Source organism: Veillonella sp. VA137 (genome assembly GCF_003992015.1).
Classification (GTDB): domain Bacteria; phylum Bacillota; class Negativicutes; order Veillonellales; family Veillonellaceae; genus F0422.
On record NZ_RQVK01000011.1, the window covers coordinates 1 to 57,671 of the forward strand.

The 57,671-nt window shown below is 41.7% G+C and carries 25 protein-coding genes and 8 tRNA genes (1 of these 33 running past the window's edge); 28 read left to right on the top strand and 5 right to left on the bottom strand.

Annotated elements, in window-relative coordinates; translation table 11 throughout:
* Positions 1-137: 137 nt before the first annotated feature.
* Entirely contained in the window at positions 138-725 is a 588-nt protein-coding gene (gene pyrE / locus EO116_RS06210) for an orotate phosphoribosyltransferase (RefSeq protein ID WP_126937743.1), read from the bottom strand.
* Positions 722-1,441, bottom strand: a complete 720-nt coding sequence (gene pyrF, locus EO116_RS06215) for an orotidine-5'-phosphate decarboxylase (RefSeq protein ID WP_127161102.1) — start codon at positions 1,439-1,441, stop codon at positions 722-724. Before pyrF ends, pyrE begins: the two co-directional genes overlap by 4 nt.
* Positions 1,442-1,584: 143 nt before the next feature.
* Between pyrF and EO116_RS06220 the strand changes: the two genes are divergently transcribed.
* The 9 genes from EO116_RS06220 (at position 1,585) to EO116_RS06260 (ending at position 8,331) form a co-directional block, all read left to right on the top strand.
* Positions 1,585-1,854 (top strand): ACT domain-containing protein, encoded by a 270-nt coding sequence (locus EO116_RS06220; RefSeq protein ID WP_127161103.1) that lies wholly within the window; start codon positions 1,585-1,587, stop codon positions 1,852-1,854.
* 12 nt (positions 1,855-1,866) lie between these two features.
* The gene (locus EO116_RS06225; protein WP_127161104.1) at positions 1,867-3,225 is read left to right on the top strand and encodes a PFL family protein; all 1,359 of its coding nucleotides are present in this window, start codon (positions 1,867-1,869) and stop codon (positions 3,223-3,225) included.
* 65 nt (positions 3,226-3,290) lie between these two features.
* Entirely contained in the window at positions 3,291-4,247 is a 957-nt protein-coding gene (locus tag EO116_RS06230) for a 2-hydroxyacid dehydrogenase (RefSeq protein WP_127161105.1), read from the top strand.
* A 151-nt stretch (positions 4,248-4,398) separates the two neighbouring features.
* Positions 4,399-5,472 carry an iron-containing alcohol dehydrogenase family protein gene (locus tag EO116_RS06235; RefSeq protein WP_127161106.1) on the top strand — a complete coding sequence of 358 codons (1,074 nt, stop codon included), beginning with the start codon at positions 4,399-4,401 and terminating at the stop codon, positions 5,470-5,472.
* Between the two features lie 340 nt (positions 5,473-5,812).
* Complete coding sequence (locus EO116_RS06240) at positions 5,813-7,033, top strand: P1 family peptidase (protein ID WP_127161107.1); 1,221 nt, start codon at positions 5,813-5,815, stop codon at positions 7,031-7,033.
* Between the two features lie 59 nt (positions 7,034-7,092).
* Positions 7,093-7,168 (top strand) — tRNA-Asn (locus EO116_RS06245).
* A 5-nt stretch (positions 7,169-7,173) separates the two neighbouring features.
* Positions 7,174-7,248, top strand: a tRNA-Glu gene (locus EO116_RS06250).
* A 3-nt stretch (positions 7,249-7,251) separates the two neighbouring features.
* A tRNA-Val gene (locus EO116_RS06255) sits at positions 7,252-7,327 on the top strand.
* 65 nt (positions 7,328-7,392) lie between these two features.
* On the top strand, positions 7,393-8,331 hold the full coding sequence (locus EO116_RS06260) for an RluA family pseudouridine synthase (protein ID WP_240629143.1): 939 nt from the start codon (positions 7,393-7,395) through the stop codon (positions 8,329-8,331).
* A 326-nt stretch (positions 8,332-8,657) separates the two neighbouring features.
* On the opposite strand, the gene prmA is transcribed toward EO116_RS06260, so the two are convergent.
* Positions 8,658-9,593, bottom strand: a complete 936-nt coding sequence (gene prmA / locus EO116_RS06265) for a 50S ribosomal protein L11 methyltransferase (protein WP_164726090.1) — start codon at positions 9,591-9,593, stop codon at positions 8,658-8,660.
* 374 nt (positions 9,594-9,967) lie between these two features.
* Between prmA and EO116_RS06270 the strand changes: the two genes are divergently transcribed.
* The gene (locus EO116_RS06270) at positions 9,968-11,191 is read left to right on the top strand and encodes a Fic family protein (RefSeq protein WP_127161109.1); all 1,224 of its coding nucleotides are present in this window, start codon (positions 9,968-9,970) and stop codon (positions 11,189-11,191) included.
* A gap of 78 nt (positions 11,192-11,269) precedes the next feature.
* On the opposite strand, the gene EO116_RS06275 is transcribed toward EO116_RS06270, so the two are convergent.
* Complete coding sequence (locus EO116_RS06275) at positions 11,270-12,631, bottom strand: amino acid permease (RefSeq protein WP_127161110.1); 1,362 nt, start codon at positions 12,629-12,631, stop codon at positions 11,270-11,272.
* 268 nt (positions 12,632-12,899) lie between these two features.
* On the opposite strand from EO116_RS06275, the gene fusA reads away from it, so the two are divergent.
* From fusA to EO116_RS06365, 18 genes are all read left to right on the top strand, one after another.
* The gene (gene fusA / locus EO116_RS06280) at positions 12,900-14,969 is read left to right on the top strand and encodes an elongation factor G (RefSeq protein ID WP_127161111.1); all 2,070 of its coding nucleotides are present in this window, start codon (positions 12,900-12,902) and stop codon (positions 14,967-14,969) included.
* A 650-nt stretch (positions 14,970-15,619) separates the two neighbouring features.
* Positions 15,620-16,093, top strand: coding sequence for a YhcH/YjgK/YiaL family protein (locus EO116_RS06285; protein ID WP_127161112.1), 474 nt, complete (start codon positions 15,620-15,622; stop codon positions 16,091-16,093).
* 88 nt (positions 16,094-16,181) lie between these two features.
* Complete coding sequence (locus tag EO116_RS06290; RefSeq protein ID WP_127161113.1) at positions 16,182-17,090, top strand: DMT family transporter; 909 nt, start codon at positions 16,182-16,184, stop codon at positions 17,088-17,090.
* A gap of 153 nt (positions 17,091-17,243) precedes the next feature.
* Positions 17,244-18,125: a prephenate dehydrogenase/arogenate dehydrogenase family protein gene (locus EO116_RS06295; RefSeq protein ID WP_126940797.1), complete on the top strand. Its 882-nt coding sequence runs from the start codon at positions 17,244-17,246 to the stop codon at positions 18,123-18,125.
* 312 nt (positions 18,126-18,437) lie between these two features.
* Positions 18,438-18,848: a hypothetical protein gene (locus EO116_RS06300; RefSeq protein ID WP_127135835.1), complete on the top strand. Its 411-nt coding sequence runs from the start codon at positions 18,438-18,440 to the stop codon at positions 18,846-18,848.
* Positions 18,845-20,188, top strand: coding sequence for an MATE family efflux transporter (locus tag EO116_RS06305; protein ID WP_127161114.1), 1,344 nt, complete (start codon positions 18,845-18,847; stop codon positions 20,186-20,188). Before EO116_RS06300 ends, EO116_RS06305 begins: the two co-directional genes overlap by 4 nt.
* A 494-nt stretch (positions 20,189-20,682) precedes the next feature.
* On the top strand, positions 20,683-21,729 hold the full coding sequence (cobT, locus tag EO116_RS06310) for a nicotinate-nucleotide--dimethylbenzimidazole phosphoribosyltransferase (protein ID WP_127161115.1): 1,047 nt from the start codon (positions 20,683-20,685) through the stop codon (positions 21,727-21,729).
* Entirely contained in the window at positions 21,722-22,786 is a 1,065-nt protein-coding gene (locus tag EO116_RS06315; RefSeq protein ID WP_127161116.1) for a nicotinate-nucleotide--dimethylbenzimidazole phosphoribosyltransferase, read from the top strand. Before cobT ends, EO116_RS06315 begins: the two co-directional genes overlap by 8 nt.
* Positions 22,787-22,840: 54 nt before the next feature.
* Entirely contained in the window at positions 22,841-23,209 is a 369-nt protein-coding gene (locus EO116_RS06320) for a hypothetical protein (RefSeq protein ID WP_127161117.1), read from the top strand.
* A 396-nt stretch (positions 23,210-23,605) separates the two neighbouring features.
* Positions 23,606-23,680, top strand: a tRNA-Gly gene (locus EO116_RS06325).
* 10 nt (positions 23,681-23,690) lie between these two features.
* Positions 23,691-23,766, top strand: a tRNA-Asn gene (locus EO116_RS06330).
* Positions 23,767-23,793: 27 nt separating this feature from the next.
* Positions 23,794-23,869 (top strand) — tRNA-Lys (locus EO116_RS06335).
* 12 nt (positions 23,870-23,881) lie between these two features.
* A tRNA-Glu gene (locus EO116_RS06340) sits at positions 23,882-23,956 on the top strand.
* Between the two features lie 3 nt (positions 23,957-23,959).
* Positions 23,960-24,035, top strand: a tRNA-Val gene (locus EO116_RS06345).
* A gap of 194 nt (positions 24,036-24,229) precedes the next feature.
* Complete coding sequence (locus EO116_RS06350; RefSeq protein ID WP_127161118.1) at positions 24,230-25,648, top strand: LPO_1073/Vpar_1526 family protein; 1,419 nt, start codon at positions 24,230-24,232, stop codon at positions 25,646-25,648.
* 570 nt (positions 25,649-26,218) lie between these two features.
* Positions 26,219-55,081, top strand: coding sequence for a YadA-like family protein (locus EO116_RS06355; RefSeq protein WP_127161119.1), 28,863 nt, complete (start codon positions 26,219-26,221; stop codon positions 55,079-55,081).
* Positions 55,082-55,240: 159 nt separating this feature from the next.
* Entirely contained in the window at positions 55,241-55,834 is a 594-nt protein-coding gene (locus EO116_RS06360; protein ID WP_127161120.1) for a type IV toxin-antitoxin system AbiEi family antitoxin domain-containing protein, read from the top strand.
* A 172-nt stretch (positions 55,835-56,006) separates the two neighbouring features.
* Entirely contained in the window at positions 56,007-57,005 is a 999-nt protein-coding gene (locus tag EO116_RS06365; RefSeq protein WP_164726091.1) for an Abi family protein, read from the top strand.
* A 150-nt stretch (positions 57,006-57,155) separates the two neighbouring features.
* On the opposite strand, the gene EO116_RS06370 is transcribed toward EO116_RS06365, so the two are convergent.
* On the bottom strand, positions 57,156-57,671 hold the 3' portion of the coding sequence (locus EO116_RS06370) for a Crp/Fnr family transcriptional regulator (protein WP_127161122.1). The gene runs 195 nt beyond the window's last position; only the last 516 of its 711 coding nucleotides appear in the window; its start codon lies beyond the right edge, outside the window; its stop codon occupies positions 57,156-57,158.

Below are 57,671 nucleotides of genomic sequence, written 5' to 3' on the forward strand. Positions count from 1 at the left end.
GCTATGGACTTCGCCACTTTGGTAGATTTAGAGTACGTATTCTACTTTTGAGCAAAAAGAATGGCACCAACCATACATATGATTGGTGCCAAAGAAGACTCGTAGGGTGAATACCCCAACATTTGACAGAGAGCCTTTTATTTAATATGTTTACTACCACGTTCTGTCATTGGTGTGCCATTTTGGCAAAGTGGGCATGCATCAGCCTCAAATGTTGGTACAGTTAAGTTCAACAAGGCTTGTACTTTTTCATTTGGTACGCCAAAGTCTGCTTTACCACCGCTGCGGTTGACAAGAAGACCTACGCCTACAATTTCGCCGCCAGCTTCGTTCACTACATCAACTACTTCACGTACGGATCCGCCTGTGGTTACGATGTCTTCTACGATGAGAACACGTTGTCCTTTTTCAATGCGGAATCCACGGCGTAATGTCATTTTACCTTTTTCTCGTTCTGTAAAAATAGCACGAGTGCCTAAGGCTTTACCTACTTCGTGAGCTAACAAGATACCACCGGTCATAGGCCCGATGACAAGTTCTACGTTTTGGTCTTCAAAACGACGAGCTAATTCTTGGCATAATTGTTCTGTATATTTTGGATGGGATAAGACATTGAACTTTTCTACATACATTGGACTGTGAAGACCAGATGTTAACAAGAAATGTCCTTCTAAAATAGCTTGTGTGTCGATTAATAATTGTTTTACATTCTCTTCTGTCATCATTTTTGAACTGTCTCCATTTCCTCAACAATTAAACGAACTGCTTCTTGTGGATTTTCTGCTTGTGTAATTGGTCGTCCTACCACAATGCGAGACGCTCCATCTTGTAAAGCACTGCTTGGCGTAGCAATACGCTTTTGGTCGTTAGTAGCCGCAAAAGATGGGCGGATACCTGGTGTGACGATTAAAAAATCTTCTCCGCAAGCTTCACGAATGAGTTTTGCTTCTAATGGAGAAGCGACAACGCCATCTACGCCAGCTTCTTTGGCTAGCTTTGCTAATGTTACGACATGGTCTGAAATAGGTAAAGACCCACCAATGGCGGACCAATTTTCATCATCAAAGCTGGTTAGGGCTGTAATCGCCAATAGTTTAGGACGCTCAATGCCTAGTTCAGCAGCTTGTTCTTTGGCGGCTTTCATAGCGGCTTCCATCATCACTTTGCCACCTTGACTGTGGATAGTGATTAATTTTGCTCCTAAACGAGTTAATGATTTAATACCATGGGCTACCGTATTTGGAATGTCATGTAATTTTAAATCAAGAAATACGGATTTATTGTGGTCCCGTAAATATGCTACAGTTTGTTCACCTGCTGCATAAAATAATTCCATGCCAACTTTATAATAGCTGACGGAATCGCCTAAGGATGTTACGATGGATTGCATCGCCTCCAGTGAGGACACATCTAAGGCTACAATTAAACGATCATCTGCCATAGGAACCTCCTTGTTTCACAAATCGTACTATTATTTCATAGTTTATAGTGAAAGTCAAGAACTTTATATATTCGTTGAAATTTGAATGACTATAATTTATAATGAAACTAAAATTGGATACGTATTTGATAGGAGATGAAAGTATGAAATTAGTTGTGACAGTGGTAGGGCAAGACAGAGTAGGTATTATTGCGGGAGTTACCCGTGTGTTAGCAGACAATGAAGTAAATGTAGTGTCCATTAACCAAACTATTTTGGATGGTATTTTTAATATGATCATGATGTGTGAAGTCAGTGACTCCGCCGATTTAAGTGGTATCCAAAAAGCATTAATAGCAGAAGGTGACCGCTTAGGTGTTCAAATTTTAGCGCAAAATGCAGCCATCTTTTTAAGTATGCATCGTGTGGGATAAGCGAGGGTACCTATGTTAAGTATAGAAAATATTTTAGAAACGAATCGGATGATTCAAGATAATAAGTTAGATGTGCGGACCATAACCATGGGGATTAGTCTATTAGGATGTATCTCTGAAGATGGAGATCGTATGTGCGCTCGTATTTACGACCATATTACGAAGGAAGCAGAATATTTAGTGAAAACAGGGGAAGATTTAGAGCGTGAACTAGGAGTACCTATTATTAATAAACGTATTTCTGTGACACCAATTTCTTTAATTGGTGGTGCCTCCAACTTACCCAACTATGTGTCCATCGCTCGTGCCTTAGATCAAGCAGCAAAAGCAGTAGGTGTAAATTTTATCGGCGGTTTTTCTGCTTTAGTATCGAAAGGGTATACAGAGGGAGATCGCAAGCTCATAGCTTCCATTCCTGAAGCGTTAGCGACAACAGATATCGTGTGTAGCTCCGTAGGTATTGGTTCTACAAAGGCAGGCATCAATATGGATGCAGTGGCTGACATGGGACACATTGTGAAAGAAACAGCCCGTCTCACAGCCGATAGAGATGCTTTGGGTTGTGCGAAGCTAGTGATTTTCTGCAATCCTGTAGAAGATAATCCGTTCATGGCAGGGGCTTTCCATGGTGTCACAGAAGGTCAGACAACCATTAGTGTTGGCGTCAGTGGTCCTGGAGTAGTAAAACATGCTTTGGAATCTGTAAAAGGTGAACCATTTGATGTAGTAGCGGAAACGATTAAACGGACAGCTTTCAAAATTACTCGTGTGGGACAATTAGTAGCACAAGAGGCATCACGTAGATTGAATAAACAATTTGGTATTATCGATATTTCTTTAGCACCCACACCTGCCGTAGGGGACTCTGTAGCACATGTGCTAGAAGAAATGGGGTTAGAAGCGTGCGGTACCCATGGTACTACGGCAGCTTTGGCCTTGTTGAACGATGCTGTGAAAAAAGGTGGCCTTATGGCATCTTCTCACGTAGGTGGATTAAGTGGTGCTTTCATTCCTGTCAGTGAAGATAAGGGCATGATTGATGCGGTTACATTAGGCAGTTTGTCCTTAGATAAATTAGAAGCTATGACTTGTGTTTGCTCTGTGGGATTAGATATGATTGCTGTACCGGGAGATACCTCAGCAGCGACGATTTCTGCAATTATTGCGGACGAGGCGGCTATTGGCATGATTAATAATAAAACGACAGCGGTACGACTCATTCCAGTGCCGAATAAAATCGTAGGGGATATCGTAGAGTTTGGCGGGCTCTTGGGATATGCACCGATTATAAAAGTACATCCATTTAGTTCAGAAGAGTTCATTCGTCGTGGTGGGCGTATTCCGGCGCCAGTCCGTAGTTTGACAAATTAATGAGTCTAAGCCATAGGGAATCTTCCCTAGTAGTTGCATGTTATAGAATATAGTGAGGTAAGGTTATGAAACAAATTTGTGTCATGGAACCATTAGGCGTATCCGAAGAATTATTACAATCCTTAGCAGAGCCATTCAAGGATCAAGGCTATGAACTGGTTGTGCATGGTACGAAGGAAACGGACCAAGTAAAGCTGTTGGACCGTGTTCGTGAAGCTTCCATCATTATCATGGCGAACCAACCTTTGTCTGGTGAGATTATTCGGCAATGTCCAAACTTAGAGTTTATATCTGTGGCTTTCACAGGGGTGGACCATGTGGATTTGGATGCATGCCGTGAGAAAGGTATCGTTGTGAGCAATGCAGCAGGTTATTCTACACAAGCCGTAGCAGAGTTAGTGTTTGGTCTTGCTATTTCTGTCATGCGCAATGTATTGCCTTGCGATGGACGTACACGGACAGGTGGCACTAAAGATGGACTGCCTGGATTTGAACTGCACGGCAAAACCTTTGGTGTCGTAGGCATGGGGGCTATCGGTGTGGCTGTAGCTCGTATTGCCAAGGCCTTTGGTTGCCACGTGCTTGCTTACAATCGTTCGGAAAAACCAGAATTACTAGCAGAAGGCTTTGCCTTTGCTGACTTAGATACAGTAGTACGAGATTCAGATATTCTATCCTTGCATGTACCATTGAATGATGCTACACGTCATTTAATCGATGCAAAGCGTATTGATAGCATGAAAGATACAGCGGTATTGATCAATACAGCACGTGGTCCTGTAGTGGATAATGAAGCATTGGCGAAAGCCTTACATGCAGGCAAATTGCGAGGAGTTGGCATCGATGTGTTTGAGATGGAACCACCAATCCCAACAGATCATCCATTATGTGATGCACCTCATACAGTCTTAACACCACACATTGCCTTTGCGAGCCAAGAGGCTTTTGTGACTCGAGCTCACATTGTGATGGATAATATTGTGGCATTCTTACAAGGGGAACCTGTCAATCGGGTGTGTTAAGACTTTCATAGAAAGTATATATAACAAAGACCCTATGTATATGTATATCCTATAGTGATTGCAATTTCGTTCCAATCGTCCTATAATACTTTGTATTACGTTTTAACATACAATGGTACGCCCTAAGTGGACTCACAGAAAGGATGATTGGATGAGACCTGTACATACATTACCAAGCTATAGCTTTGGGGGACATGAAATTTTTGATACTATCGGAGATTATACAAAACAGTTAGGTAAGAAAACTGTTATTATCGGCGGAGATACATCGTTATCTGTGGCATTACCTTTGTTGCAACCGGCTCTAGAAAAAGCAGGGGTTGAAGTGCTAGAAGTGGTACATTTTGGCGGCGAATGTGCCTATGCTGTAACAAATGAATTGGCAAAAAAGGAATCCTTGCAAGCTGCTGACTTTCTCATCGGTGTAGGTGGCGGTAAAGCCCTAGATACGACGAAATTAACGAGTATTGAATTAGGGGATATTCCTGTCATCACAGTACCTACCATTGCAGCTACCTGTGCAGCTACATCTGAGGCTATTGCCATTTATACCTTGGACCATACCTTTGACAGCGTCGCTTTCCTAAAACGTCCTGCCGTGCATACATTCATTGATGCAGACATTTTGGTGAAAGCTCCAAGTCAATATTTCTGGGCAGGTATGGGTGACACCATTGCGAAACATTATGAAACGCATATGGCTACGCGTGGCCGAGATTTGTCCTATAATGTACAAGTAGGCTTATCTTTATCCAAGATGTGTGCGGAACCAATTTTTGCACATGGTCGTGAAGCTCTTACGGCCAATGAACAAGGGGAACGGAATCGCCTCTTTGATGAGTTGGTGATGGCTGTAGTACTTACAACAGGTATCGTTTCTGGATGTATGCCTGGGGACTTTAACAGTACTATTGCTCACGCTGTGTGCTACGGTTGTGCCGAAGACCCTCATACAGAAGAAAACCATCTTCATGGGGAAATGGTAGCCTATGGTCTCTTAGTGTTATTTGCAGCAGATAAGCAAGATGAGGAATTGGATCGATGGCTTCCAGTGTACCGTCAAATTGGATGGCCTACGAAACTTTCCGACATGGGATTAACAAAAGAACATATCCCAATGATCGTGAAAAAAGCAGCTTCTGTTCGTGATGTAGTGATTAGCCCTTATGTGGTGACAGAAGAATTATTGACCGAAGCGATTTTGAAAGTGGAAGCGCATAACTAATCTGTGTGGCGCTAGGTTGCATAGTATACAGTTAAATCTGTATGAACATAGTTCGTATATCAGTAATCGACAGGTATCTCTAGTAGAAAGAGATACCTGTTTGTGCTATGATGGGGGTATTATATTATGAATTGGATAGGCATGGCATATGCTAGGGATATGAGTCAAAATTTGTGCTTATCAAATGACAGCGTTAGATATAACAGGGATGGTTGTTTATAGAATTGTCTGAATTCATAGAGATAGCATCTAGTATAGCTAATTGTTTATAAAATGAGATAGATAGTTTGTGCATGAGTAAGATAATGCTTAATAAAGGAAGTCGGAGCAGAAGGTGGCTATGGAACGAATATCATGGAATGAAATAGATTTTGTAAAGGTAGGGAATGCTACGGATTCGGTAGGTAAAACGGGGTTGACCGTATTACGCTTTCCTCGTGGTGCCCAAGGGGGGCTGCATATTAGTGGAGGTGGTCCTGCCGCCCGTGAAAGTGGCGTTCTAGATCCAACGACAGCACCAACGCCGGTGAATGCTTTGGTCTTAGGCGGTGGATCCGCCTTTGGCCTCTGCGCTAGCGATGGGGTCATGCAATCTTTAGAAGCACGGAATATTGGCTTTCCTACAGCCTATGGGGTGGTGCCCATTGTTTGCCAAAGCGATATTTACGACTTATCCTACGGAAACCAGAAGGCACGTCCCACAGTACAGATGGCGTATAATGCTTGTGAAAGGACTTTCACAAGAACGGAACCAATGTCTGGCAATGTAGGTGCTGGTACAGGAGCTACCGTAGGTAAGGTATGTGGCATGGAACGAGCCATGAAGGGTGGCATCGGGTATGCAGCTGCAAAGCTAGGGGACCTTGTGGTAGGTGCTGTTGTGGTAGTGAATGCCTTTGGTAATGTGTATGATCGTTATGGACATGCCCTAGGAGGTGTCATGGATGAAGAACGTCAGCACATATTGGATGCTTGTCAGCTGATGTTTGATCAATACGTAGGTGTAATTGAAAGTAAGCCGTTGGTAGGGAAATCCATAATAGGTAGCATGGAGGATGTACCGCTAAAGGATAGCAATGCTCGAGGTGAAGCGGTTCTAGGTATAGAAAAGGGGAATACTACTATTGGAGCTGTTGTGACAAATGCTAAGTTTACTAAAGGGGAGTTAACGAAAATTGCTATGATGGCTACCAATGGGTATGCGAGGTCTATTCGCCCTGTGGGGACCCTGTCTGATGGAGATACAATCTATGCGTTCTCTGTGTCTAAGTCAGATAAGTTAGTGGAGTATCATACTAATTCTGCTCAAGAGAGTGGTAATAAAGGTGCTAATGTTAACAATGATGACCATCATTTTGAAATACAAAATGGTTTGAGGAGAATAACTGAAAGTCAGTCTACTTGTAATATAGATAAAGAAGTGGTAGCTGATGTGAATGTGGTAGGCACTTTGGCAGCAGAGTTAATGAGTGACGCCATCGAAGATGCTATGCGAGCTAGTAGGATAGATCATTCCGAGTTTTTAGCGAATATAATTGATTTACACGAAGTGAAAATTTAAAATATATAAAAAATACTTGCATTTTATATGAAAGTACTATATAATAACTCTTGTATTATTCCTCGATAGCTCAGCAGGTAGAGCAATCGGCTGTTAACCGATCGGTCGTAGGTTCGAGTCCTACTCGAGGAGCCATACAAGGCCCGTTGGTCAAGCGGTTAAGACACCGCCCTTTCACGGCGGTATCGGGGGTTCGATTCCCCCACGGGTCACCATATGGACGATTAGCTCAGCTGGGAGAGCGCCTGCCTTACAAGCAGGATGTCGGCAGTTCGATCCTGTCATCGTCCACCATAGCTAAGAACCATCCGAATGGATGGTTCTTTTTTATATACTCTCGTTAATGAAATGGAAACCATATGAAAGATAAACGAACGTTAACATATACAATTGGAAATACGATAGCACCGACGTTAGGAGAATGGCTAGATATTCATCAATTTCCTCGGAAAACGATGAAAGAACTCTTCGGGGCCAAGGCTGTTCGATTAGATGGACAACTGTGTACGGCAAAATCTGAACTTTCAGAGGGAATGGTATTAGAAATTATCCCCTTAAAAGAACGAATCGACCACGACCCAATAGAAATACCATTAACAATAGCCTATGAAGATGAAGATATTCTTATTGTAGATAAAGCATCGGGAATCACGATGAATTCGAAAGGACAAGTATCTTTAGCGAATGGAGTAGCCCACTATTTTAAAATACATAAGATTTACGGAAAAGTACGATTCTTAAATCGATTGGATCGTGATACATCGGGTTTGGTGATAGTAGCTAAGCATGGCTTGGCACAACACTTTTACCAAATGCAGATGGATGACAATCGGTTGGAAAAATGGTACCGAGCGACGGTACAAGGGCGATTGGCACAAGCTCATGAGGTACTAGAATTACCTATCCGCAAAAGTGCAGATGGCATCCATCAAGAGGTACACCCAGAGGGTGTGATGACAAAAACGGAATATGAAGTACTACACTATGATGCGGCACAAGATACAACAGATGTGCATATTCGCTTGTGGACGGGCAAGACCCACCAAATTCGCGTGACCATGGCACATATAGGACATCCGTTGGTACATGACCCGCTGTATGCTGATGCGGGAGTGATGGAATCCAGACAGAATACAGTGGAAAATGATGATGCACAATGTTACAAAGGCTTACAGCAAGAGGTAACAAATACAACTAAAGGACAGATAGAAGACATAGGCAAGGCGTTTGCCCTTAGGGCTTATCGTTTAGTGTGCTACCATATGCGAACCGGGGAACAAATTATTGTAGAAGTATAATAGTTGTGTATTGTTATAGCTGTAGTTACTATCAGTAGTTCAAGGCAGAGCAGTAGAGTATAAAATACGTGGATAAACTGTGTCTATACTAATATAACCCTTACAATATTAGAAACGATAAAAAACGAAAAGCGCGAAAAAAGCACGAAAACTAAAATCGTGTTCGAAATCGCGTTTTTTTGTGCGCAAAAATTTTAGAATCGTGCTTTTTTTGTTCCATATTTAGTTTCTATGTGTGATATTAAGATTTTATTTAATCATACTTACGTTGTATATTTATAGGAGGTACGGCTATAGATTTCTGTATGCAAACATGGCACTCACCACTATTTATGACAAATGATGCAGACCCAACCAGTTTCAGAGGTAGTGGATATATTTACAAAACCAATAGTTCTAGCTGCGGTAATGAGCTCTTGCTCTTCTCCCTCTTGAATGCCACTCATAATGAATACGCCCTTAGGTTCTAAACAACGGTAGGCATCATCTAGCAAACGTAGCAAGATAGGGGTAATAATATTAGCCACGATGAGAGAGGCTGTTTCCGCCACGCCTTCTAATAAATTATTTGTTTGTACAGTCACTACGGATTCCAATTGATTCATTGCCACATGGTTACGAGCGTTGGCTGTGGCTGTTTCATCTAGGTCAAAGGCTGTCACAGACTGAGCGCCAAGGGCTCCTGCGGATAAGGCGATAATGCCAGACCCTGTGCCCACGTCGAAGACCGTGCTGTCAGGAGTGAGGTACTGCGCCATCGCTTGGATCGCTAAGCGAGTTGTAGGATGGTCCCCGGTGCCGAAGGCAATACCCGGTTCGATGCGAATGATGTGTTCCCCTTCACGAGGCGTATAATCGGACCAATCTGGAATAATGGTAAGATTGTCCGTCATAGGAATAGGTGGATATTGTGTTTTCCAATCATCCCAACCAGACTCATCAGCCATGGTAATGGATATATTGAGGGGGCCGAAATCCATGCTGAAAGTACTTTGTAATTGCTGAATCTCACTTTTGATGAGAGTTTCTAACTGGTCAATCTTATATAGGCCGGAATCTATATAGGCTTTCACAGTGACATCAGAGGAATCGTAGAGCTCCTCACGATCTGGTTTGATAATGCCGAATCCATCATCGGTCAGTTGATCAAACTCATAAGGGTCCTCTGTATAAACACCTTCAGCTCCTAATGCGAGTAATGTATCTGTTATAAGTTCAGACGCTTCATGCGTCGTGGTCAATGTAATTTCAATCCAAGCCATTGGGCACCTCGTAAATATAACATACATATAGTGTAAGATAACATACACATAACGTAATCATAAGCGGTTATATATTAATTACTAGTATAGTATCACATCTGAAAGGGCTTAGCCAAATTGTGTAGGGATTATTATGCGTGCAAGTTTCTAGCTAGGTTTCTATGGGGGTAATCCCATAGATAGAGCCTAAGGATGGCTTGGAGAATTGTTTCTTGTAGGAAGTCGAAAAATATAGTACTATGTAATACAAAGGTGGTTACTTTCATTTGCAAAAATAGCGATTTTTTCCATTGAAGAAAATTTCATGTGCAAAAAGTGAGAAAATTTCCATTGAAAATGTAGAAAGTTATGTTTCTTTCAGTAGTGAGGGACCTATGAAATATGAATCGCTGTACAAACTATATAGAAAATCTGAGGCAGATTGGAAGAAACGTTATGAAGAGCGGTTTGAACATGAGTTTACCGTACATTTGCCAATTGATATCAAAGAATATAATCGAAAAGTATCATTTCCCGCATTTTATTGCTATGCCCCTGAAATGATGAATTTAGTATTGCGCATTTACAAGGAAACAGCAGAGTTTATTAAAGAACTCCAACCATTACCTAATGTGTTGCTGAATCATCTCATGAATAGTTTTCTAGTAGATGAGATACAATCTAGTAATGATATCGAGGGGGTTCGTAGTAGTCGGCGCGAAATTAAGGAGTCCTTGGAACAGTTTGATAGTAACCGACCTTTGCGCTTTCACAGTATTATTGAAAAATATAAACAAGTATTACATGTCACTAATGAAGCCGTATCTATACAGACCTGCGAAGAGTTACGTACGTTTTATGATTCGTTTTTGTCGTCGGAGATTGATGAAAAAGATCGGCCTGATGGACAGTTGTTTCGAGCAGATAGTATAGATATAAAGACGGGAACCGATAAGATTATTCATCAAGGATTGTTTCCAGAGGCGGCTATCATTGATGCGATGACAGAAGCCCTTCGCATACTTAATGACAAGACGATTGAGGTACCAATTCGTGTTGCTATTTACCACTATTTGTTTGGATATATTCATCCTTTTTACGATGGGAATGGTCGTACATCTAGGATTATTTCCTCGCAGTATATTTCAAGAGAATACCATCCGCTGATAGGTCTAAGACTTTCTAAGGTAATAAAAGATAATCAGAAGAAATATTATGATGCGTTTATCATTACTAATTCAGAATATAATCGTGGAGATTTGACATATTTCATTATTGAATTTTTAACTCTTTTAGAAGCGACGGTAAAAAATGCAAAAGAGTTATTAGTAACGAGAGTGAAGCGTTTACGTGAAGCAGAAAAGAAGTTAGAAAGATTTATAGAAAAGAACCAAATTACAGATCAAGTGATACAAGATATTTATTTTGTAGCATTACAAGCGAGTATGTTTTCTCTCTTTTCAGGTGCTACGAAGGATGAAATTGTAGCAGCGATTGGTAAGAGTAAACGGACCCTAGATACTAAATTAAGAGAAATACCATCTGATCATTTAGTAGTTACCAAGGTGGGAAAAGTGCTGCATTTTAAATTAAATGTGGGTATACTCAAGTCGTGCTAAAGACTTACAAATTCATACTAGTAGTGACAAAAGAAAAGGATAGCCGAGTCAATCTCAGCTATCCTTTTGCGTTACATATTATTTTTTCTTAAGTCGGTACGCAATGTACAAGGCACCAATCCACACGGGAATGATGTAGATGGATGTGCGCATGGAATCCATAGTTAACATAACGCCTACTGCCATGGCGATGAAGGCAAAGCAGAAGTAATTTGTAAACGGATACAAGATGGATTTGAATTTCAATTCATCAAGGCGACCTTCGCGAGCAAAGCGTTTGCGGAATTTAAGATGCGTCACTGGAATGATGAACCATGCAATGATGAGACCAGCTACGATGATAGCCAATAATTGTAGGAACACATCGCTAGCACTTGGGAAGATGTATGTTAAGAATACAACGATCAAGGCTAAGGCTGCACAGAACAAGGTAGCGATCAATGGCACTCCTGTAGCTGTTAAATTCTTGAAGATTTTAGGCGCATCACCAGACAACGCCATACTATGTAAAATACGAGAATTACTGTATAGCAAGCTATTGTATACGGATAAGGCAGCTACAACAACGACGAAGTTTAAGATATGCGCTGCTGCAGGAATGCCGATGTTCGTAAAAATTTGAACAAATGGGCTCGCATGGGTACCTAATTCATTCCATGGAGATAGTGCCATGATGACAGTCATTGTACCTACATAGAAAATTAGGATACGAGCTAACAACTCGTTAATCGCTTTTGGCAAAGTTTTCTCAGGATTTTCAGCTTCCCCAGCAGTGATACCAATGAGCTCCACCCCACCAAAGGAGAACATCACCACAGCGATAGAGGCGATGAAACCATAGGCACCATTCGGGAATAATCCGCCGTGAACCCAAAGATTAGAGAAGTTTTGTGGGAATGTACCCATATCTCCGAAGAAGATGAGGAATATACCGAAGCCAATCATAGCAATGATAGCCACCACTTTAATGAGTGATGCAAAGAACTCTACTTCCCCGTAGGCTCGTACATTGATGAGATTGATTACGGTGACTAGTGTAATACAAGCTAGTGTAGTTATCCAATGGGGAATGCCTGGTAACCAGAAATCTAGGTATACTGAAATGGCAGCCAGTTCTGCCATGCTCGCAAGCATGTACACGATCCAATAGTTCCAGCCAGATAAATAGCCAGCAAAGGAAGACCAATATTTACTAGCAAAATAGGTAAAGGAGCCAGACACAGGTTCACGGACTGACATTTCTCCTAGCATACGCATTAAAAAGAAAATAAAGATACCAGTTAATAAATAGGAGAAAATAACACCTGGTCCTACCAGTTGAATTGTGGGAGCGGATCCATAGAAGAGGCCTGTCCCCACAGAGGCTCCTAATGCGATCATTTGCATGTGGCGACTTTTCAGCCCACGATGCAATGACGTCTTTGATTCATTGTCTTTCATACTATATAACTCCCTTCCCATGTATATTCTGAAATGATATATCTAATAGAATACCATAAACTATAGAATTTACCTAGTAAAATTTTAGTTTAGTAGAGAAGTAACGGACATATATGCAATTATGAATGATACTAGTTTTTCTCATGCATGGGTCTATATCATGCATAATTTGCATATATAAATTTCAGTATATTCAAAGGAGTTTGTAAGAGTATGTAGAATTACTTAAACAATAGACTGTTTTCGGCTGTAAAGGAGGACGATGTTCATGAAAGAATATACTAGTGATTTAATCAGAAACGTGGCGGTGGTCTCCCATGACGGGGCGGGTAAAACAGCATTAGTAGAGGCATTATTATTGTCTTGTGGTGCTGTAGACTTTGTTGGCAAAGGTCAAGATAATAAACATATTATGGACTTTGAGCCAGAAGAAATCAAACGGAATGTCACTATCCAATTAGGTATGGCTCCTTGTGAATGGAAAGGTCATAAAATTAACTTCATCGACACTCCAGGTTATTCTGAGTTCCATGGAGAAGTGCGATCTGCTTTGCGTGCGGCAGATGGTATGCTTATGGTATTATCTGCTGGAACAGGCGTAGAAATTGATACTATTCGTGCCTGGGAGTATGGTGTAGAATTGCAGATGCCTCGTATGGCTTTCATCAATAAAATGGACGTTGAAAAAGCAGACTTCTTTGGTACCTTGGAAAAAATGCGGGAATTATTTGGTAAAGCGATTATGCCATTGCAAATTCCAATCGGTGAAGGGCCTACTTTCAAAGGTGTTGTAGACGTAGCAAAACGAACTGCCTATGTCTATGAAAACGGTAATATGAGAGAAGTGGAAGTGCCAGCTGAGCTATCTGATAAAGTAGAAGAAATTCGTGAAATGACTGTGGAAGCGGCTGCAGAAGGTAATGATACATTATTAGAAAAATATTTAGATGGACAAGAATTGACCTTAGAAGAAATTCGTCAAGGTTTGCGTGAAGGTATGTTGACGGGTCGTGTATGCCCTGTCATGTGTGGTACTGCCTTGAGCCGTATCGGTATGGACCAAGTCTTAGACCGTATGATTCGTTATATGCCAGATGCAACGAAAAAAGTGATGACCGCTATCGGCGTGGATTCTAAGGAGGAGCATATCGTGGTGGCAGATAAACCATTTACTGGCTTCGTATTTAAAACAATTCTTGATCCATTTGCAGGAAAACAAAGTTTTGTCCGTGTATTCTCTGGGGAATTGAAAGTAGGAGATAAACTCTATAATGTGACCCGTGATGTAGAAGAAAAATGGGGCAAAATGGTGACCTTAATTGGTAAACAACAAGTACCAGTAGAGGTTGCAAAAGCTGGGGATATCGTGGTCATCCCTAAATTAGCAGAAACGAAAACAGGGGATACCTTTGGTACAGCTGAATTTAAAGTGAAATATGCACCAATCCGTTTCCCACAACCTTTATACCGCATAGCTATGGTACCTGAGAAAAAAGGGGAAGAGGAAAAATTAGCGAACGCTTTGGGACGTATTTCTGAAGAAGATCCAACTTGTGAAGTGGTGAAAGATGTGGAAGGTCGTCAAATGCAAGTGCGTTGTATGGGCGATGTCCATTTAGAACATATTTTACAAAAAATGGAACGTAAATATGGAGTACGTGCAAAATTGGAAACTCCGTATATTCCATATCGTGAAACCATTCGAGGCACAGTGGAAGTAGAAGGTAAACATAAAAAGCAAAGTGGTGGTCATGGTCAATATGGTCATGTGAAGCTTGGTATTGCGCCATTATATGAAGGTGAGTTTGAGTTTATCGATAAAATTTTTGGTGGCGCAGTGCCACGTCAATACATTCCGGCTGTAGAAAAAGGCGTTCGTGAAACGTTGGAAAAAGGTCTTTTGGCAGGGTATCCAATGATTGGTATCCAAGTGACATTATTAGACGGCTCCTATCATACAGTGGACTCCTCGGAGTTGGCGTTCAAAATGGCGGCAGCCCAAGCCTTGAAAAAAGGTGTGCCTGATGCGAAACCAATTTTATTAGAACCAGTCTACAATGTGAATGTCATCGGTCCAGAAGAATTTATGGGCGATATCATGGGTGATTTGAATAGCCGCCGTGGTCGCGTACTCGGTATGGACCAAGGTGTGCGTGAAGGAATCACTGTGGTGAAAGCCCAAGTTCCATTGGTGGAAATGCTAGATTATGTAACAGTATTGCGCTCCATGACGCAAGGACAAGGTGTGTTTAATATGGAGTTCAATGGATACGAAGAAGTGCCACATAAACAAGCAGAAACAATCATTGCAGGATTTGCGGGGCACGAAGAGTCGTAACTTGTTTTGCTATGTAGCCTGTGGTGTTCTTAACTTAATGCAAAAGGGAAGAGCACGGTATACCCCTCACAAACGGTATTTCATAATGTATCGTCTCTTGTTAGGTTATGCAGCCTATGGCGTTCTTAACTGAATAGGGCAAAGGGAAGAGCACGACACATTCCTCCGCAAACTGATACAGTGGTTAGGTTTGCTCCGGAACATGCCGTGCTCTTCTTGCGTATGTGTAATTTAGTTAGTAAAGAGACGCCACAAGGCTACTACTCGTAACGGCGTTTCTCAATAATTCAACTCATTGATCTAGTAAAATAGACAATGAAAAAGCCTAACGTATAAGGTCTATCATACCTTAACACGTTAGGCAATTTCTGCTTCTATAGTTCTTGAGATGAGCCTAACGCTAGCTGCACGTTGGTGGCTCTTCCTTTGTTGTTTTTAGTATAGCATAGTTTGTGAGAGAATAAAAGTAGAGTTTCTTGTGTGGCATAATTTAGGGAATAATGGAATGCTGTAGGGTGGCTTTGTATTACTAGGATTCTCAGAATTTGTGTTTGACCTTATATGGTGTTGCTAGTATAGTAGATAGAGATAGATACGATTCATAGGGCGCTGTGGGGTGCCTTTTATATACGGAGATAAAGGAGTAAGTCATGATATATCAAAATATTGCGATTGATTATACACAGTTTCGGTATCCGAAAGCGGTAGAGCGAGCTCTTGAGTTTTTGAAAGCGCATGATTTCACGACATTTGCAGGTGGTCGCTACCCCATAGAGGGTGACTTGATGTATGCCAATGTGGATATTGTAAACACAAGGGTCTATGAGGAGACGAAGATTGAAGGGCACAAGGATTACATGGATGTGCAATTTCTAGTAGCTGGAGAAGAGCAAATGGAGATTCTCATTCGTCAAACTTTTCCGGACGTGGTTGAGGCTTTTGATGACAAGGATTGTTACTTTTACGATCCTACAGAAAGTGGCACGGTAAAAATTGATGTACGCCCAGGGGATTATTGTATTTTTTATCCTGGAGAATTGCATCGCACCTTGATTGCACCGAATGAGGTACAAGAAATTCGCAAGGTCGTGGTAAAGATTCATAAAAGCCTATTAGCCGAGTAAGATTAGGCGTTAATAGGGTGTAGCGATGATGATAATTAGATATTCCGTAGATCGGTAATAATTTGTAAGGGTAGTAAAAGGAGAGACTATGAACGCATATGTAATGAAAGGTATGTTACTAATTGCATTAGGTGCTGTTCTGTGGGGCTTTTCGGGCATGTGTTCACAGTTTGTGCAACAACAGCGGATGATGTCGGCAGAATGGGTAGTAGCTATGCGCCTTGTCATTGCTGGTGTGATTACGGTAGTAGCGGCCTTTTACCAAGGAAGAGCTTCTATTTTTAAGGTTTTTTCTGACTGGAAAGATACATTGCGGTTGGTTATATTTGGGGTCTTTGGTATGTGGATGTGCCAATACACCTATTTTAAAGCGATTGCCTATGCAGGGGCAGGGATTGCGACGGTCTTACAATATGTAGGTCCTGCATTGATTATTTTATACATCTCTATTACACGTTTAACGTTGCCAAGGGTGGCAGAAGTAGTCAGTGTAGTACTAGCTACGGTGGGGACGGCGATTATTGCTTTGCAAGGTGTGTGGGATATATCAGCGTTAGACGATACACTTCTGACCTGGGGGATGCTATCTGCTGTAGCAGTTGGTATTTATACGCTACAACCAGTGCCACTATTGAAAAAGTATGGTACAGCACCCATCGTGGGATTTGGCATGCTTATCGGCGGGGCCTTTGCGTGGATAGTTACACAACCTAGTTCTGAAGGAATTGTATGGGATTTGTGGACCTATGGTGGGTTTTGGAGTATCATCATTTTTGGCACAGTAGTCTCTTTTAATGCATACCTAGAAGGGGTGCGACGAGTAGGTGCTGTGACGGGGTCCATACTTTCATCCATAGAACCTATTTCGGCAGCGGTACTGGCATGGTTGTTGTTGGGCAATGAGTTCACACAGTGGGATATCATAGGTATGACCCTTATCATTGTTACAATATTTATCTTGGCATGGGATAAAGGTCGCGCTACAAATAAAAGTTGACCGAATCTATAATTCGTGGTAGAACTAATAAATACAGAATGAAGGGTACAGATGCTTGTAAAAGTAGCTGTACCTTATTAGTAAGTGGGGGCATCTTAAAGCCTGTATAGGGTAGATAGATACGTTTCTTGAGGTTGCGTGTAGGAGGAATAGATGGCACGAACGGTTGGTATTATTGGATTAGGATTGCTAGGGGCCTCTCTAGCAAAAGCATTACGAGCATATACGACATATGATGTCATCGGTTACGCGCGGCGTCAGGAAATTTGCGACCTCGCCTTGGCTGATGGTTGTGTGTCACAGGCTTTCACAGCGGTGGAACCTGTTATCATGGGTGCGGATATTGTGGTCTTTGCCTTACCACCACAGACAAATAGTGAACTTTTTGTGAAAGTAGCCCATCTGTTTCAGGCGGGGCAAGTGGTGACCGATGTGTCCAGTGCTAAAGATGAATTTGCTCATGCCGTGTACGCTCATATCCCAGAGGGCGTGCACTTCGTGTCCGTGCATCCTATGGCAGGTTCTGAAAAAGGTGGCTATGAAGAAGGCCATAAAGACCTCTTTCAGAAAATGGGCTGGATTGTCCTAGAAGATGAGGAACAACCAGCATACGATGCCACAGTGGCACAGGAACTAGCCGATATGGGGCGTGCCGTAGGGTCTCGTATCGAATACGTGGACATGAAACGCCACGATGGGTGTTTGGCTATGGTGAGCCATATGCCGCATATGTTGGCATCCGTCATGATTACTGCCGTAGGTAATGATGAACTGGGAGATAAGCGTATGAGCTTGTCGGCGGGAGGCTTACGAGACAGCACCCGTACCGCCAGTGGTCTGCCGAGTATGTGGCAAGAAATTATCTACGGAAATCGTACGAATGTGTTGAAAGCCATTGAACAAGTAGAGCAAGAATTAGCTGCTGTAAAACAATTGCTCCATGCGGATGACAATGGAGATAGTTTAGGGCAGTACTTAGAGCGAGCGAAACAGATACGAGATCGTTTGCCGAGTCTGACAATCGATAAGAACTAATATATTTGAAAGTGCAACCTCGCTCTTTATCCATGCCTGCCCATAGATAAGAGCTAATGTGCTTGATAGTACAACCCAGGTACCTATCCATATCTTTGCTTAGTAGTGAAATAGCGTGAACGATGCATGCATTGCAATGTAATACGAGGGAAGGCTTTCAATATAGGCTATACGCATAGCCTGTGATATAATAGCAATAGATGTTTGAATGAAACAGGGCATGTCTATGGGAGAACTTTCAGCATGGTCTTATAAATGTGGAATAGTAAGAGATAGATATAAAAGACAAGCATAGAAAGGAGCGATAGTAAGATGGACACAGCACAAAGTATAGTGGATCAAGTGCTAGAGGAAGTACAAAATACACCAGGTGTAGGGGTAGACAATCCCTTGGAAGTGGCGAATCAAGCGTTGCAAGACACATTGGGAGCGAGTGTCATCCCTGAGGAGTATTGGCCTGAGATTGTATCTTGGGTATCCGAAACGGGTTTAGATACAGTCTATTTAGACAGTCGTGACCGTATAGGTGCATGGTGGGTGTCTAAAGAAGTGCGCTCCATGGGATATACCTTGAATTTTACGAAATGCAGTCAGGTACCTAGTGAATGGTTCCCCGAGGGAGAACATTGGAAAGAAGCTGAAGTGGAGGCACGGTATCGTCTAGTGGCTGCTTGGGAATCTTTAGTGGAGAACGGCGCATTAGAGAAGGTTGAATTAGAATGAAAGTAACAAAGAGCGTATCTTTATCTGTGGGGGCACTGAGTGTCCCTATCTTTATAGAATTATTTTTACAAATGTTATTGGGTAATGTGGACCAATTTATGCTCAGCCAGTATGCAGAAACGGCGGTGGCAGCCGTAGCCAATGCGAATCAGATTATTAATGTCATCTTGTTTTTGCTTATTGTGATGAGTACGGCGACTACCATTTTGATTGCTCAATATTTGGGAGCTAAGCGCCCGGATAAAATCGACGAAGTATACACCATTAGCGTTGTCTTTCATACGGTGTTTAGCGTTATCGCAGGGGCGGTAGTCATTATCTTTCATCAGACTCTCTGTGAATGGCTTGGCGTACCTCCGGAGATTATGGAAGAAACCACACTCTATTTGAATATCGTGGCGGCTAGTATTCCTATTACAGGTATCTACACAACCTATGTAGCTGTATTTAGGGGGCACTCCATGCCTCGTATTGCTATGTGGATTGCCCTTGTCATGAACGTGGTTCATATTATCTTGAACTATGTACTCATCTACGGCTGGGGACTAATTCCAAGCCTGGGGGTATTAGGGGTATCCTTGTCGACGGTCATTAGTAAGGCTTTGGGACTAGGTATTATTATCTGGTGCCATCAGTCTTTGTTGACAGCCCGTATGAAAGTAGAGTATCTTCGCCCATTCCGTTGGGAAACGCTACGACAATTGCTGTTTATTTCCGTACCATCCGGAGGGGAAACCTTGTCATACCAACTGTCACAGACAGTTATCATGAAAATGGTGAACCTCATGGGGCTCGTGGTGATTACAACGAAAGTGTATGTATATATCATCGCTACTTTCTGCTATATGTATACAATTGCTTTGGCCAATGCAGCGCAAATCGTGGTAGGATTCCTTATGGGGGCTAAACGAGAAGAAGAAGTGTCCCGCCGTGTGTGGCTCACAACGGCAGCAGGCGTTTCCATTGGTGTCGGATTGAGTACCTTCTTTTATTTTGCCTGTGAACCAGTGATGCGACTTGTGACAGATAATCAGGAGATTATAGATCTGGCGAAAGCTGTGCTGTTTATTGAAATTTTCCTAGAAATTGGACGTGGTGCTAATATCGTATTGGTGCAATGTTTACAAGCGGCAGGAGATATTCGAATCCCTATGTTTGTCGGCGTTTTTGGCATGTGGGCCTTTGCGGTGACTTTGTCCTACTACTTTGGTATCGTCCTTGGTTGGGGACTTGTAGGTGTGTGGATTGCCATGGCTATCGATGAGATTATACGAGCGATTATATTTGTGTGGCGGTGGCAGTCAAACAAATGGAGAGGTCGTTCGCTCATATCGGTTTAAATTCCATAGTGCGATGAAAGTAAGGAGGGGAGCCCCCGTGTATTCCGCAAAAACTGCCCTACGCGAAAGTTTTTGACAGAATACACGGGGGCTCCTTTGCGTTTATCGAGGGGTAGGAATTTAAACCGCTCTGAGCAGGTGGCGACCTAGGGGGAAGAGTGTGGTTTGAGTCGCTGTGTATATGGCGGAATGGGAGAAGCTCACCGACGTGAGGTATATAAATAAGTAACATCTTTTCCCCACCAATTTTCCCCCGGTCTGTTTCAATTTTTATAGTTTCATCTTTGCTACTGTATAGGAAGCCCACATGCATGTTGTCAAAACTTTCGCGTAAGGCAGTTTTTACAACATACATGTGGGCGACTCCACTCCAACAACAAAATGAATATAAAAATTGAAACTGATCAAAAAATACTTTATAATGGAATCAACTTGGCATAGTCTAGGGCTATGCTTTTTTGTATTCTTATGATGGGTTTCACATAGGAGGACGTATGAGTTTATATGAAAGTACGTTGGCACGGATTGTGCCACGGAATAAAGAGATTGAACGAGCAATTGGGGAACAGTGGACTAAGGGGACTCCGTACGGTTCGTATGGTAAGTTAGCGACGATGGTAGAGCATTATGCGGCAGCCACAAATCAAATAAATCCATCGGCTCCTAAGCCTTGTATGATCATCGCCTCTGGTGACCACGGTGTAGCAAAAATCGGTGTCAGCGCCTACCCACAAGAGGTAACGGTGCACATGACTATGAACTACTTGATTCCAAAAGGGGCGGCAGCTAATGCGCTAGCGAACTATTGTGGCGCTCAAATTGAAGTCATCGACGTAGGGGTAGCGGCAGATATGTCCGCTGTGCGAGGCTTACACCATCGCAAGGTAATGCCGAATGGTACGAACAACATGCTAGAAGAACCAGCTATGCCTATGGACAAAGCTATTGAGGCTGTTGAGGTGGGCATTGCTTTCGTAGAAGAAAAAGTGAAAGAAGGCTTCAATACCTTCCTAGTGGGGGAAATGGGTATCGGCAATACTACGTCCAGTGCGGTGATTACAGCGAAGTTCTCCGGACTTTCAGCGGATGAAGCAACGGGACGAGGCACGAATATTTCAGACGAACGATTGAAAGTGAAACAAAAGGTCGTTTACGATGCGCTCGTGAAATATGCGGATATTCCACCTACAGACGGATTGGGCATTTTGTCTGCCGTAGGGGGCTTGGAGTTTGCTTGCCTAGTAGGTGTTATCCTAGGGGCGGCGGCGAATCATGCGTTGGTGGTCATCGACGGATTTAACACCACAGCCTGCGCCCTCATTGCTCATGCTATGAACCCGCACACCATGGATTACGTGATGGCATCTCATTTGTCCGCTGAGAAAGCTCATAAGGATGCACTGAGAACATTGGGCCTCGAAGCCTATGTAGACCTTGGATTCTGCTTGGGTGAGGCTACTGGGGGATCTATGCAAATGCAAATGTTGAACTTAGCTGTAGACATGTTCCACGAAGTTGCAGGAGGTGAGCACCATGCGTAATTTTGTCATCGAACCATTGCATAAACCGTCCATGGAGGAATGCCGTTTGCGCATTGACAACTTAACAAAACCATTGTATTCCTTGGCACGCCTAGAGGGTATTACAGAACGTATGGCAGGGATTCTGAAAGAGGAAAAACCTAACAATCTTCGTCATGCTGTTGTTATCGTAGGAGCTGATATCGCTGTAGATGGACCACAAAACCAAACTCATGGTGTAGAAAGTTTGAAAGCCATGGAACGATTGGCATCTGGTCACTCCGCAACTCATGGAGCTGCGAAGAAAATCGGGGCAGATGTATTCTTAGTGGATGCAGGCTTAGAATTAGATACAAGTCACATCGAAGGCGTACGCCAGCATAAATTAGCCAAAGGGTCTAAATTTTTCCGCATGCATGCGGCATTGACACCTGACATCGTAGAACAAGGCTTAGAAGTAGGCTTTGCCTTGGCGGATGAATTGAGCCACAAGGGGTACCAAACGATAGCTATCGGTACTGTCGGTGAAAGAAGCTTACTTTCAGCCTTGGCTGTTACAGCAGGCATCACAGGATATCCTATGGCAGAGTTGTTGACAGAGAATAATTGTACCTTGAGTATTCAAGAAAAAGCAAAACAGTTGACGGCAAGTTTGGCAGAACACGATTTGCCGAGCCAAGACGGCGTGCATGTGTTGGCGACCGTAGGATCTCCAGACGTGGTGGTCTTAACAGGACTTATCCTAGGGGCGGCAAGCCATCGTATGGCAGTGGTCTTCGACACGGCGGAAACAGGAGCAGCCGTACTAGCTGCAAAATGCATCAATGAAGCGGTTATGGATTACGTGTTCCCCTCTGTCCATATGGGAGAACCAGTACAAAAAGCACAAATGAAATACTTAGGCATTCAGCCACATCTGTTCTATGGCTTTGAAATGGATGAAGCCTTAGGATCCACCATGGGACTATCTGTCCTTGATGCGGGTATGCATATGTTAAATGATATGAAAACATTCGGGGAAGCTAGTGTAAACGTAGCCGTCGATGGACCAGGATCTGAACGCCAAGACGGACGGTAAGTATTGTTACTTTCAAAAGGTATATAGATATATAATTCGTATGTGGAGCTATATATGGAAAATAAAAAGCTATTAGTAGATACCTTGGAGTTAATACATAAATTGGATGCATCAGTGGAACGATACAAAGGCCGAGATAAACATGGCGAGTTACTGACTGATGATAGATTCATGGATGAGATGGTAGAAGATGGAATTGCGTGCAAATTACAATTCATTGGAAAATATCTAAGTAGAACGTCAGAAGAGTTTAAAATGAAACATCAGGACTTACCTTGGAATTTAATTGCGGCCATTCCCTATCTCGTTTCCTATGAATACAAATTTGGTAAAAGACCGGTGTGGAATCTCTATTATGAGACACTGCCGGAAATTAAAGAACAAGTGATATCTATATTGAAAGAGGAATATGGAGATCTATAGTAAAGGATGTGGATATCTCAAAAAAATGCGAAAATTTGAGATATCCACAGGTCTCAACGCAAAAAAACACAAAAATTTGAGATGTTCACACCTGTAATGAGTTCGTAAGAAATAATAAAAGTTGTAGCGAAATATAATGTTTTTATGTCGCTACAACTTTTTGTATTTCTATACTATGTTTTGGGGGACAGTAATAGCTATATATAAAGGTATATTTTTGTGCTTGTAATAGTAGGATATTTCTATCGTAGATAGGTGTTCCGTCTTATTGTTATAGGGAAATGTCTAGGTTTGTTTTTAGTTAAAAATATTTTTAAAAATCTGTTGACAACTATCTAAATTTTTTGGTATTATAAGTGAGCAGTCGCAAGAAAGAAAAACATGGATTGCATTCATGCGGAAATAGCTCAGCGGTAGAGCACCGCCTTGCCAAGGCGGGGGTCGCGAGTTCGAATCTCGTTTTCCGCTCCAGTTTGTTCATTCCTCGATAGCTCAGCAGGTAGAGCAATCGGCTGTTAACCGATCGGTCGTAGGTTCGAGTCCTACTCGAGGAGCCAACTTACTTTCGGTTAGTACACTATCATGACCCACTAGCTCAGTTGGCAGAGCACCTGACTTTTAATCAGGGTGTCCCGCGTTCGAGTCGCGGGTGGGTCACCACTTACACAACATGGCCCGTTGGTCAAGCGGTTAAGACACCGCCCTTTCACGGCGGTATCGGGGGTTCGATTCCCCCACGGGTCACCATATGGACGATTAGCTCAGCTGGGAGAGCGCCTGCCTTACAAGCAGGATGTCGGCAGTTCGATCCTGTCATCGTCCACCACACTAGGAACTATCTTCGGATGGTTCCTTTTTTGCTTGCTGCAGTTTTGGTGTGACTTATACAAGGCACTTTTATTGATTCCTAATCAATAGATGTAGAAGATTTTGAAGAATGCCTTAGACCACTTTCAAATCTCAACGTAAATAGGTATAATAAAAGAAGTATACATGCATTTATGAATTGGAGGACTTCCCATGGACGGATTGATACAACTTTCATTACAATATGGACCTTACGTGGTCGTGGTAGGCGTCGTGTTGTTATTTTTATTATGTTGCTATTTCTTGTTTCGGGATGGTAAAAGTAACAAGAAATACGCAGAGCGGCCGGTATCAAATTATGAAGAATATTACGAAGAACGGAGACGGAACTTTCAGAATCCGTATGCTGTAAAAGAAGAATCTGAGACGGATGACACAATCTGGGAAGAGATGAACCCTAGTGATTACACCATGCCGTTGCCAGCAGTGGATGCGACAGATTGGAATGAATCCCAAGGCGTTGTATCCAAAGAATTAGTGCGTGCCGTTAGTGAACAACCCCTAGAGGAGGCGGACGATGCGACACGGATTATGCCAAAGATTACAGAAGAATTGATGAGCGAAGAGGCGTCCGCAGACGAACCGGTGGCGGAAGAAAATGTGGTGACTGCATTCGTTAGCATCGTAGATAAAGCTGTGGCGCAGTACGTAGCGGCCTTTGGTATTCTGAACCCAACATCAGAAACGACGGCAAAATACATCACAGAATACGTGTTCTCTCAATTGGGCGCCGAATCGGAAGAAGAAATCACCACATTGTTGGAAAATATTGCTGTCCAAGAGGCGTTATTACAAGTACAAAAAGCATATGTGGCGAATCCAACAGAATGGTTGCGAGACATGTTGGCGGATGCCTTTAGCGATGTAGTAAAGCGACCACAATCCAGTACTTGGTACTTGGTGGCAGTGGATGCCTTGAAATGCTTGGTGAATATGCAAAAAGGCCATTTACAAGCTTTGGCATTAGCCTTGATCGTGCAATATTCTAAAAATTCTAACAATTATTCCTTGGAAAATTTCCAACACTATGTGGAGAAATATTTAGAGCCATTACTTAGCGAATTACCAACTCGTGAAGACATGTACCAACAATTAGAGTATTTGCGTTGTACATCGTCTGCAGGGGAAGTGCGATTTGAGCAAATTTTGCGTAACTCCTATCCGTTGGTCTTTGAGTACCGTGGCTTTACCATGGAAGAGTTAGAATATGTCATGCAACATGCGCCAGTACGCACATCCATTACCGTGCCGAGCCTCAACTCGAACTTGCTAAAATTGTCAGCCGTTGACGAATACATGTTGCCAAACTTATTCCAACGAGCAGGCATTACTGATCAAGATACACAGCAAGCGTTGACGGGATTAGCCTTTAGCCGAGCTTTTGACTGGGACAACACATCCTTCGAGGACGTGCTAGAACACATTTCCCCAGTCTTGCTAGACCTGTGTCAAACCTATAATCGCATCCCATTGTGCCGACTCAACTTGACGCTATTGGGACTTTACTTAGGCCGTAGTATGGTGAAAGCAACTATCCACGAGGACTTTGATATCTCTCCTTGGTTTAGTTAATGACAAGATAATACAGTGAAAAAGGTTCACCCAATGCAGATGTAAGGTCTGGTTGGGTGAACTTTTTATATTATCAATGTGATTGTAAAAGTGGTTGCATTTGTCAACGTATTCAATTGTTTTTCTTATAATTATCATAAGTTATATTAATAAATAAGGAGGGTAAAACGGAGTAATGTGAAGAGAAGATGAGGAAATTTAAATTTCTTCATCTTCTCTTCATAAAAGTAAATAAATAACGGAATTATAATTCAACAATTTGAAGTTTTATGCGATTTTTTAACGGAAAATGCTATAAAACTCTAGTATTTTAGTGTATAATAAAAACTAATGATTAAAATATTTTTACTAGTACTATGCTACGTTGCGTGAATGCATGATGATATGTTTGCTTATAAATGGCGAACGATTGTCGCGTGAGTGTAACGACAAAGTTATGTATCGTATACTTGCGATTCGTGACAGGTAGCATAGAAGGAAACAAAAGGTATGATTCTCTGATCGTGGGGGTTTACAAAATTGTGAACACAAGTGTTAGAGTTGAAGGATAATTATGTATGTGGAGGTTGTATGAAATCGAGCCAAATATTTTTAGAATGTGAACGTTTTCTAAAACGAGCTTTGAAGGATAAGGGACACTATAGCAAAGGGGCCGTTATCGCTTTCTTGATTACAGGTGGTATTGGGGTTAGTGTGCCTAGTACGGTGCATGCGGTTGTGCCTACCCATTTATTGTGGCAGGCATTTCAGAATATGGGGGTGCTTGGTAGTTATAGTGGTACTACAAGCGCGGAAAAGAATCAAAGTATTCTTAACTCTAAAGTGAAGGATTCCAATATTACATTTAAAGATTTATATGCCCTGCTATACCATGGTCCATTGGCTACTGCCAGTACTCAAACAGGAACAGGACTAACGGTTAACCAAGGATATGTGACATATCAAGGTAGTAATATTGCTGGTGGTGAAGATGTATTTTTAAGAGGTGCAGGGGCCATTGCCTTAGGTGGTAATGCACATGCAGATGGTGTTGGTACATTAGCCTTAGGAGAACGAGCACAAGCTGAAGGATCTGATGCATTGGCTATCGGTTTAACATCAAAAGCCTTAGCCCATGAATCTGTAGCGGTAGGCCATGATGCACGCTCTAAATCTAATTATTCCCTAGCATTAGGCAGTAATTCTGCTGCGTTAGGACATGGTTCCAATGCAGTTGGTTACAATACAAACGCAGGTAGTACGGCGTCCCTAGCGCTTGGTTATAATACCTTTGCCAATGCAAGCACTGCAGGCTCAGAGGCATTAGCATCAGCTATTGCTACGAACTCCTCTCGTTTATCTGCAGATACAATGGATAAATTGGGGCTATTTAAACTTGCAGAAGTGAATGATAAAGCGGCAGATGTGGCGTTGAAATCAGCGCGCATCAATCCGGCGACACCGGCTACTAAAATCAAGGAATTAGAAGATGCCTATAAGCTTGCACATCAAAAATATACAGAGGCTAAAACAGCGTTAGAAGGTCAGCAAGATTATATAGACTTAATTAATGACACAGATAATACAAAGTTGAAAACTGCCTTGGATTCAGCAGGCACTGGTAGTATTGGTAAGTTCTTAAATGATAACTTTAATAATAACACAGAACTGAATAATCAAGTTAAGTCCACTGTCAATACAGTAGTGACGACAAAAGGTAGTAACTCCTTAGCCATTGGTAACTTAACTGTAGCCGAAGGCGATGGCAGTATTGCCCAAGGTGTGGCAACGGTGGCTAAAGCAGATGGTAGTATCGCCTTAGGTGCGGCAGCACAAGTTGCTAAAAATGCGAACCAATCCATTGCGGTAGGTGTCGGTGCGCAAGCACATGATGCGCACTCCATTGCGATGGGTGTACAATCGTCTACTTTTGGTACTGGTGATGTTGCCATCGGCAATAGAGCGGAGGTATTAGGCGATAACTCTGTAGGGATTGGTTATCATTCATCTGTATTAGCAGAAAATGGTACTGCTGTCGGTAAATCTACAAAAATTGGAACAGGTTCAGTGAACTCACTATCCATGGGTTTTGCGACCACTGTTGGGAAAAATGCTGTAGATAGTGTTGCTTTAGGCTCACAAGCGAATGTAGCTGATGACAGTAAAGAGTCCATAGCGATTGGTAAATCAGCGCAAGCCTTAGCAAAGAATAGTATCACACTAGGTGCTAATGCAGCAGTTAATGGGCTAGCTGATAAAAGTATTGCTATCGGTAATAGTAGTTCAACCTATGCAGCTAGTTCTATTGTTGTCGGTGATAATGCTAATGTAGGCACTGGGGGTGCGAGATCAATATCCATCGGTAATGCATCCAGTGTGGCAGGCGCTGATAGCTTGGCATTAGGTACAAGTGCTAAAGCGAAAGCTACTGATACCATTGCTATCGGTAATAAAGCAACTGCTAATAGAGATCAAAGTATTGTTATCGGTAAGGGTGCTTCTGCTAACCGGGAAAACTCCATTGTATTAGGTACGGGATCCACAGATTACTATCGAGGCAAGGCGCCAAAATTGAAAGCGGGCGCTAATCCATATGCTAATTATACAGATCCAACTACAGTGTATGAATATGGTAGCGATGGAAATGTTGTGTATGAGGAACAAGAAGGTGCTAATGTGCCGTCCTTCTTGCCACGTGGCACAGAAGCAGGTAAAGAACTCCAAAAATTAGATGCCTTAAATTTAGGCGTTGTATCCGTTGGTGGTGGCGAAGTTAATGTAACAATTGATGGTAAAGAGAAAACTATTCATGCCCTACGCCGTATTACTAACGTGGCACCAGGTGCGCTAGATACAGATGCAGTCACAGTAGCCCAATTACGTGCATGGCGTGAAACGGATCCTCACTTCTTAGCGGTGAAAAACCCTACTAGTAAAGAGCTGAAAGTAGATGGCAACACTATGAAAAGTGTGGGCTATAATCTAGATGCAAGTAATAGTGATTTACGTAACTCTAACTATGAAAATAATCAAGCTTCTGGCAATTTTGGGATGGCTCTTGGTGGATTTGCAAAATCTACGGCAGCACAGGCAACTGCAATTGGGTATGGTTCCAGCGCTTATGATACAGATGCTCTAGCTATTGGTACAATTTCCTATGCGAGAGGCAATTCTTCTGTAGCGATAGGTAGAGCTGCAAAAGCAAGAACAGTGAAGTCTATGGCACTTGGCTGGGGAGCTGATGCCACAGGAGACTCTTCTATTGCATTGGGGGCTACAACAATCACTGATGGTGCAAAAGCAATTGCAATCGGTAGTAGTGCAAACAGTATGGCGGCTCGAGGTATTGCCATCGGTGATGGTGCTAAGGTTCAAATTGAAGCCAACAGTGACGGCAAAGATCCAGCTAGTTGGGGGCAATGGTCAGCGCAAAATGGTGTAGCTATTGGTTATAGTGCGTTAGCAAGACGTGACCAAGACGTGGCTATCGGTAAAGAGGCTATTGTTAAAGGTGGAGATGCCATTGGTTTAGGCCATAAAGTTGAGAACTATGGCGAAAACTCTATTGCGATTGGTTCTTATGCAAAAGTTAATACTAAAGATGCAGCGAGTGGTACGAATAGTATAGCTATTGGACGTGCAGCGGAAGTGACAAATAAAGAAGCGATTGCACTGGGCACGGATGCTAAAGTAAAGTCTGACAAAAGTATGGCTATGGGCTATAAAGCAGAGGTAGAAGCGAATGCAACACACAGTATTGTGTTGGGCGAATCGGCGAAAATAAAGACTGATGCTGCGTATGGCACAGCTATGGGGCAAGGCGCTACTATCAATACGGGGGCAACCTACGGTACAGCTATAGGACAAGGGGCTCAAATTGATCCGAATGCAACCTATGCAACTGCTGTTGGTCAAGGCGCTAGAGTACAATCTAGTGAGGGTGCTGCATTAGGTAAAGGTGCCACTGCAGCGGGAGCAAAAACTCTGGCATTAGGCTCTGGAGCGAGTGCAACTGCAGCAGGTTCCGTCGCACTTGGTTCTGAATCCGTAGCAGGAGCAGCAGCAGGCACAAAAGGATGGGACCCAGCTGCAGGCCGTGTGAATAATCATACAACTGCTGTATCTGGTGCGGCAGCTTCTCTGTCTGGCTTGGGATCTGTTTCTATCGGTGCTAGTGGTAAAGAGCGACAAATTACAAATTTAGCAGCAGGTTCAAATGATACAGATGCGGTAAACGTAGCTCAATTGAAAGCTGTGAACTTGCAAATTGCTGGTAATACTACAGCAACGGCAGGTGCTGACGTACGTTTGCATAACCAAACATTAAATGTAGTAGGCGATGGTACCTATCTAACATCGAATGCGGCTGGTAATACAATCACTATGGATTTGACGCAGTCTATAAAAAATAAAATCAATAGTATATTTGTTACTAGCTTTACAGGTGATCAAGGGTCTAAAGTAACACCAACCGCAACTAGTAATACCGTGAACGTAACGGGTAAAAAATTTACAACTAATTCTGAGCCTAATTCTATATGGGCAGATGGTGGCGTTCGTTATGAAACTGGTAATATAGGTACTTTCACTACAGGAAATACAGTTGCTATTGGAATGCGCCCTGAATTAAAATCGAAAAGCTTTACTGCTTATAAATATGACGGCAATAATCAAACTGGAGAAGCAGGTCCATCCATTTCCTACAATGGCATCAACATGAATGATAAGCCAATCACTAACCTTCAAGCAGGACAAAACCCTAATGATGCAGTGAATAAATCTCAATTAGATGCCATTACATGGAATTTAGGGGCTAAGGGTGCTGATGGTAATATCAACCGAGTGGCGCCAAGTGATGATGCGAATAAACGTGTTGACTTAGTAGGAACTGGAGGTATTTCTGTAACAGCTAATGGTAGCACAGTAACGATTAGCGGTAGCAAAATTTTAGATTCTATGCCAGTAGTGTACACAGATGCAGCAGGCAATCGTGTGTATAAACATACAGATGGTAAGTTCTATACAACGGAAAATCCACCAGCTGGTACAAAACCGGTAGCAGATGTTCAAGCCCGTTTAGTAAACACAGCCCCTGGAGCGGGTAAAACAGCAACAACAGATGCGACTGTATTCAATAATGTTAAGTCTGTCATCGAAAAACAAGGTGTCACTGGTAATACAGCTCCAACGTTTACAGATCGTTTAAGTGTAGCAGCTGCGAATAACCCTACGGCAGCGGTGAACGTAAAAGATTTAAATAGTACTGTGGCTGATTTAAAAAATAAAGAACTACATATTACGCCAATGGAGTATACTCCTAAAGCAAATGGTGATGTTACTTTATCCTACTCCGATGGTAATGGAAGCGTTGTACCTAATACAACAGCGACTATCAAAGGTGTGGCGAAAAACGACTTATCTAACATTACAGATGCAGGTAAAAAAGTTATCACTGGTCTAGGCACGACAGTTACTGCTGGTAAAAATATTACGGTAACTGCAACTACAGATAACACAACGGGTCAAAAATCTTACGCCATAGCTGCAGCAGATCAAGTAGAATCTGTTGTAAAAGCAACTGCAGCTACTGATGACGAAAACATTGCAGAAGTAAAACCAGTGACTGGCGCTCAAGATGCAGCTAACACAAAATATGGTGTAGGCGTATCTAAGAAAAAAGTAGCCGAAATCGCTCAAGGTGCAGTGGAAGTAAAACCTGCTGATGGCTCAGATAATGTTCATGTAACACCAGATACAACTACAACACCTGGCAAAACGGTTTACAAAGTATCTGTAGATAAAACGAAGTTAGATACAGGTGTTAATACAACGGTAACAGGCGCAGGTACAGCAACTGATCCATACAAAGTCAATGTACAAGGCGATTTAAATAAAATTACTTCTATCACAAATGAAGCTGGTAATGGTAAAGTATCCTTCGGTGCGAATGGTGTATCTACTTTCAGTAGCGGAACTACTGGAGATAAGACGGTAACGATCGATGGCAAAGAGGGCAAAGTTGTTGTTGGCAATGACGGAAAACCTGTTACCATTGACGGCAGTACAGGTTATGTGACTGGCTTGCAAAATACAGAGTGGACTGTAGGTACGACAACACCAGTATCTGGCCGAGCAGCTACGGAAGACCAATTGAAGCATGTTAGCGATGCCGTTGATGGTAAAGCTGATAAAACTGCATTATGGGACTTAGGCGTTGTAGCGACAGATGGTACGTCAACAAAAGTAACACCTCAAGCCGTGGAAGGTGACAACAAGCGTATCAACTTGAAAGGTAAAGGTAATGTTACAGTTACTGCAGATGGCAATACGATTACTATTGAAGGGGAAAACCAAAATAGTATTGTTGTGTATACCGATGCACAAGGTAATCGTTTGTACAAACGTGCAGATGGTAAATTCTATAAAACGAAAGAACCTGTGGCAGGTGAACGTGCTGTATTAGCTAATAATGTACAATCTCGTCTAGTGAATGCGAATGGTGATAGCACTACATCACCAACGGTGCTTAATAATGTAAAATCTGCGATTCAAACGCAAGGAGTGGGACCGGATAATCTATCCCCAACATTCTTAGAGCGTTTGGAAGCGGCTGCAAAACCGACTAATAACCCTAACGCTGCGGTAAATGTAAGTGACCTTAAATCTGTAGTAGATGCGGGTATGAAATACGGAGCTAATATCTCCGAAGCTACTGGCGGTGCTAACCCTGTTACAAATAAATTAGGTAGTACTGTGGCTATCAAAGGTGGTGCTACCGAAACGGATGGTACTAATTTTGATGGAACCAACGTATTAACGACGGTACAACAAGATGATGGCAATACTACTGTTAACATTAAATTGAAACGTGACTTGGGTAATATCAAATCTATCACTAATGAAGCTGGTAATGGTAAAGTAGCTTTCGGTGCAGATGGTGTCACTACTTTCACAAGTGGTGCAGCAGGTGATAAACCTGTTAGCATCGATGGTAAATTAGGTAAAGTGGTGGCTGGTACTGGTAATACGGCGGTTACATTGGATGGAGCAGCGGGTCAAGTGCTAGCATCTGGTATCCGCATTGGTAACCAAACGGCAACACCGACAGCTAATGGTGCGGCACCGGCTGCAGGACAACCGACTGGCCCTGCTGGTAATTTCATTACTGGACTTGGCAATACGACTTGGAATATCGAAAACCCAGTGTACGTAAGTGGCCGTGCTGCTACAGAAGATCAGTTGAAAGTTCTGAATACGGAATTACATAAGAAATCATCTACAGATTATCGATTGATTCAAAACCCAGACAGTACTGACCATGCATATACTGTAAGTAATGCAGGTGAAATTGATTTAACTGTAAAAGATGAGATTACAAAGGCTACGAATACTGTTAAGTTGAAAGATATTGCATCTAAAACTGCTTTAGACGCATTGGTAGACCGTAGTATCACTTTAGGTGGGGATAATAACTCTGCTACTGATAAACAAACGTTAGCTAATGATGTAAAATTCAATATCAAAGGCGATAATAACTATATTACGACTACTGCTAAAGGAACTGATGTAACACTTACATTCAACGATAGCGCATTAGCGAAAAAAGCTGATGAATGGAACCTTGCTGTAAATGGAACCAAAGTATCTCCAACGGATAAACAAGTAAACCTTGTGAATGGAAATAATATTTCTATTACTAAGGAAGCTAATGGAGATGTTAAGGTAAGTGCTACAGGATTGGCAAAAGAAGACTTATCCAACATCACAGATGCTGGCAAGAAAAATATCACTGATTTAGGTACAGAAATTACGGCAGGCGAACGTATTACAGTAGGAAACCCTACCGTAGATGCCAAAACAGGTAAGAAAACATATACTATTAATGCAGATAAACAAGTAGAATCTGTTGTAAAAGCAACGTTAGCAGATACTGCTGACGAAAACATTGCTGAAGTAAGCCCAGTGACTGGTGATCAAGATGCAGCGAATACAAAATATGGCGTAGCTGTATCTAAAAAAGCAGTAGCTAATATCGCTAAAGATGCAGTAGAAGTAAAAGCTGCAGATGGTGCAGATAATGTTACTGTAGATAAAGATACAACAACAGCTGGTAAAACGATTTACAAAGTATCTGTAGATAAAACAAAATTAGCAGCTGGTGACAATACAAATGTTGAAGGTAAAGGTACAGAAGCTAAGCCATACAAAGTGAATGTAACAGGTGATCTTACTAAAATTACGTCTATCACTAATACTACAGGTACTGGCAAAGTAAGCTTTGCTGGTGATGGTGTTGTGAAAGTAGATGGTGCTAAAGCAGTATCCATCGATGGTAAACAAGGTCAAATCACAGGATTACAAAACACAACTCTAACTGCCGCAGATTTTGCTAAGGCTAATCGTGCAGCTACGGAAGAACAATTAAAAGCGGTAAAAGACATTGCTGATGCAGCGTCTACAACAGATTATCGTTTAATTGCAAATCCAGCAGAAGGTAGCAATGGTGCGTATAAAGTAGATAACGGAACCATTTCTTTAAAAGTTAAAGATACTAAACAAGCTGATAGTACTCCTCAAATAATTACGATCAACGATGTGGCATCCAAAGAAGCATTAGATACTGTAAAAGCAAATCAATGGGATTTGGCGGTAAAATCAGGTGCTACTATCACGAATGTAACTTCACAACCTGGCGCAAAACCAACAGATAACAAACGAATTGCTATCGAAGGTGCTGATGGTGTTGAAGTAACTCAAACAGATGGTGTGATCAAAATCAGTGCACCAAGAGGTACAGATAACGATACGATCACAACTGTGAAATCTAGCGATGGTACAATTTCTGTTGATAATGTAGATGGAAATACACATGCATATGATATAAAAGTCAATGCTCAAAAACTGGGAGAAGCGCAAGCGTTAATCTTTGTAGATGACAAAGGCAAACAAGTATTCAAACAACCTGATGGTGCTTTCAAAAATGCAGATGGCACTAAGTATGAAGGCACTGTACATACAAAAGTAAATACAGCAGCACCTCAACGTGTAGACAACGTAGGCTCTGCCATTGACGGAGCAAAAGTAACTACTGATGCAGGTCAAGACAAGCCAGATGCAACGTACTTAGAAAAATTAAATAAAGCTAATGCGGATACACCAAATGCAGCGGTTAACGTTTCTGACCTTAAGAAAACATCCGATGCAAGTATTGCGAAAGCAGTAGAGGATGCTACTACAAAAGGAATGAAATTCCAAGGTAATACAGGGGATGTAATTAGCAAAGAGTTAGGCCAAACCTTAGCAATCAAAGGTGAAGGAACTGTTGCTGGTAATACAGCTACCAATAATATCCGTACTACTAATACCAATGGAGTGCTAGAAATTGGCTTAGCAGAATCTTTAACAGGCATCAATTCCATTGCGGGTAAAGGTACAAGTCCATTAACAATTTCTAATGGTGGTACAACATTGACTATCAATGCACCAGAAGGAACAAAACCAGGTACCATCTCCGTTGGTGGTGTAAAAATAACTGATGTGGCAAATGGTGAAGCAGAAACAGATGCTGTTAACGTGAGCCAATTGAATGCAGTAGCAGGCAAAGAACTTCACATCAAACCAACAACAGATAAAGAAAAATATACTGTAGATAAAAACGGTGATGTAACACTAACTTACGTAAATGGGGATGGAACAGCTGTAAATGATACAAAAGCAGTCATCTCTGGCGTTGCGAAAAATGACTTGTCCAACATCACAGATGGTGGTAAAAAAGTTATCACTGGCTTAGGTACTGATATAGAAGCTGGTACAGGTATTACACTTGGTACAACTAAGGAAGATCCTAAGACAGGTAAGAAAACATATATTATCAATGCAGATAAACAAGTAGAATCTGTTACTAAAGCAGATGCTGAAACCGGCGATGAAAACATTGCTACTGTAACTATGATGGATGGAACTGTAGATAAAACAGCAAATGCTCGTTACGGTGTAGGCGTATCTAAAAAAGCAGTGGCTAATATCGCTAAAGATGCAGTAGAAGTAAAAGCTGGAGATAATGCAGATAATGTTCATGTAACACCAGATACAACAACAGCTGGTAAAACGATTTACAAAGTATCTGTAGATAAAACAAAGTTAGCAGCTGGTACGAATACAACTGTTGGAGGTGAAGGTACAGAAGCTAAGCCATACAAAGTGAATGTTGCAGGCGACTTAGATAACATCACATCCATTACAAATACAGCAGGTACTGGCAAAGTCACATTCGATAACAATGGCGTTGTGAAAGTAGATGGAGATCATCCAGTATCTATCGATGGCAAACAAGGTCAAATTACTGGCTTACAAAATACAACCCTAACTGCCGCGGATTTTGCTAAGGCTAATCGTGCAGCTACGGAAGAACAATTAAAAGCGGTAAAAGACATTGCTGATGCAGCGTCTACAACAGATTATCGTTTAATTGCAAATCCAGTAGAAGGTAGCAATGGTGCGTATAAAGTAGATAATGGAACCATTTCTTTAAAAGTTAAAAATACTAAACAAGCTGATAGCAATCCTGAAACGATTACCATCAATGATGTGGCATCCAAAGAAGCATTAGATACTGTAAAAGCAAATCAATGGGATTTAGCGGTTAGCAACGGTACATCTACAAACAAAGTAGAACCACAAGCAACTGGCACAGAAGGCGAAAACAAACGTATCGTCTTAAAAGGTAAAGATGGTGTTACTGTTAGCCAAGAAAATGGTGTCATTACAATCGGCGCTCAAAAAGGCGTAGATAATGATACTGTAACAACTGTTACATCTACGGATGGTACTGTCACTGTTGATACTGTAGATGGAAATGAGCATGCATATGATGTGAAAGTAAATGCCCAAAAACTGGGAGAAGCACAAGCCTTAATCTTCGTAGATGACAAAGGCAAACAAGTATTTAAACAACCTGATGGTACTTTCAAAAATGCAGATGGCACTAAGTATGAAGGTACAGTTCATACGAAAGTGAATACAGCTCAACCTCAACGTGTAGACAACGTAGGTTCTGCGATTGATCCAGATAGTACAACAACAGATACTACATTCTTGGGTAAATTAACCGAAGCTGCAGCAGATCCAACAAAAGGAAAATCTGCGGTGAACGTATCTGACCTTAAGAAAACATCTGATGCAAGCATTGCTAAAGCAGTCACTGATGCTACAAACAAAGGCATGAAATATGCTGGGGATAACTACAAAGCGGCGACTGCTACAGAAGCTGAGCAAAATGGAATCACTAAGAAATTAGGAGAACAATTGCAAATCCTTGGCGGTGCAACAGGTACATTGACTGATAATAATATCGGTGTCAATGCAGATGGCGGTGCATTGAAAGTTAAATTGGCAGAATCTTTAACAGGCATTAATTCCATCGCAGGTAAAGGTACAACACCATTAACGATTTCCAATGGTAATACAACATTAACGATTAATAATGGTGAAGGAACAAAACCTGGCACAATTTCTGCTGGTAATGCGAAAATCACTAATGTAGCAAAAGGCGAAGGTGATACTGACGCTGTTAATGTAAAACAGTTAACTGACGAAGTTGGCAAAGCAAAAACAACGGTAACTGTTAATAAGGACAATACAGATGCGAATAAAAATCTTTCCTTAACTACGACTACAGCAACCGATGGACATACTAACTATGACGTTCGTTTAGCGGACAAAGTGACATTAGGCACTGAAACAGCTAAACAAGTCACAATGGATGGTACAGCTGGTACTATCATAGCGGGCACAGGCAACAATGCCGTATCTGTAGATGGTACGAATGCAAGCATAACAGCTGGAACTGGCACTAACATTGTGAAAGTAGATGGATCTAAAGGTCAATTGACAGCAGCAGGTGTTGTCGTAGGCAACCAAACGCTAAATCCAATTGCGGCGAAACCAACAGATGGTGTAACGCCAGCAGCCGAAACTGGCAACTATGTAACAGGTCTTGGTAACACAACATGGACTGTCAATAACCCAACCTATGTATCCGGTCGTGCAGCTACAGAAGATCAGTTGAAAGCAGTTAACGACGAAGTGAACAACAAAGTAGATAAAACTGCATTGTGGGACTTGGCTGTTAAATCGGGTGATACTATCACAAATGTAACACCACAAGCTGGTGCACAAGCAATGGATAACAAACGAATTACTATCGAAGGTACTGATGGTGTTACTGTTAGCCAAGACAATGGTGTGATCAAAATCAGTGCACCAAGAGGCACAGACCATGATACGATTACAACTGTGGAATCTACTGATAAAACTGTTGATGTAACAAAAGTAGGTAACAATGATCACGCTTATAACTTAGCAGTGAACAAACAAGCTGTAGTAGATGGTGCTCAATTACCTGTTGTATATACAACAAAAGATGGTAAAAAAGTGACTATCGACAAAGATGGTAAATTCCATACAGTAGATAATCCTACGGTAGAAGTAAAACCAGAAGACGTAGAAACACGTATTCAATCTGCAGCAAAAAATACGACAGCTGGAGATACCATCCTTAATAACGTAGGCTCTGCCATTGCTAATACAAAAGTTCCAGAAGGTACAGGAACTAAACAAAATCCATCCTTCTTAGAACGTTTGGAAGAAACTGCGAAAGCGACTAACCATCCAAATGCAGCAGTTAACGTATCTGACCTTAAAAACACAGCTGATGAAGTTGTTGGAAAAGGCATGAAATACGGTGCTAACCTTCCTGCGAAAACTGGTGGAGATAAAGTTGTAACTAACAAACTTGGCTCTACGGTAAACATCGTAGGTAGTGCAGATGTAACCAATGCAACAGAAGCAGATAAACAATACGATGGTAAAAACGTATTAACATCTATTGAACAAGATACTGACGGTAATACAACAGTAACTGTGAAGTTGAATAAAGATTTAACATCTAAATCCTTAACAACTAACACGGTAACTGTAAAAGGTGAAGACGGCAAAGACGGTAAACCAGGCACAGATGCAGTAGTGACTGTCGGTGAAAAAGGTGAACCAGGCGTCAACGGACAAGATGGCAAACCAGGATCTAATGGTACTATCGGCGTCAATGGTAAAGACGGCTCTGCAGTTGTGATCAACGGCAAGGACGGATCTATCGGATTGAATGGTAAAGATGGTAAGAACGGTCTTTCCATTAAAGGCGACAAAGGTGCAGTCGGTGTAGACGGTACAGATGGAGCTAATGGTAAAGACGGTATGACTCGTATCGTATATGAAACGAAACATACAGATCCTAAAACAGGCACAGAAGCAACTGTGACACATCAAGTAGCTACAATGGATGATGGCTTACGTTTCACTGGTAACAATTCCGGTACAGAAAACAAACATAAGCTAAATACATTAGTGAACATCGTTGGCGAAGGCGTTGCGAAAGAGCAAGTAGATGGATTCCAATCTGCAAGTGGCAACATCTTAGTCGCAGCTGATGGTAAAACAACATTGACTGTAAAAATGAACAAAAACCTTGCTAACATCAGCAGCATTACCAATGGTGCAAACTCTGGCAAAGTTGAGTTCAAAGACAATGGTGTAACTACTTTCAGTAGCGGTAACAACGGCACTGGCGGTACAGATACACCTGTTGTTATCAATGGTAAAGATGGTAAAGTTACAACAGGAACTGTAAGTCTTGATGGTAAAGCAGGTACTGTGAAAGCTAACGATATTACAGTAGGTAAACAATCTGTCACTCCAAGTACAACTGGCGTAGCTCCTACAACTGGTGGTACACCAACAGAAGGCAACTTCGTAACGGGTCTTGGTAACACAACATGGACTGTCAATAACCCAACTTATGTATCTGGCCGTGCGGCAACAGAAGATCAGTTGAAAGCAGTTAACGACGAAGTGAACAACAAAGCAGATAAAACTGCATTGTGGGACTTAGCGATTGCAAGCGAGGATCCAAATGGTGCTAAAGTTGCTCCAAAAGAGGTAACAGGAGAAAATAAACGCATTATCTTAAAAGGTACTGGCGGAGTTACTATCTCGCAAAATAATGGCGAGATTACTATTGGGGCACCAGTAGCTGGTACAGATAATAATACAGTGACTACTGTGACATCTACGGATGAAACTGTATTGACAGTAGGCGATAAAGGTAAGGATGGAAACCATGCTTACGAATTAACCATCAACAAACAGGCTGTAGTAGATGGTGCTCAATTACCTGTTGTATATACAGATAAAGAAGGTAACAAGTTAACGTTAAAAGATGGTAAATTCTACAAAGCAGATAACACTGTAGTAGAAGCAAAAGACGTAGAAACTCGTATTCAATCTGCAGCAAAAAATACAACAGCTGGAGATACAATCCTTAATAACGTAGGCTCTGCGATTGCCAATACAAAAGTTCCAGAAGGTACAGGAACTAAACAAAATCCATCCTTCTTAGAACGCTTGGAAGAAACTGCGAAAGCGACTAACCATCCAAATGCAGCAGTTAACGTATCTGACCTGAAACAAGCATCTGATGCAAGTATCGCCAAAGCAGTCACTGATGCTACAAACAAAGGCATGAAATATGCTGGGGATAACTACAAAGCAGCAGAAGGTACAACAGCTGAGCAAAATGGTATCACTAAGAAATTAGGGGAACAATTGCAAATCCTTGGCGGTGCCACAGGAACATTGACTGATAATAATATTGGTGTCAATGCAGATGGCGGTGCGTTGAAAGTTAAATTGGCAGAATCTTTAACAGGCATTAATTCCATTGCAGGTAAAGGTGGTACTACACCATTAACAATTTCCAATGGTAATACAACGTTAACGATTAATAATGGTGACGGAACAAAACTAGGTACAATCTCTGTTGGTAATGCAAAAATCACTAATGTTGCAGAAGGTACAGATGGTAAAGATGCAGTTAACGTATCTCAATTGAATAAGTCTATCAATGACTTGAAAACTAACTTAGGTTGGTACGTAACTTCTGATGTGGCAGATGGTGGTGAACAAGCTACAGGCTCTAACCCAACATCCGAACATGTCACAAACGATAATGAAGTAGCTTTCATCGCTGGTAAAAATTTAAAAATCAAACAAGATGGCAGAAACTTCACATATAGCCTAAATGATTCTATTACTAAGTTGTCAAAAGTAGAAGTGACAAAAGATGGAGAGGGTACGACGACTATTACTCCTGGTAAAGTGACAACTACTGACGGTACAACAACGACGGTAACGGGTCCAGAGGGCATTACGATTAAGCCGTCTGCAGGTACGACAACTACAGTTTCCTTGACGAAAACTGGCTTAGATAATGGCGGTAATAAAATCACTAATGTTGCAAAAGGCGAAGGTGATAATGACGCTGTTAATGTAAAACAGTTAACTGACGAAGTTGGTAAAGCGAAAACAACGGTAACTGTTAATAAGGACAATACAGATGCGAATAAAAATCTTTCCTTAACTACGACTACAGCAACCGATGGACATACTAACTATGACGTTCGTTTAGCAGACAAAGTGACATTAGGCACTGAGGTAGCTAAACAAGTCACAATGGATGGTACAGCTGGTACTATCACAGCGGGCACAGGCAACAATACTGTATCTGTAGATGGTACGAATGCAAGCATAACAGCTGGAACTGGTACTAACATTGTGAAAGTTGATGGATCTAAAGGTCAATTGACAGCAGCAGGCGTTGTAGTAGGCAACCAAACGCTAAATCCAATTGCGGCGAAACCAACACCTGGTGTAACTCCAGCAGCCGAAACTGGCAACTATGTAACAGGTCTTGGTAACACAACATGGACTGTGGCTAACCCAACTTATGTATCTGGTCGTGCAGCAACAGAAGATCAGTTGAAAGCAGTTAACGACGAAGTGAACAACAAAGCAGATAAAACTGCATTGTGGGATTTAGCTGTTAAAAATGGAACAACGACTGATAAAGTAGAACCGAAGACAACTGGTACTGAAGGTGAAAACAAACGTATTACAATTGAAGGTAGTGGTTCCGTTAAGGTAACGCAAAAAGATGGTGTTATTACCATCGGTGCTGAAAAAGGTGCAGATAATGATACGGTTACGACTGTGACATCTACAGATGAAACTGTATTGACTGCCAAAGATACGCCATCAAATGGTAACCATGCATATGCTTTAACAATCAACAAACAAGCTGTAGTAGACGGCGCTCAATTACCTGTTGTATATACAGATAAAGAAGGCAACAAGTTAACGTTAAAAGATGGTAAATTCTACAAATCAGATAACACTGTAGTAGAACCAGGAGACGTAGAAACTCGTATTCAATCTGCAGCGAAAAATACAACTGCTGGAGATACAATTCTTAATAACGTAGGCTCTGCGATTGCCACTACAAAAGTTCCAGAAGGTACAGGACATAAACAAAATCCAACGTTCCTAGAACAATTGGAAGAGGCAGCGAAAGCGGGCAACCATCCAAATGCAGCGGTTAACGTATCTGACCTTAAAAACGCAGCCAATGCAGTTGTGGCAACAGGCATGAAATACGGTGCAAACCTTTCTGCGAAAACTGGTGGAGATAAAATTGTCACAAACAAACTTGGCTCTACGGTAAACATTGTGGGTAGTGCAGATGTAACAAATGCAACAGAAGCAGATAAACAATACGATGGTAAAAACGTATTAACATCTATCGCTCAAGATGCTGACGGTAACACAACAGTCACTGTGAAGTTGAACAAAGATTTAACATCTAAATCCTTAACAACAAATACAGTAACAGTGAAAGGCGAACCTGGTGCTAACGGTCAAGACGGTAAAGATGCAGTAGTGACTGTCGGTGAAAAAGGTGAAAAAGGTACAGAAGGCAAACCAGGTAAAGATGGTTCTAACGGTACTATCGGTGTAAATGGTAAAGACGGATCTGCAGTTGTCATCAACGGCAAAGACGGATCTATCGGATTGAACGGTAAAGATGGTAAGAATGGTCTTTCCATTAAAGGTGACAAAGGTGTAGTCGGTGTAGACGGTACAGATGGCGCTAATGGCAAAGACGGTATGACTCGTATCGTATATGAAACGAAACATACAGATCCTAAAACAGGCACAGAAACAACTGTGACACATCAAGTAGCTACGATGGATGATGGCTTACGTTTCACTGGTAACAATTCCGGTACAGAAAACAAACATAAGCTAAATACATTAGTAAACATCGTTGGTGAAGGTGTAACTAAGGAAGCAGTTAACACATTTGAGTCTGCTACTGGTAACATCTTAGTACAAGCCGATGGCAACTCCACATTGACTGTAAAAATGAACAAAAACCTTGCTAACATCAGCAGCATTACAAATGCAGCCGGTAATGGTAAAGTTGAGTTCAAAGATAATGGAGTGACTACTTTCAGCAGCGGTAACAACGGTGCTAATGGTACAGATACACCTGTTGTTATCAATGGTAAAGATGGTAAAGTTACAACAGGAACTGTAGGACTTGACGGTAAAGCAGGTACTGTAAAAGCTAACGATATTACAGTTGGTAAACAATCTGTCACTCCAAATGCAAATGGTACAACTCCGGTAGCAACAGATAAGGCTACTGAAGGTAACTTCATTACAGGTTTAGATAACAAAGAATGGAATGTAGCAAGTCCTAGCTATGTATCTGGTCGTGCAGCTACAGAAGATCAATTGAAAAAAATCTCCGAAGCTATTACGGCTAAATCTGGTAGCGACTATCGTTTGGTGGCAAATCCAGCAGCTGGTTCTGAAGGTAAATACAAACCAACAGATGATGGGGATATTAACTTAACAGTAGAGGACCCTACAGATGCAACTACTGCGAAGACGGTGACTATCACAGATGTGGCTAAAAAATCTGACTTAGATACTGTGAAAGGTCATGTAGGAAATAAAATTTCTCTTGGCGATGATACAACTGGTACAACAACGGCTAAATCTTTAACGGCTGGTGATGTGAAGTTCAACATCAAAGGTGATGGTAAATACATCAGTACAGCCGCTAATGGCGATGATGTAACGGTATCCTTGAACACAAAACAAGTGGCACAAGACCAAGCCTTGATTTACGTAGATAACACTGGTAAGCAAGTATTCAAACAACCAGATGGTACTTTCAAAGATGCAGATGGCAATAAGTATGAAGGTGATGTTCATACGAAAGTGAATACACCTAGTGCAAAACGTCTAGATAACGTAGGTTCTGCGATTGATACGGCTGTGGTAAAAGATGCGACAAATCAACCAAAACAAGATGCAACGTATCTTGAAAAATTAGAAGCCGCAGCGAAAGACCCTGTAACAGGTAAATCAGCAGTTAACGTGTCTGACCTTAAACAAGCGTCTGATGCAAGCATTGCGAAAGCAGTGACTGATGCGACAGATAAAGGCATGAAATACGGTGCGAACCTTTCTGCTAAAGAAGGTGGAGATAAAGTTGTCACAAATAAACTTGGCTCGACTGTACATATCTTGGGATCTTCCAATGCTACATCTGATGAAGGTTACAACGATGAAAACGTAGTAACCACTATCGGTCAAGCTACTAATGGCGACACAACAGTAACTGTGAAGTTGAAAAAAGATTTAAAATCTGAATCCTTAACAACGAATACAGTGATTGTAAAAGGTGAACCAGGTGGCGATGGTCAAACCAAAGATGCAGTCATCACAGTCGGTGAAAAAGGCGAAAAAGGTGTTGATGGCCAAGATGGTAAACCAGGTTCTAATGGTTCTATCGGCGTGAACGGTAAAGACGGCTCTGCAGTTGTGATTAACGGTAAAGACGGCTCTATTGGCATGAATGGCAAAGATGGTGCTAACGGTCTTACTATGAAAGGCGACAAAGGTGTAGTTGGTTTAGACGGCACAGATGGAGCTAACGGTAAAGACGGTATGACTCGTATCGTATATGAAACGAAACATCCAGACCCTAATAATGCTGGTAAAGAAATCACAGTGAAACATGAAGTAGCTACGATGGACGACGGTCAAAAATATAGCGGTGATAACTACGAAGCAGCGACTGCAACCACAGCAGAAGCGAATGTGATCAACAAAAAACTAAACGAACGTTTAGAAATTGTTGGTGGCGCAGACAAAGCTAAATTGACTGACAACAACATCGGCGTGAATGCGAAAGATGGTAAGTTAAAAGTTCAATTAGCTAGCGAGTTAACAAACATCAACTCCATTACTAATGGTGCAAACTCTGGTAAAGTTGAGTTCGGTGCTAATGGCGTAACTACGTTCAGTAGCGGTGCAGTAGCTGGTGATAAAACTGTGACAATCGACGGTAAAGCAGGTAAAGTGACTGTTGGCAACAATGGTAATCCAATTGCTATTGATGGTTCTGTAGGTGATATCACTGGTTTGACAAATACAACGTTAACAGGGCCAGACTTTGGTACTAAAGGTCGTGCGGCTACGGAAGAACAGTTGAAATTAATCCAAGGTCAATTGGGTACTGGCAACTTGTCCTTCGGTGCTAACCTTCCTGCAAAAGCTGGTGGCAATAAAGTTGTTGAAAATGCTCTTGGTTCTACGGTGAATATTGTTGGTACAGCTAATGTAACAGCAGACGATAACTACGATGGTAACAACGTGGTGACAACTGTTGAAAAAGGAACTGACGGCAATAGCAAAGTTACCATCAAGTTGAATAAAGATTTAACATCTAAATCTATAACAACTAACACGGTAACTGTAAAAGGTGAACCTGGAGCTAACGGTCAAGACGGCAAAGATGCAGTAGTGACTGTCGGTGAAAAAGGTGCAGATGGTAAACCAGGATCTAATGGTACTATCGGCGTGAATGGTAAAGACGGCTCTGCAGTCGTGATCAACGGTAAAGACGGCACAATCGGCTTAACTGGTCCTAAAGGTGCTGACGGACAACCAGGCAAATCCATTAACATTGGCATGAAAGATGGCTATAACACAGATGGAGCAAATGGCGTTCGTGGTGAAAAAGGTGTTGACGGCCAAGACGGCATCACTCGTATCGTATACACTGAAGGCGGTAAAGAACATCAAGTAGCTACAATGGACGACGGCTTACGTTTCACTGGTAACAATTCCGGTACAGAAAACAAACATAAGCTAAATACATTAGTGAACATCGTTGGTGAAGGTGTTACAAAAGAACAAGTAGATGGATTCCAATCTGCAAGTGGTAACATCTTAGTACAAGCAGATGGCAACTCCACATTGACTGTAAAAATGAACAAAAACCTTGCTAATATCAGCAGCATTACAAATGCGGCAGGTAATGGCAAAGTTGAGTTCGGTGCAGACGGAGCTACTACTTTCAGTAGTGGCGCAGCAGCTGGTGATAAAACTGTTACAATCAACGGTAAAGAAGGTACGGTTAATGCAACGACTTCTGTAACAGCAGGTGGTGTGGTAGTAGGTAAACAATCTGTCACTCCAAGTGCAACTGGCGTAGCTCCTACAACTGGTGGTACACCAACAGAAGGCAACTTCGTAACGGGTCTTGCAAATAAAGAGTGGAATGTAGCAACTCCAACATTTGTATCTGGTCGTGCAGCGACAGAAGATCAGTTGAAAAAAATCTCCGAAGCTATTACTGCTAAATCTGGCAGCGACTATCGTTTAGTGGCAAATCCAGCAACTGGATCTGATGGTAAATACACAGCAGATAATGATGGTAATATTAGCTTAACTGTACAAGATGCAGCAAATCCGAATAGTACAAATACAGTCACTATTACAGATGTAGCTAAAAAATCTGACTTAGATATTGTAAAAGGTCAAGTAGGAAATAAAATTTCTCTTGGCGATGATACAACTGGTACAACAACGGCTAAATCCTTAACAGCTGGTGATGTGAAGTTCAATATCAAGGGTGATACAAACTACATCAGTACATCTGCTAAAGGCGATGATGTAACGGTATCCTTGAACACGAAACAAGTGGCGCAAGACCAAGCCTTGATTTACGTAGATAACGCTGGTAACCAAGTATTTAAACAACCAGATGGCACTTTCAAAAATGCAGATGGTACTAAGTATGAAGGTGATGTTCATACGAAAGTAAACACGCCAGATACTAAACGTGTAGACAACGTAGGCTCTGCTATCGATACAGCTGTGGTGAAAGATGCGACAAATCAGCCTAAACAAGACCCAACGTACTTAGAAAAATTAGAAGCCACTGCGAAAGATCCTGTAACAGGTAAATCAGCAGTTAACGTATCTGACCTTAAAAATGCTTCTGATGCAAGTATTGCTAAAGCAGTTACTGATGCTACAGATAAAGGTATGAAATACGGTGCGAACCTTTCTGCTAAAGAAGGTGGAGATAAGGTTGTGACTAATAAACTTGGCACTACTGTACATATCTTAGGCTCTTCGAATGCCACATCTGATGAAGGTTACAACGATGAAAACGTAGTAACAACTATCGGTCAAGATGCAACTACTGGTGACACAACAGTGACTGTGAAGTTGAAAAAAGATTTAAAATCTGAATCCTTAACAACAAATACAGTGATTGTAAAAGGTGAACCAGGTGGTAATGGTCAAACCAAAGATGCGGTACTGACTGTTGGTGAAAAAGGTGAAAAAGGTGTTGATGGCCAAGATGGCAAACCAGGTTCTAATGGTTCTATCGGCGTAAATGGTAAAGACGGTTCTGCAGTTGTAATCAACGGTAAAGATGGCTCTATCGGCATGAATGGTAAAGATGGTGCTAATGGTCTTACTATGAAAGGCGACAAAGGTGCAGTTGGTTTAGACGGCACAGATGGCGCTAATGGCAAAGACGGTATGACCCGTATCGTATATGAAACGAAACATACAGATCCTAACAATGCTGGTAAAGAAATCACAGTGAAACATGAAGTAGCTACGATGGACGACGGTCAAAAATACAGCGGTGATAACTACGAAGTAGCGACTGCAACTGAAGCAGAAGCGAATGTGATCAACAAAAAACTAAACGAACGTTTAGAAATTGTTGGTGGCGCAGACAAAGCTAAATTGACTGACAACAACATCGGTGTGAATGCGAAAGATGGTAAGTTAAAAGTTCAATTAGCTAGCGAGTTAACAAATATCAACTCCATTACTAATGGTGCAAACTCTGGTAAAGTTGAGTTCGGTGCTGATGGCGTAACTACGTTCAGTAGTGGCGCAGCAGCTGGTGATAAAACTGTCACAATCGACGGTAAAGCAGGTAAAGTCACTGTTGGCAACAACGGTAATCCAATTGCTATCGATGGTTCTGTAGGCGATATCACTGGTTTGACAAATACAACGTTAACAGGGCCAGACTTTGGTACTAAAGGTCGTGCGGCTACGGAAGAACAGTTGAAATTAATCCAAGGTCAATTGGGTACTGGCAACTTGTCCTTCGGTGCTAACCTTCCTGCAAAAGCTGGTGGCAATAAAGTTGTTGAAAATGCTCTTGGTTCTACGGTGAATATTGTTGGTACAGCTAATGTAACAGCAGACGATAACTACGATGGTAACAACGTGGTGACAACTGTTGAAAAAGGAACTGACGGCAATAGCAAAGTTACCATCAAGTTGAATAAAGATTTAACATCTAAATCTGTAACAACTAACACAGTAACTGTAAAAGGTGAACCTGGCGCTAACGGTCAAGACGGCAAAGATGCAGTAGTGACTGTGGGTGAAAAAGGTGCAGATGGTAAAGATGGCTCTAACGGTACTATCGGCGTAAACGGTAAAGACGGATCTGCAGTTGTGATCAACGGCAAAGACGGATCTATCGGTTTGACTGGCCCTAAAGGTGAAAATGGTAATAGCGTAGTCATCAATGGTAAAGATGGTAAAATCGGAGCCAAAGGTGAAGACGGAAAATCTGTTGTCATCAACGGTAAAGACGGCACAATCGGCTTAACGGGTTCGAAAGGTGCTGATGGTGCACCAGGTAAATCCTTAGATATCGGCATGAAAGATGGCTATAATGGTCAAGATGGTGCTGATGGAGTTCCAGGAGTTCGTGGTGAAAAAGGTGTTGACGGTAAAGACGGCATCACTCGTATCGTATACACAACGAAAGAAGTTGACCCAGTAACGAAAGTTGAAAAAGTAGTAGAACGTCAAGTGGCTACTATGGACGACGGCTTACAATTCACTGGTAATAACTCTGACACTGTGAATAAACATCGCTTGAACACATTGGTGAACATCGTTGGTGAAGGTGTGACTAAGGAAGCTGCGAAAACATTTGAGTCTGCTACTGGTAACATCTTAGTAGATGCTGACGGCAAAACTACATTGACTGTAAAAATGAATAAAAATCTTGCTAATATCAGCAGCATTACTAATGCAGCAGGCAATGGCAAAGTTGAGTTCGGTGCAGATGGAGCGACTACTTTCAGTAGCGGTGCAGCAGCTGGCGATAAAACTGTTACTATCAACGGTAAAGACGGCAAGGTAACGGCTGGCGAATCTACTCTAGATACAACAGGATTGACTGTAAAAGATGGCACTAAGGAAACGAAAGTGACTAATGCAGGTACTGTTGTTAAAGACGGTGCTAACGAATCCAAAGTGACTAGCACAGGTGCTACTTTCACAGATGGTACGAAGACAAGTAGCGTGGCACCGACAGTAGTTCGTGTGAACGGAACGAATGGTGCAGATGGTATAGTAACTGACGGTGTGGTGATTGGTAAACAATCTGTGACACCAGCAGAAACTGTTCCTACAGCAGGTAAAGTTATCGCACCAGAAGAAGGGAACTTCATCACTGGTTTAGATAACAAAGCTTGGGATGTAACAAATCCAACATTTGTATCTGGCCGTGCAGCAACGGAAGATCAATTGAAATCTGCTACAACAGGTTTAGTAGACAAAGGTTTAGTCTTCGATGCTAACACTGGCGGAGCGAAAACAAATAAACTTGGATCTACTGTGAAAATCCAAGGCACTGCGGAAATTCCAGCAGGTGCTACGGATGCAGATAAAAACTATGATGGTAAAAACGTATTAACATCTATCGAACAAGATCCAACTACTGGCAATACAACAGTAACTGTGAAATTGAACAAAGATTTAACCTCTAAATCTGTAACAACTAACACGGTAACTGTAAAAGGTGAACCAGGTGCCAACGGTCAAGACGGCAAAGATGCAGTAGTGACTGTCGGTGAAAAAGGCGAAGCAGGTAAAGATGGTTCTAATGGTACTATCGGCGTTAACGGTAAGGACGGTTCTGCAGTTGTCATCAACGGTAAAGATGGCTCTATCGGCATGAATGGTAAAGATGGTGCTAATGGTCTTACTATGAAAGGCGACAAAGGTGCAGTTGGTTTAGACGGCACAGATGGTGCTAATGGTAAAGACGGTATGACTCGTATCGTATATGAAACGAAACATACAGATCCTAATAATGCTGGTAAAGAAATCACAGTGAAACATGAAGTAGCTACGATGGACGACGGTCAAAAATACAGCGGTGATAACTACGAAGCAGCGACTGCAACCACAGCAGAAGCGAATGTAATCAACAAAAAACTAAACGAACGTTTAGAAATCGTTGGTGGTGCAGCTAAAGACAAATTGACTGACAACAACATCGGCGTGAATGCGAAAGATGGTAAGTTAAAAGTTCAATTAGCTAGCGAGTTAACAAACATCAACTCCATTACTAATGGTGCAAACTCTGGTAAAGTTGAGCTCGGTGCTAATGGCGTAACTACTTTCAGTAGCGGTGCAGCAGCTGGTGATAAAACTGTGACAATCGACGGTAAAGTAGGTAAAGTGACTGTTGGCAACAATGGTAAACCAATTGCTATTGATGGTTCTGTAGGTGATATCACTGGTTTAACGAATACAACGTTGGATGCAGCTGACTTCGCAACAAAAGGCCGTGCAGCTACGGAAGAACAATTGAAAGTAATTCAAGGTCAAATTGGTACAGGCAAATTGTCCTTCGGTGCGAACCTTCCTGCGAAAGCTGGTGGTAAAAAAGTTGTTGAAAATGCTCTTGGATCTACTGTAAACATTGTTGGTACAGCTAATGTAACAGCAGATGACAACTACGATGGCAACAACGTAGTGACAACTGTTGAAAAAGGAACTGACGGCAATAGCACAGTAACAATCAAGTTGAATAAAGATTTAACATCTAAATCCTTAACAACGAATACTGTGACTGTAAAAGGTGAAGGCGGCAAAGACGGAAAACCTGGCACAGATGCAGTAGTGACTGTCGGTGAAAAAGGTGAACCAGGCGTAGCAGGTAAAGATGGTAAACCAGGTTCTGACGGTATTATCGGCGTCAACGGCAAAGACGGCTCTGCAGTTGTGATCAACGGCAAAGACGGATCTATCGGCTTGACTGGCCCTAAAGGTGAAAATGGTAATAGCGTAGTCATCAATGGTAAAGATGGTAAAATCGGTGCCAAAGGTGAAGACGGTAAATCTGTTGTCATCAACGGTAAAGACGGCACAATCGGCTTAACGGGCCCTAAAGGTGCTGACGGAAAACCAGGCAAATCCTTAGATATCGGTATGAAAGAAGGCTACAACGGTGCTGACGGAGCTGATGGTGTTCCAGGCGTTCGTGGTGAAAAAGGTGTTGACGGCAAAGACGGCATCACTCGTATCGTATACACAACGAAAGAAATTGACCCAGCGACGAATACTGAAAAAGTAGTAGAACGTCAAGTGGCTACTATGGACGACGGCTTACGTTTCGCTGGTAATAACTCTGACACTGTGAATAAACATCGCTTGAACACATTGGTGAATATCGTTGGTGAAGGTGTGACGAAGGAAGCGGCTAAAACATTTGCATCCGCTGAGGGTAATATCTTAGTAGAAGCAGATGGTAAAGATGCGTTGACACTTCGCTTGAACAAACATCTAAACTTAACGAATACTGGCTCCATGACAGTAGGTAATTCCGTGGTGAACAATGCAGGCTTGACTGTGAAAGACGGTGCTAACGAATCCAAAGTAGGTAGCACAGGCGCGACTTTCACAGACGGTACGAATACGACTGAAGTGACACCGACAGTAGCCCGTGTGAATGGTGTGAAAGATGCAAATGGCGCTGTCACTGGTGGTGTTGTGATTGGTAAACAATCTGCTACACCAAGCGCAGATGGCAAAACACCAACAGCTACAGATACTGCGGCAGAAGGCAACTTCATCACAGGTCTGGAAAACAAAGATTGGAGCGTAACAGAACCGAAATTTGTATCTGGCCGTGCAGCGACAGAAGATCAGTTGAAAACTGTATCTGATGCAGCGAAAGCAGTAGCGAATAACACAATCCAATTCGGTGCAGACAATGCGTCTAAAACAGATGTACAAGGCTTGAATAAAGCAGGTGGTATCGCTTTCAATATCACTGGTGGCGCAGATAAAACTAAATTATCTGATAACAACATCGGTGTGAATGCGAATGGTTCTACTGTGGAAGTGAAATTGGCGAAAGAATTGAAAGGCTTAACAAGCGCTGAATTTACGAACGCTGGTGGCAAAACAACAAAAGTAGAAGGTGGCAAGGTGACGACTGGTGACACGGTTCTTAGCGCAACAGGTTTAACTGTAGGTGATAAAGATGCCGGTACATTCGTGACTAAGACTGGTACGGTTGTAAAAGATGGCGATGTGACAACTTCCACGACAGCAGGTGAAACTGTATATCGTGATGGAGACAAAGCGACCACAGTTAACACATCTGGTATTACCATCGAAAATGGCGACAAAACCGTATCCTTAACTAATAATGGTTTAGATAATGGTGGAAACAAAATTGTGAACGTGGCCGAAGGTGTAAATGATACAGACGCTGTTAACGTAAAACAATTGCACGACGAAATTGGCAAAGCGAAAACAACTGTTTCTGTGAACGGTGAAGACAAAGATGTGAATAAAAATCTTTCCTTAACGGTTACAACAGGAACTGATGGTCATAATAACTACGACATTCGCTTAGCAGACAAAGTGACATTGGGTACGGATGCTACGAAACAAGTGACAATGGATGGCACAGCAGGTACCGTGACAGCGGGCACTGGTGACAACATTGTGAAAGTAGATGGTACTAATGCGACTGTGACAGCAGGTACTGGAACGAATACTGTGAAAGTAGATGGTGGTAAAGGTCAAGTGGTAGCCTCTGGCGTGACCGTAGGTAAACAATCTGTTACACCAAGTGCAGATGGTACAACACCGGCGGCTGATGCAACAGCAACAGAAGGTAACTTCATCACTGGTTTAGATAACAAAACTTGGGGTGTAACAAATCCAACATTTGTATCTGGTAGAGCAGCTACAGAAGACCAATTGAAATCTGCTACTACTGGTTTAGTCGACAAAGGTTTAGTCTTTGATGCAAACACTGGTGGAGCAAAAACAAATAAACTTGGCTCTACTGTGAAAATCCAAGGTACGGCGGAAATTCCAGCAGGTGCTACGTATGCAGACAAAAACTATGATGGCAAAAACGTATTAACATCCATTGAGCAAGATGCTAACGGTAATACAACGGTCACTGTGAAGTTGAACAAAGATTTAACATCTAAATCCTTAACAACTAATACAATCACTGTAAAAGGTGAAGACGGTAAAGACGGAAAACCTGGCACAGATGCAGTGGTAACAGTGGGCGAAAAAGGTGAACCAGGCGTTAACGGCAAAGATGGCAAACCAGGCTCTGACGGCGTTATCGGTGTGAACGGTAAAGACGGATCGGCAGTTGTGATCAACGGTAAGGACGGCTCTATCGGCTTGAACGGTAAAGATGGTAAAAATGGTCTTTCCATTAAAGGTGACAAAGGTGTTGTTGGTGTAGACGGCACAGATGGCGCTAATGGTAAAGATGGTATGACTCGTATCGTATATGAAACGAAACATCCAGATCCTAACAATGCTGGTAAAGACATTGTGGTGAAACATGAAGTAGCTACGATGGACGATGGCGTGAAATACGCTGGTGACGATGCACAAGATGCTGACAAATCCAAAGTCATCGCTAAGAAGTTGAATCAAACTGTAGATATTGTTGGTGGTGCAGCTAAGGACAACTTAACGGATAAAAACATTGGTGTGAACAATATGGATGGTAAGTTAAAAGTACAATTAGCTAGCGACTTAACAAGCATCAACTCCATTACGAATAAAGAAAACAACGGCAAAGTTGAGTTCAAAGATAAGGGAGTGACTACTTTCAGTGGTGGCAAAACTGACGACAAAGCTGTATCCATTGACGGTAAACAAGGATTTGTGACGGGCTTGCAAAACAAAGACTGGAATGTAGCAAACCCAACAGTTGTATCTGGACGTGCAGCGACGGAAGATCAATTGAAAGTGGTTAGTGACCGTTTAGCAGAGTCTCGTAAGTTCACAGGTGATAACAAAGATGTGACGGCTGTGGTTGGCCTTGGTGAAGTATTGAATATCAACGGTGGTGCAGATGCGGCTAAGTTGACTGACAATAATATCGGCGTTATTGCGAAAGAAGCTGTTAAAAATGCAGATGGAACAGTGAAAACACCGGCGTCCATGACAGTGAAGTTGGCGAAAAATGTTCACATGGGTGATGGTTCTACCGATTACACAGGCCTATTTAAACCTACTTTCATCGATAAAGATGGCAAGGTGAAACCTGTAATCGATGAGAAAACAGGTAAACCGGCAGAGTTTAATACGACTGTGAAACATGACGGATCAGGCAGTGAGTACACTGTATATCGTCCTGGCAAAGATGGTAAACCTGAACCAGCGATTACGACGAATGTGACACCATTGGGTGTGGTGATTGAATCCAACAATTCCAATGGTAAAGCGAACCCTCCTGTATCATTGACAGCAAATGGCCTAGATAACGGCGGTAATCGCATTCTAAATGTGGCGCCTGGTATCAACGGCACTGACGGTGTCAACGTAGATCAGTTGAAAGCGACAGCTAACAACGTTCTGAACCAAGCTACAGGTGAAGCTCATAAAGCTGGTGCGAGAGCAGCCGCTTTAGCAGCGTTGAAACCATTACAATATGATCCATTAGAACCGACACAAATCATGGCGGGCATTGGTAATTATCGTAGTGAAACAGCAGCGGCTGTAGGCCTTGCTCATTACACGCAAGAAGCGACTATGTTCCACGTAGGTGTTACATTAGGTCAACATCAAAATATGGTGAATGCTGGCGTGACTCATAAATTTGGCTGGAGCCCAGAAGAAAAAGCAATTCCTGAACGTTATAAAGCGGGCCCGATCTCCTCTGTATATGTAATGCAAGATGAAGTATCTGCATTGAAACAAGAGAACGAACGCACGAAAGTAGCGTACGAACAAGTACTGGCAGATAATGCAAGTATGAAAGCAGAAAACCAAGAAATGAAGGAATCTTACAACAAAATGGCTCAAGACAATGAAGAAATGAAAGCACAAATCAAAATGTTGATGCAGGCTATGGGAATGAAATAAGTCCTGAAGATGTAACTTCCTCAGAAGATGCAATAAGCCCCTACCCTTCCGGGTCGAAAGACTCGGAAGGGTAGGGGCTTTTGTGTTATTTATTGTTGTATTTGTGCTAATAAAATGATATAATGTTAGCACAAATAAAACTTTATAGGTAGGTAGTATATGGATTATAAAAAAATATTAGAAGAGAAGTTAAAACAAAGTGGAGGGATATTGCTGAGTGAAGAAGTGATATCCGAGAATATACCGAGTATTTATTTAACAAGAATGGTTGAGCAAGGCAGTCTACAGCGAGTGGATAGAGGGATTTATATGGTGGAAGGGGGACAGTACGATGGATATTATTTCTTTCAGAAGAGATATAAAGTAGCAATCTTTTCTTATCTATCAGCACTGTATCTACATCAATTGATGGATAGTATACCAAATAAATTAGAGGTGACCTTGTATCGTGGATATAATCCGCATCGAATGGATGAAAATATTATAAAGCACTATGTAACAAAAGAAGTACATGAACTTGGAATTGTTGATTGTAAAACGATGCATGGCAATACAGTGAGAGTATATGATTTAGAAAGAACGATTTGTGATTTAATAAAGAATAGAAAGGCTATAGATAGCGAGATATTTTCGAAAGTATTAAATCGTTATGTAAGTAGTTCAAATAAAGATTTAGCAAAACTTTATAAGTATGCTCAAAAAATGAAAATACTAGATAAAGTTTTAGGGGTTGTGGAGGTCCTTTATGAATAAGGATGAATCATAAATAAATTATTTAGAAAAATAATTAATAGTTAGATGTATTAGCTGTTGACAGTTTATTTGCATAGTGCTATAGTTGTGTTAGTAGATTGGCTGCAACGCTTAGGGCGTTGGTCACTAGGACACTGCTTTGGCAGTGTCCTTTTTATTTATGGAGATACTTATGGACTACGATAAACCGTTTCAAGATATTTCTCAACAAGTAGAAGTATTACAAAATAAAGGATTTATTATTTTAGATCCAGTATTAGCAGAAAATATATTAATGACAGTGTCATATTATGATCTTGTTAATGGATATAAAGAAGTATTCATAAAAAATAAGGTGTATATTAAAAATACCAGTATTGAAGATCTATTTGCATTTTGGTATTTAGATAAAAGGGTACAAGCACTTACTATAAAATATAGCTTAATCATTGAAACTATTTTTAAGCAAAAGTTATCATATGTGATTGCAAAGAATATAGGCGTTGATGAAAAGATATATTTAAATCCTAAATATTATAAGAAAAAAGCAGGAGGATTATTGTTCAACAATCTTAAAATAGATATTATGAGGTTATTGTCTGTTAAACATAGTAAAGCACCTACTAAATATTATATAAAATCTCATAATCATGTTCCGCCATGGATTCTATTAAAAAATGCATCATTTGGTATTTCGATTAATATGTTTAAATTTTTAAGTACCAAAGATAAAGCGGAAGTAGCAAATTTACTTATACAATCTGATGCGGTGTTAGTATATGAAAAAATTGAACTCATTATAAGTTTTTTAGAAGGGCTGAGAAAGTTTAGGAATTATGCAGCACATAATCTGAAATTTATTACATGTCAGCCTGGATTTAAATTGCCGGGTAAAACCATGTATAGGTTATATCCAAAGTATGTCATTAGAAAATATTCCGGGGATATTTCAAAAAAAGATAAGGGGAGTATCAATGGATTATATGGGTTGATACTTATGATGATCATCTTTACAGAGGGTACACCGCTAGCTCAAACTATAATTGAAGATTATTCTGCAGAGATATTGCTAGGAGGGAATATACAAGAAGGAATAGATATGAAAGATTTATTGAAAAAATATTGTAACTGCTTGCGTTTACCAGAAGATATGTTACGTCGATTTGAAATTATTAAATCTATATTTAGATAGAATGCAACAAGCCCCTACCCTTCCAGGTCGAAAGACTTGGAAGCGGTAGGGGGTTTTGTGTTGTGGTATTCGTATAGTATATCTAGTGGATGGTAATGTTTGGAATATAGTAAAAGGGACGCAGGTTGTACAGCGTCCCTTTTAGTATTGTTAAAATGAAAAATCTTGAATGGTTTCGATATCTACTAGCTCTACTTCTTTGCCGTGGAATTGGATGATCCGTTCATCTTGCAAACGACCTAGTTCACGGCTGAGGGCGGTGCGGCTCACGTTGAGGACGTCCGCCATTTCTTGTCGATTGTGTGGCAAGGTGAGGATATTCTTTTTTTGTACCCTGCGAATATCCATGAGATAAGCAAAGATTTTCTCGCGCATCCCTTTTAGGGATAGGTAGTGGACCTTGCGAGTCAGTTGCATCGCCTTTTCAGATAGATCATGCATGAGGTTGGTGAGCAATTGGATTTGACAGGATTGGCAGTCCGGAAATGCTTTGGTGAAAGTCTCAATCGGTAAAAATAAAACGATCGCATCTTTTGTAGCCTCAATGGTAGCTGGCCATAGGGGATGATTACTAAAGAGCAAAGCTTCCCCGAACATAGAGGACGGCTGTAGTTCAGTTACGATAGTTCGTTGTCCCAACATGTTCTCTCGTGTTAATAAGGCACG

What these genes read in the sequence shown, in the direction of transcription:
- pyrE (WP_126937743.1), bottom strand. Translation starts at nt 725, where the DNA reads ATGATGACAGAAGAGAATGTAAAACAATTATTAATCGACACACAAGCT.
- pyrF (WP_127161102.1), bottom strand. Translation starts at nt 1,441, where the DNA reads ATGGCAGATGATCGTTTAATTGTAGCCTTAGATGTGTCCTCACTGGAG.
- EO116_RS06220 (WP_127161103.1), top strand. Translation starts at nt 1,585, where the DNA reads ATGAAATTAGTTGTGACAGTGGTAGGGCAAGACAGAGTAGGTATTATT.
- EO116_RS06225 (WP_127161104.1), top strand. Translation starts at nt 1,867, where the DNA reads ATGTTAAGTATAGAAAATATTTTAGAAACGAATCGGATGATTCAAGAT.
- EO116_RS06230 (WP_127161105.1), top strand. Translation starts at nt 3,291, where the DNA reads ATGAAACAAATTTGTGTCATGGAACCATTAGGCGTATCCGAAGAATTA.
- EO116_RS06235 (WP_127161106.1), top strand. Translation starts at nt 4,399, where the DNA reads ATGAGACCTGTACATACATTACCAAGCTATAGCTTTGGGGGACATGAA.
- EO116_RS06240 (WP_127161107.1), top strand. Translation starts at nt 5,813, where the DNA reads ATGGAACGAATATCATGGAATGAAATAGATTTTGTAAAGGTAGGGAAT.
- EO116_RS06260 (WP_240629143.1), top strand. Translation starts at nt 7,393, where the DNA reads ATGAAAGATAAACGAACGTTAACATATACAATTGGAAATACGATAGCA.
- prmA (WP_164726090.1), bottom strand. Translation starts at nt 9,593, where the DNA reads ATGGCTTGGATTGAAATTACATTGACCACGACGCATGAAGCGTCTGAA.
- EO116_RS06270 (WP_127161109.1), top strand. Translation starts at nt 9,968, where the DNA reads ATGAAATATGAATCGCTGTACAAACTATATAGAAAATCTGAGGCAGAT.
- EO116_RS06275 (WP_127161110.1), bottom strand. Translation starts at nt 12,631, where the DNA reads ATGAAAGACAATGAATCAAAGACGTCATTGCATCGTGGGCTGAAAAGT.
- fusA (WP_127161111.1), top strand. Translation starts at nt 12,900, where the DNA reads ATGAAAGAATATACTAGTGATTTAATCAGAAACGTGGCGGTGGTCTCC.
- EO116_RS06285 (WP_127161112.1), top strand. Translation starts at nt 15,620, where the DNA reads ATGATATATCAAAATATTGCGATTGATTATACACAGTTTCGGTATCCG.
- EO116_RS06290 (WP_127161113.1), top strand. Translation starts at nt 16,182, where the DNA reads ATGAACGCATATGTAATGAAAGGTATGTTACTAATTGCATTAGGTGCT.
- EO116_RS06295 (WP_126940797.1), top strand. Translation starts at nt 17,244, where the DNA reads ATGGCACGAACGGTTGGTATTATTGGATTAGGATTGCTAGGGGCCTCT.
- EO116_RS06300 (WP_127135835.1), top strand. Translation starts at nt 18,438, where the DNA reads ATGGACACAGCACAAAGTATAGTGGATCAAGTGCTAGAGGAAGTACAA.
- EO116_RS06305 (WP_127161114.1), top strand. Translation starts at nt 18,845, where the DNA reads ATGAAAGTAACAAAGAGCGTATCTTTATCTGTGGGGGCACTGAGTGTC.
- cobT (WP_127161115.1), top strand. Translation starts at nt 20,683, where the DNA reads ATGAGTTTATATGAAAGTACGTTGGCACGGATTGTGCCACGGAATAAA.
- EO116_RS06315 (WP_127161116.1), top strand. Translation starts at nt 21,722, where the DNA reads ATGCGTAATTTTGTCATCGAACCATTGCATAAACCGTCCATGGAGGAA.
- EO116_RS06320 (WP_127161117.1), top strand. Translation starts at nt 22,841, where the DNA reads ATGGAAAATAAAAAGCTATTAGTAGATACCTTGGAGTTAATACATAAA.
- EO116_RS06350 (WP_127161118.1), top strand. Translation starts at nt 24,230, where the DNA reads ATGGACGGATTGATACAACTTTCATTACAATATGGACCTTACGTGGTC.
- EO116_RS06355 (WP_127161119.1), top strand. Translation starts at nt 26,219, where the DNA reads ATGAAATCGAGCCAAATATTTTTAGAATGTGAACGTTTTCTAAAACGA.
- EO116_RS06360 (WP_127161120.1), top strand. Translation starts at nt 55,241, where the DNA reads ATGGATTATAAAAAAATATTAGAAGAGAAGTTAAAACAAAGTGGAGGG.
- EO116_RS06365 (WP_164726091.1), top strand. Translation starts at nt 56,007, where the DNA reads ATGGACTACGATAAACCGTTTCAAGATATTTCTCAACAAGTAGAAGTA.